Source organism: Acinetobacter calcoaceticus, from assembly GCF_016508255.1.
Classification (GTDB): Bacteria; Pseudomonadota; Gammaproteobacteria; order Pseudomonadales; family Moraxellaceae; genus Acinetobacter; species Acinetobacter calcoaceticus_E.
Genome location: NZ_JADVKT010000005.1, coordinates 57672 through 115342, shown reverse-complemented (window position 1 = coordinate 115342; position 57671 = coordinate 57672). Strand labels below are relative to the sequence as shown.

Annotated in this window: 55 protein-coding genes (2 of these 55 cut by a window edge); 24 read left to right on the top strand and 31 right to left on the bottom strand. The window is 38.6% G+C overall.

Features of this window, described 5'->3' with window-relative positions; translation table 11 throughout:
* The 7 genes in view from I5515_RS11590 to I5515_RS11560 are tightly spaced (at most 42 nt apart) and all read right to left on the bottom strand, a layout consistent with a single transcriptional unit that may run on beyond the window.
* A protein-coding gene (locus tag I5515_RS11590) for an MFS transporter (RefSeq protein WP_199966932.1) crosses the window boundary here: on the bottom strand, positions 1 to 592 show its 5' portion. 632 nt of this gene lie to the left of the window's left edge; the window shows 592 of its 1224 coding nt (coding positions 1-592); it begins with the start codon at positions 590 to 592; the stop codon falls past the left edge of the window.
* A 42-nt stretch (positions 593 to 634) separates the two neighbouring features.
* On the bottom strand, positions 635 to 1846 hold the full coding sequence (locus tag I5515_RS11585) for an NAD(P)/FAD-dependent oxidoreductase (RefSeq protein ID WP_199966930.1): 1212 nt from the start codon (positions 1844 to 1846) through the stop codon (positions 635 to 637).
* A gap of 28 nt (positions 1847 to 1874) precedes the next feature.
* Positions 1875 to 2804 (bottom strand): VOC family protein, encoded by a 930-nt coding sequence (locus I5515_RS11580; RefSeq protein ID WP_199966928.1) that lies wholly within the window; start codon positions 2802 to 2804, stop codon positions 1875 to 1877.
* Between the two features lie 11 nt (positions 2805 to 2815).
* On the bottom strand, positions 2816 to 3580 hold the full coding sequence (locus I5515_RS11575) for an SDR family oxidoreductase (protein ID WP_199966918.1): 765 nt from the start codon (positions 3578 to 3580) through the stop codon (positions 2816 to 2818).
* Positions 3573 to 4640: an aromatic ring-hydroxylating oxygenase subunit alpha gene (locus tag I5515_RS11570; protein WP_199966916.1), complete on the bottom strand. Its 1068-nt coding sequence runs from the start codon at positions 4638 to 4640 to the stop codon at positions 3573 to 3575. The genes I5515_RS11575 and I5515_RS11570 overlap by 8 nt, the downstream gene beginning before the upstream one ends.
* Before the next feature lie 16 nt (positions 4641 to 4656).
* A complete protein-coding gene (locus I5515_RS11565) occupies positions 4657 to 4956 on the bottom strand; it encodes a recombinase-like helix-turn-helix domain-containing protein (RefSeq protein WP_199966914.1) in 300 nt (99 codons plus the stop codon).
* A gap of 27 nt (positions 4957 to 4983) precedes the next feature.
* Positions 4984 to 5289, bottom strand: coding sequence for a non-heme iron oxygenase ferredoxin subunit (locus tag I5515_RS11560; RefSeq protein WP_002117586.1), 306 nt, complete (start codon positions 5287 to 5289; stop codon positions 4984 to 4986).
* Between the two features lie 273 nt (positions 5290 to 5562).
* Between I5515_RS11560 and I5515_RS11555 the strand changes: the two genes are divergently transcribed.
* Complete coding sequence (locus I5515_RS11555; protein ID WP_199966911.1) at positions 5563 to 6375, top strand: IclR family transcriptional regulator; 813 nt, start codon at positions 5563 to 5565, stop codon at positions 6373 to 6375.
* A gap of 45 nt (positions 6376 to 6420) precedes the next feature.
* Here I5515_RS11555 and I5515_RS11550 read toward each other — a convergent pair whose 3' ends face one another.
* Genes I5515_RS11550 through pnuC form a run of 4 tightly spaced genes read right to left on the bottom strand, consistent with a single transcriptional unit; the run spans position 6421 to position 8468 of the window.
* Positions 6421 to 6720 (bottom strand): hypothetical protein, encoded by a 300-nt coding sequence (locus I5515_RS11550; RefSeq protein WP_199966909.1) that lies wholly within the window; start codon positions 6718 to 6720, stop codon positions 6421 to 6423.
* 22 nt (positions 6721 to 6742) lie between these two features.
* Complete coding sequence (locus I5515_RS11545) at positions 6743 to 7210, bottom strand: hypothetical protein (RefSeq protein ID WP_199966907.1); 468 nt, start codon at positions 7208 to 7210, stop codon at positions 6743 to 6745.
* A gap of 21 nt (positions 7211 to 7231) precedes the next feature.
* The gene (locus I5515_RS11540) at positions 7232 to 7831 is read right to left on the bottom strand and encodes a hypothetical protein (protein ID WP_199966905.1); all 600 of its coding nucleotides are present in this window, start codon (positions 7829 to 7831) and stop codon (positions 7232 to 7234) included.
* Between the two features lie 46 nt (positions 7832 to 7877).
* Complete coding sequence (gene pnuC / locus I5515_RS11535) at positions 7878 to 8468, bottom strand: nicotinamide riboside transporter PnuC (RefSeq protein WP_199966903.1); 591 nt, start codon at positions 8466 to 8468, stop codon at positions 7878 to 7880.
* Between the two features lie 403 nt (positions 8469 to 8871).
* Here pnuC and I5515_RS11530 point away from each other — a divergent pair, with 403 nt between their 5' ends.
* From I5515_RS11530 to I5515_RS11515, 4 genes are all read left to right on the top strand, one after another.
* Complete coding sequence (locus tag I5515_RS11530) at positions 8872 to 9816, top strand: DMT family transporter (protein ID WP_199966901.1); 945 nt, start codon at positions 8872 to 8874, stop codon at positions 9814 to 9816.
* Positions 9817 to 10013: 197 nt separating this feature from the next.
* Complete coding sequence (locus I5515_RS11525) at positions 10014 to 10802, top strand: crotonase/enoyl-CoA hydratase family protein (RefSeq protein WP_199966899.1); 789 nt, start codon at positions 10014 to 10016, stop codon at positions 10800 to 10802.
* A 20-nt stretch (positions 10803 to 10822) separates the two neighbouring features.
* Entirely contained in the window at positions 10823 to 11716 is an 894-nt protein-coding gene (locus I5515_RS11520) for an alpha/beta fold hydrolase (RefSeq protein WP_320159796.1), read from the top strand.
* A gap of 28 nt (positions 11717 to 11744) precedes the next feature.
* Positions 11745 to 12305 carry a TetR/AcrR family transcriptional regulator gene (locus I5515_RS11515; protein WP_199966894.1) on the top strand — a complete coding sequence of 187 codons (561 nt, stop codon included), beginning with the start codon at positions 11745 to 11747 and terminating at the stop codon, positions 12303 to 12305.
* Between the two features lie 45 nt (positions 12306 to 12350).
* Here the strand turns inward: I5515_RS11515 and pgaD are convergent, their stop codons facing one another.
* The 5 genes from pgaD to I5515_RS11490 form a co-directional block, all read right to left on the bottom strand.
* Positions 12351 to 12770, bottom strand: coding sequence for a poly-beta-1,6-N-acetyl-D-glucosamine biosynthesis protein PgaD (gene pgaD, locus I5515_RS11510; RefSeq protein WP_199966892.1), 420 nt, complete (start codon positions 12768 to 12770; stop codon positions 12351 to 12353).
* A gap of 86 nt (positions 12771 to 12856) precedes the next feature.
* A complete protein-coding gene (pgaC, locus tag I5515_RS11505) occupies positions 12857 to 14113 on the bottom strand; it encodes a poly-beta-1,6-N-acetyl-D-glucosamine synthase (protein ID WP_199966889.1) in 1257 nt (418 codons plus the stop codon).
* Positions 14114 to 14126: 13 nt separating this feature from the next.
* A complete protein-coding gene (gene pgaB / locus I5515_RS11500) occupies positions 14127 to 16121 on the bottom strand; it encodes a poly-beta-1,6-N-acetyl-D-glucosamine N-deacetylase PgaB (RefSeq protein ID WP_199966887.1) in 1995 nt (664 codons plus the stop codon).
* Positions 16122 to 16355: 234 nt separating this feature from the next.
* A complete protein-coding gene (locus I5515_RS11495) occupies positions 16356 to 16697 on the bottom strand; it encodes an FKBP-type peptidyl-prolyl cis-trans isomerase (protein ID WP_199966885.1) in 342 nt (113 codons plus the stop codon).
* 86 nt (positions 16698 to 16783) lie between these two features.
* A complete protein-coding gene (locus tag I5515_RS11490; RefSeq protein ID WP_199966882.1) occupies positions 16784 to 17314 on the bottom strand; it encodes a YaeQ family protein in 531 nt (176 codons plus the stop codon).
* Positions 17315 to 17501: 187 nt separating this feature from the next.
* On the opposite strand from I5515_RS11490, the gene dctA reads away from it, so the two are divergent.
* Positions 17502 to 18764 (top strand): C4-dicarboxylate transporter DctA, encoded by a 1263-nt coding sequence (gene dctA, locus I5515_RS11485; protein ID WP_199966880.1) that lies wholly within the window; start codon positions 17502 to 17504, stop codon positions 18762 to 18764.
* A 42-nt stretch (positions 18765 to 18806) separates the two neighbouring features.
* Here the strand turns inward: dctA and I5515_RS11480 are convergent, their stop codons facing one another.
* A complete protein-coding gene (locus tag I5515_RS11480; RefSeq protein ID WP_199966871.1) occupies positions 18807 to 19805 on the bottom strand; it encodes a CobW family GTP-binding protein in 999 nt (332 codons plus the stop codon).
* A gap of 492 nt (positions 19806 to 20297) precedes the next feature.
* Here I5515_RS11480 and I5515_RS11475 point away from each other — a divergent pair, with 492 nt between their 5' ends.
* Positions 20298 to 20492 (top strand): hypothetical protein, encoded by a 195-nt coding sequence (locus I5515_RS11475; protein WP_199966869.1) that lies wholly within the window; start codon positions 20298 to 20300, stop codon positions 20490 to 20492.
* A 129-nt stretch (positions 20493 to 20621) separates the two neighbouring features.
* On the opposite strand, the gene I5515_RS11470 is transcribed toward I5515_RS11475, so the two are convergent.
* The 4 genes from I5515_RS11470 to I5515_RS11455 form a co-directional block, all read right to left on the bottom strand.
* Positions 20622 to 21137, bottom strand: coding sequence for an acyl-CoA thioesterase (locus tag I5515_RS11470; RefSeq protein WP_005303245.1), 516 nt, complete (start codon positions 21135 to 21137; stop codon positions 20622 to 20624).
* A 250-nt stretch (positions 21138 to 21387) separates the two neighbouring features.
* Positions 21388 to 22002: a MarC family protein gene (locus I5515_RS11465; RefSeq protein ID WP_199966866.1), complete on the bottom strand. Its 615-nt coding sequence runs from the start codon at positions 22000 to 22002 to the stop codon at positions 21388 to 21390.
* 11 nt (positions 22003 to 22013) lie between these two features.
* On the bottom strand, positions 22014 to 24080 hold the full coding sequence (locus I5515_RS11460; RefSeq protein ID WP_199966864.1) for a choline transporter: 2067 nt from the start codon (positions 24078 to 24080) through the stop codon (positions 22014 to 22016).
* Positions 24081 to 24198: 118 nt separating this feature from the next.
* Positions 24199 to 25821 carry a BCCT family transporter gene (locus I5515_RS11455; protein ID WP_199966861.1) on the bottom strand — a complete coding sequence of 541 codons (1623 nt, stop codon included), beginning with the start codon at positions 25819 to 25821 and terminating at the stop codon, positions 24199 to 24201.
* Positions 25822 to 26087: 266 nt separating this feature from the next.
* Between I5515_RS11455 and betI the strand changes: the two genes are divergently transcribed.
* From betI to I5515_RS11420, 7 genes are all read left to right on the top strand, one after another.
* The gene (betI, locus tag I5515_RS11450) at positions 26088 to 26711 is read left to right on the top strand and encodes a transcriptional regulator BetI (protein WP_199966859.1); all 624 of its coding nucleotides are present in this window, start codon (positions 26088 to 26090) and stop codon (positions 26709 to 26711) included.
* Positions 26704 to 28176 (top strand): betaine-aldehyde dehydrogenase, encoded by a 1473-nt coding sequence (gene betB, locus I5515_RS11445; RefSeq protein ID WP_199966851.1) that lies wholly within the window; start codon positions 26704 to 26706, stop codon positions 28174 to 28176. The genes betI and betB overlap by 8 nt, the downstream gene beginning before the upstream one ends.
* 95 nt (positions 28177 to 28271) lie before the next feature.
* Positions 28272 to 29930, top strand: a complete 1659-nt coding sequence (gene betA / locus I5515_RS11440; RefSeq protein ID WP_199966849.1) for a choline dehydrogenase — start codon at positions 28272 to 28274, stop codon at positions 29928 to 29930.
* A gap of 509 nt (positions 29931 to 30439) precedes the next feature.
* Complete coding sequence (mqo, locus tag I5515_RS11435) at positions 30440 to 32080, top strand: malate dehydrogenase (quinone) (protein ID WP_199966840.1); 1641 nt, start codon at positions 30440 to 30442, stop codon at positions 32078 to 32080.
* 90 nt (positions 32081 to 32170) lie between these two features.
* On the top strand, positions 32171 to 32641 hold the full coding sequence (locus tag I5515_RS11430) for a hypothetical protein (protein WP_199966838.1): 471 nt from the start codon (positions 32171 to 32173) through the stop codon (positions 32639 to 32641).
* A 216-nt stretch (positions 32642 to 32857) separates the two neighbouring features.
* Positions 32858 to 33736, top strand: a complete 879-nt coding sequence (locus I5515_RS11425) for a homocysteine S-methyltransferase family protein (protein ID WP_199966836.1) — start codon at positions 32858 to 32860, stop codon at positions 33734 to 33736.
* Between the two features lie 5 nt (positions 33737 to 33741).
* Positions 33742 to 35076: a basic amino acid/polyamine antiporter gene (locus I5515_RS11420; RefSeq protein WP_199966834.1), complete on the top strand. Its 1335-nt coding sequence runs from the start codon at positions 33742 to 33744 to the stop codon at positions 35074 to 35076.
* A 53-nt stretch (positions 35077 to 35129) separates the two neighbouring features.
* Here the strand turns inward: I5515_RS11420 and I5515_RS11415 are convergent, their stop codons facing one another.
* The 7 genes from I5515_RS11415 to I5515_RS11385 all read right to left on the bottom strand — a co-directional run bounded on the left by I5515_RS11415 (position 35130) and on the right by I5515_RS11385 (position 44372).
* Entirely contained in the window at positions 35130 to 37043 is a 1914-nt protein-coding gene (locus I5515_RS11415) for an esterase/lipase family protein (RefSeq protein ID WP_199966832.1), read from the bottom strand.
* A gap of 154 nt (positions 37044 to 37197) precedes the next feature.
* Entirely contained in the window at positions 37198 to 37905 is a 708-nt protein-coding gene (locus I5515_RS11410) for a YoaK family protein (protein WP_199966830.1), read from the bottom strand.
* Positions 37906 to 38206: 301 nt separating this feature from the next.
* The gene (locus tag I5515_RS11405) at positions 38207 to 39721 is read right to left on the bottom strand and encodes a T6SS phospholipase effector Tle1-like catalytic domain-containing protein (protein ID WP_199966828.1); all 1515 of its coding nucleotides are present in this window, start codon (positions 39719 to 39721) and stop codon (positions 38207 to 38209) included.
* Positions 39722 to 39749: 28 nt separating this feature from the next.
* Positions 39750 to 40265: a hypothetical protein gene (locus I5515_RS11400; RefSeq protein WP_199966826.1), complete on the bottom strand. Its 516-nt coding sequence runs from the start codon at positions 40263 to 40265 to the stop codon at positions 39750 to 39752.
* A 24-nt stretch (positions 40266 to 40289) separates the two neighbouring features.
* Entirely contained in the window at positions 40290 to 40757 is a 468-nt protein-coding gene (locus I5515_RS11395) for a DUF3304 domain-containing protein (protein WP_227562704.1), read from the bottom strand.
* Between the two features lie 73 nt (positions 40758 to 40830).
* On the bottom strand, positions 40831 to 41733 hold the full coding sequence (locus tag I5515_RS11390) for a DUF4123 domain-containing protein (RefSeq protein WP_199966822.1): 903 nt from the start codon (positions 41731 to 41733) through the stop codon (positions 40831 to 40833).
* A 2-nt stretch (positions 41734 to 41735) separates the two neighbouring features.
* Positions 41736 to 44372 (bottom strand): type VI secretion system Vgr family protein, encoded by a 2637-nt coding sequence (locus tag I5515_RS11385; protein WP_199966820.1) that lies wholly within the window; start codon positions 44370 to 44372, stop codon positions 41736 to 41738.
* A gap of 412 nt (positions 44373 to 44784) precedes the next feature.
* Here I5515_RS11385 and I5515_RS11380 point away from each other — a divergent pair, with 412 nt between their 5' ends.
* Positions 44785 to 45060 carry a hypothetical protein gene (locus tag I5515_RS11380; RefSeq protein WP_199966818.1) on the top strand — a complete coding sequence of 92 codons (276 nt, stop codon included), beginning with the start codon at positions 44785 to 44787 and terminating at the stop codon, positions 45058 to 45060.
* Positions 45061 to 45173: 113 nt separating this feature from the next.
* Here I5515_RS11380 and I5515_RS11375 read toward each other — a convergent pair whose 3' ends face one another.
* On the bottom strand, positions 45174 to 46064 hold the full coding sequence (locus I5515_RS11375; protein ID WP_199966816.1) for a LysR family transcriptional regulator: 891 nt from the start codon (positions 46062 to 46064) through the stop codon (positions 45174 to 45176).
* A 185-nt stretch (positions 46065 to 46249) separates the two neighbouring features.
* Here I5515_RS11375 and I5515_RS11370 point away from each other — a divergent pair, with 185 nt between their 5' ends.
* The 7 genes from I5515_RS11370 (at position 46250) to I5515_RS11340 (ending at position 53008) form a co-directional block, all read left to right on the top strand.
* On the top strand, positions 46250 to 47194 hold the full coding sequence (locus I5515_RS11370; protein WP_005042407.1) for a dihydrodipicolinate synthase family protein: 945 nt from the start codon (positions 46250 to 46252) through the stop codon (positions 47192 to 47194).
* Between the two features lie 171 nt (positions 47195 to 47365).
* Positions 47366 to 48751, top strand: a complete 1386-nt coding sequence (locus I5515_RS11365) for an MFS transporter (protein ID WP_199966814.1) — start codon at positions 47366 to 47368, stop codon at positions 48749 to 48751.
* Positions 48752 to 48829: 78 nt separating this feature from the next.
* Positions 48830 to 50176, top strand: coding sequence for an OprD family outer membrane porin (locus tag I5515_RS11360; RefSeq protein WP_199966812.1), 1347 nt, complete (start codon positions 48830 to 48832; stop codon positions 50174 to 50176).
* Positions 50177 to 50825: 649 nt separating this feature from the next.
* Positions 50826 to 51110: a hypothetical protein gene (locus I5515_RS11355; RefSeq protein ID WP_134262908.1), complete on the top strand. Its 285-nt coding sequence runs from the start codon at positions 50826 to 50828 to the stop codon at positions 51108 to 51110.
* A 194-nt stretch (positions 51111 to 51304) separates the two neighbouring features.
* Positions 51305 to 51850, top strand: coding sequence for a PAAR domain-containing protein (locus I5515_RS11350; protein ID WP_199966810.1), 546 nt, complete (start codon positions 51305 to 51307; stop codon positions 51848 to 51850).
* Between the two features lie 2 nt (positions 51851 to 51852).
* A complete protein-coding gene (locus I5515_RS11345) occupies positions 51853 to 52551 on the top strand; it encodes a hypothetical protein (protein ID WP_199966808.1) in 699 nt (232 codons plus the stop codon).
* Positions 52526 to 53008: a hypothetical protein gene (locus tag I5515_RS11340; RefSeq protein ID WP_199966806.1), complete on the top strand. Its 483-nt coding sequence runs from the start codon at positions 52526 to 52528 to the stop codon at positions 53006 to 53008. The genes I5515_RS11345 and I5515_RS11340 overlap by 26 nt, the downstream gene beginning before the upstream one ends.
* 184 nt (positions 53009 to 53192) lie before the next feature.
* Here the strand turns inward: I5515_RS11340 and I5515_RS11335 are convergent, their stop codons facing one another.
* Positions 53193 to 54203 carry an AraC family transcriptional regulator gene (locus I5515_RS11335; RefSeq protein ID WP_199966804.1) on the bottom strand — a complete coding sequence of 337 codons (1011 nt, stop codon included), beginning with the start codon at positions 54201 to 54203 and terminating at the stop codon, positions 53193 to 53195.
* A gap of 271 nt (positions 54204 to 54474) precedes the next feature.
* Here I5515_RS11335 and I5515_RS11330 point away from each other — a divergent pair, with 271 nt between their 5' ends.
* Both I5515_RS11330 and I5515_RS11325 read left to right on the top strand, forming a co-directional pair.
* Positions 54475 to 55554 carry a DUF6670 family protein gene (locus I5515_RS11330; protein ID WP_199966795.1) on the top strand — a complete coding sequence of 360 codons (1080 nt, stop codon included), beginning with the start codon at positions 54475 to 54477 and terminating at the stop codon, positions 55552 to 55554.
* 115 nt (positions 55555 to 55669) lie between these two features.
* Positions 55670 to 57148 carry a flavin-containing monooxygenase gene (locus tag I5515_RS11325; RefSeq protein ID WP_199966793.1) on the top strand — a complete coding sequence of 493 codons (1479 nt, stop codon included), beginning with the start codon at positions 55670 to 55672 and terminating at the stop codon, positions 57146 to 57148.
* Between the two features lie 175 nt (positions 57149 to 57323).
* On the opposite strand, the gene I5515_RS11320 is transcribed toward I5515_RS11325, so the two are convergent.
* A protein-coding gene (locus I5515_RS11320; RefSeq protein ID WP_199966791.1) for a metal-dependent hydrolase crosses the window boundary here: on the bottom strand, positions 57324 to 57671 show its end. 591 nt of this gene lie beyond the right edge of the window; 348 of the gene's 939 nt are visible here — the last part of the coding sequence; the start codon falls outside the window, past its right edge — the gene reads right to left on this strand; it ends in the stop codon at positions 57324 to 57326.

Genomic DNA, 57671 nt, shown 5'->3' with positions numbered 1-57671 from the left:
TGAGTTGCAAGTTACGTAAGCCAAAAACAATGCTGAAAATAGCGATTAGTGTTAATCCGGCCATCACAAAAAAAGTGGTATGCCAGTCATGGTGTGCCAAAACATTTGCTGTGATTGGGAACCCAAGGAATGCACCAATCGGCGTTCCAAGTAAGAACATGGTTGAAGCACGGGCCTGCTGATGATCTGTGTAAGTCTGCTTAACAATGGTATAGGCCAAAGCAAATAGCGGTCCCTCTGCTAAACCAAGCAGCACACGTAAAATCAGCATGCCTGAATAACTGGTGGTAAATCCCATGCAAAACATGAGTAAACCCCATGAAGTTACACTCCAGAACAGCATTTTCTTTGGGTTAAAGATGTCACCCAAAAAGCTTAGAAAGACTGATGAAAAACCATAGGAAAGCAAGAAGCTTGTCATGAGCCATCCTAGTTTGGCTTTATCTCCAGCGATTCCCATCGAGTTTTGAAAATGCGGATCTGAAAATAAAACCGCAATACTGATCTTGTCAAAAAATGCCAGTACCACACACACCATAAGGACAAAAGCAGGTACCCAATGCTTTAATCCACTTTTTTCTTCATTACTCATGTGTCATTCCTTCGATTTGGTAATGAGAACCAGATTTAATGTTTACGGTTTTAACTTCATGACATTAAATTCAGAATCTGCTAACAGTATTGGATCTAAAATGGTGTTGGCTTGCATCCAACGTTTTGCCAGTTTGACCAATTTTGAATCATTAATTGCAATCATGTTCAGCAAACGATTTTCATGGTCCAAATATAAATAGCTCACCTGATCTTCACCACCTTGGCGAATCACCAACTCTTTCGTTTGTTCAGGTTGGTAAGTTCCTAAAATCTGGATATTAAAGTGATATTGATCAGACCAGAGCCATGGAATATCAGTGTATTCGGTTTCAATCCCGAGCATCGATTTCGCTGCGGCAATGGCCTGATTTTGTGCATTTGCCCAAGACTGAATGCAATAGCCCAAGCCCGGATGAATTGCGACATCGCCTGCGGCATAAATGTTTTGATCTGAGGTTTGTCCAAAACAGTTCACCACAATGCCATCTTTCACATCGAGGCCAGCATGAACACCTAACTCTTTGGCAATCTCGGCGCCTGCACCCACCACAACACAGTCAAATAACTGACTATTTTGTGGATGATTCACCACTTCAACTTTTTGGCTAGGAGCTTCAACCAAGTGAAGGCTTTTGCTGTCTAAGTGAATTTTTGTACCTTGGGTTTCATGCATATTTTTTAAAAATGCAGAAACTTCCGGACTCACACTTCTTGCACACAAGCGGTCGCCATATTCAAAAATATGAACGTCTTTACCTTGTTTACGTGCAGTTGCGGCAATCTCAAGACCGATCCAACCACCACCAATCACAGCAACATTTTTTGCATTCTTTAAAATTTCTGCCAAGCGTTCGCAGTCATGCACATTACGTAAGGTCACAACATTTGGAATGAACTGCCATGTATTGACTGGTACACGAGCACGGCTTCCTGTTGCAATCAGCAATTTGTCATAGGGCAAAACCTGACCACTTTCTAAATGAACCTGTTTTTGTTCACGGTCGACTTTTGTCGCAATTTCAGGTTTGTGCCATTGAACGTTGAACTCTTGAACCTGCTCATTAGAAAACAGATTCAAACTTTCATAAGTTGCTTCTTTTGAAAGCACTTGCTTAGACAGTGGCGGACGCTCATAAAACACTTGATCTTCATTTGAAACTACATGAATTTCGCCCACATAACCATTTTGGCGCAGTGTGCTTACCGCCCAACCTGCTGCCTGCCCTGCACCTACAATTACAATCTTTTCCATAGCCATCTTCCTTGTTCAGCAATGCCTGTTAAACAGGCTTCACCTGACGGCGGGTTGTGTCATCAAGACCACCTTCAATCGCCCACTCGGTGAAAAGCTCTAGACGGTGTTCTTCTACACGCGGCTGCCATTCTTCTGTCAAATAGTCATCGTTGGTGTAATATTCAAATGCACCACCCAATGGTGAGTTGACGTACCAAAAATAAGCAGAAGAAATTGGGTGGCGTCCCGGCCCAATGAAAGTTGACCATTCCGAACGATTCATATTTAAACCGCCCCCAATCACCTCATGAATATCACGAACAACGAATGCAACGTGATTTAGGCCAGCCGGTTTATTTGGCACACTGAGCAAGAACAAATCATGGTGATAACCTTCACCGCGACAACGTAAGAATGCACCGCGATTTTTGTAGGCATCAGATAAATGGAAACCTACTTTTTCAATATAGAAATTTTCAGTTGCTGCTAAATCCGGTGTGAAGAACACCACATGTCCAATCGCAACAGGTTGACCTTTTTCATAGACAGGACTTGCTGCATTTACGCGTTGAATGTTGCCGTATTGGTTAATGCCTTCTGTTTTGAGTTCTTGAACATCTTTAACAAAGCTTTGTTCAAAACGAATAGTCATTCCATTTGGGTCAAGACACTGAACTGTATTTTCAGAACGCTCAAAACCATTTACATCAGCCAAACGCCCTGCTAAGTCTTCGAGGTCTTGAGCGTTATCAACACCCCAAGTGACTTCACGTAAAGTTGAACCTTGTTCAATAGCAGGTGGCAAACGGTCATCATCACAATTAAATAGATAAATCTTGCTGCCATTTTGAGTTTGATATAAATCTGTGCCTTCAATGTCAGAAGTACTTTGACTTAAACCAAAATCTGCTAAAAATTTGTTCGAAGCGGCTCTATCTTCAACTCCAAACTTTAAAATCTCGATCCCTGTAATCATTTGACTACTCCTTAGTTAAAGACAAAACCGCCATTGACCGGAATATTTTGACCTGTCACAAAAGAGGACAAATCCGACAGTAGATACAATGCTGTTCCATTTAAATCTTGTGGAAGTTGCTGACGTTGAATCGCTCTTCCATTTACATATAAATCGTGGCGTTCCTGTGGCACATACTCAGTTGCTTCAACCAGAGTAAGCCCCGGAGACAATGTGTTAACACAGATATTGAACTGCCCCAACTCTCTTGCCATTGAACGGGTCATGGCAACAATTGCACCCTTACTTGCCACATAAGCCATCAAGTTCGGTGCGCCCCAAAGTGCTGTATCGGAAGCAACATTAATGATCTTGCCGGCAGCCGATTGCTTTAAATGTGGAACACACGCCTTACTAATGAGCCATGTACCTTTTGCATTAATAGTCATGACCCGATCCCAAAGTTCAGGATCGTAATCAATCATATTTTTCCCACCTACATTGGTTGCAAGCGCTGCACAGTTCACAAGGCCATCTAGTCCTTGTAATACTTCCACGCTTTTTGCAACTGCATTTTCAATAGAGTCTGCCTTGGCAAGGTCAACGGTGACAGCATGAACATTGAGTCCTTGCTTCTGTAAAACTTGTGCTTCTTGTTGCACCAAGTCAGATAAAATATCTGCCATCACAACTTCAGCACCTGCCTCGGCAATGGCTTGAGCGAAATCTCGGCCTAAACCACGTGCAGCACCAGTTACGAGAACTTTTTTACCTTGCAGCAACGCGACATTAGCCATGAGCTTCTTCCTGCATCTCGATACGATTTGATGCATTTAGCGCAGCAATTTTCTTTAATTGCTTCTCAGCTTCTTTTTTCATTAAACGGCGTAAACGTGCAAGACCAACGTCGTGTTGATAGAGGAATTCTCTTTCACGTGCATTTGGTGCAAGGTTTTCTAAAATAATGCGGTCTTGTTCCAACACATCCCAATGCAACTGTTCTAAATGATTGCGATATAAGAAACGCCATACATTACGTTGCCAGCCACTTACCTTACGGCAGCGCCAGAAAAATACGCGGGTATTGTTCGCATCAATTGGAGTTGCATAACCCACAATCCAAAATTCGCCACCCGGACCAAATTGTTTACGGTAAGGGATTGAAAGACGTAACCAGCTTGCACCTGTTGAACCATATTCGACCCAGTCGAAGTTCACCCCTGTTTGGCCTTCTTTTTCAAAGACAAAACCATTATCAGTTGTACGGTGCTTCATCTCTGCGGTACGTTCACCATCTGCCATCGAGTGCGATGTAGCGTGCAAATATGTCCCGTGCATTGGGTCCATCACGTTATCAATGGCATATTGATGGTTTACTTTCCAGTCTGCTTGGCAAAGGAATGCACTCCACTCTTCGCTTGCAAGTTGCTCTGGGAACTCAAGTGGTTTTGGCTGTTCATTTGCATCAATACCGAACCAGATGAAGATTGCACCATGTTGCTCAATGACCGGATAGTTCTTTAAACATTTGGTTCCAGTCATTGGACATTCGTGAACAGCCGGCACATCTGCAACGACACCATCAGCACGAACTTCAACACCGTGATACCAGCAAGCAACACGGTCACCCAAGTTCCAGCCTAATGAAAGACGAGCTCCACGGTGTGGGCAGCGGTCTTCAAGTGCGTGTACCTGACCTTCGGCATCACGCCAAACCACAATATTTTCACCCAAGCGGGTAATTCCGACTGGGTTAGCAGCCACTTCCCAACTTGCTAAAACCGGATGCCATTGGTCACGTAAACCAAGTTCTAAATATTCTTCAGCACTTTGTGAAGCTGATACGATTGCGTTCATTTTATTCTTCCCTGAATCAATAACCTAAACGTTGCATTTCTTCTGTAAAGCTTGCAGAAGTCCATTCATCAGCAGATTCACAGCGGAAACCCTGTTGATTAAGTGCAGAAACAACGTCATCTAACTCTGTTGCGCCCGCAGAAAATGCCTGAATCAAGTTCTTTACAAAATCTTGTTCGTAGAGGGTTGGTTCTTTATAACGTGTTTGCCAAACCAACAATTCAGATTGACCTGGAACTTGAATATTGTTGATACCTGCTTCGGTTGCTGGCGTTGCATGAATCCAGCTTGCCAACTTTTCATTAAATGTCTTCATTGTTCTGCTTCCTTGTACATGAGAGGACTAGAGTTGAATTTGAATATCCTGTCCTTCAACACGAACTGGGTACGTACATAGGTTTCTACACCCGGGTCCACTTTTTAGCTCACCTGTCTGAATGTCAAAAATTGCTTCGTGCAATGGACATTCCACAGTTTGATCTTCGATAAATCCTTCGGTTAATAAGGCATACGCATGAGGGCAAACATTTTCGATAGCAAAGTAATTTTCATCGACGAAAAATACACCAATTTTTTTCCCTTCAATTTCGATGGCTTTCGGCTCATCTTCGCTAACGTCACCCTGCTGACAAACTGAGATCCAACTCATACCTTGCGTCCTCATTTTGTTTTATATACAAAACATAATTTGATTTTCAAAACATAAGCTAAGCATAATATCCTTGATCATTTTTTGTCAAAGTAAAAATAAACATATAATTCATTAATTTAATAAAATTTAAATATTTTGTTACGTTTCAATCAAGAAACAAAGTTTTAAATATAAAAATTGTTTTATGTATTTTTAACAATTACAATAGTTCTAAAATAAAGCAGCATGCTCCAAATTGAACCTTGTTTTATTTATAGGAAAAAGACACGAATGAGCCTAACAATTGAAGAAGATTCGCAAGAATCAGAAACTACAAAAAATGATGAACGATATTTAGTACCCGGCCTTGTACGGGGTTTAGCCATCTTGCAAGCATTTAATCAACAAGCACAAGAAATGACGATTACAGAAATTGCTGAAATTTTAGAAGTGAATCGTTCTAGTGCATTTCGTCTAATCCATACACTCGAATCTTGTGGCTATTTAAGAAAGGCATCTCAAAAAACTTATTCACTTGATTCAAAAGTTATGGAACTCGGTTTTAACAGTTTATCCAAACTTTCATTACTCGATTTATCGACCCCTTTAATGAAAGAACTACGCGACCAAACTAAACTCGCTGTTCATCTTTCTATTTTAGAAGGCACACATATTGTTTTTGTAAATAATATTCAGTCTATGGGAACCTTTACGAGCAACATTAGTTTAGGTACTCGCTGGCCTGCCCATGCCACTGTTATTGGGCAAATGTTATTGTCGGATTTACCTGAAACAGAAGTACGTCAGCGTTACCGTAGTTTCAATGACTGGGACAGTTTCTCTGAACTGACACCCACCAATTTAAAAGCGCTATTACAAAGATTAGCTTATGTAAAAACCCAAAAAACAATGGTGAGCTGGGGCCATTACAATCATGATATGGCAGCCTGCGCTGCACCTATTTTTAAACAATCAAATGGCAAAATGGTCGCGGTTATTTCAGTAAGTTGCCCGATTACCACTTACGACGAAAGAACTTTTAAAGAAGATATTGCAAACCTCGTAATTGAAACAGCAAATAAAATTTCGAAATTTATTTACTAAAAAAAGCGACGTTAAGTCGCTTTTTTTACGGTTTTATTTCACAAATTAAAAATCACGCTTAATAACTTCCCCATTCATATCCTGAAAAATAAGTGTCGAATGGTTTTCTGTAATATCAAATTTTAAGCACTGCTCTTTAAATTGAACAATCGCATAAAATTCTTCAGCGCCATCATCTAGGCCTGTGGTAGAAACCGTAGTACCTTTTGGAAATTCCTTGAGCCACACAGCACTATAAAAATCTGACACCGAATTAAAATCTATATATTTTTCAGGTTCAGCCATAATTTTTTTGGCCATCGCATCAAACTGTTGCTGTTTATATAGGACTAAATTCAGGATCATGGTTATTCTTAAAAGTTAATCATTAGCAGTCATCAATAGAGTGCGTATAGTAATGTAGTTTTCCATTACGGAAATGAAAGTGTAAGCCATCATTACTACCTTCCCAAGGTTGTAAAGAATAAACATGTTTTTTAGTCATATAGATCTGTTCACCAAAAAACTTTTTAAACTCATTCTCGGTAGTTAAATGATTAAATAATCGGGAACCATACTTTAGACCATTTTGCTGGCTTACATATACCTTATCTAAAGAGCCCGTAGCGAGTATCACTCCATCGTCATATACCCATTGATCTGGAAAATAACCACCATTGCATTCATCAACCTCACCTTTAATAACCTGCTTTGGCTTTTTCAAATTATTTAAAGGAATATCAAAACTGTTTAATAGCTTACCATGCCACAAAGGTTTAATATTTACTTGTGCATAAGACGTAGTCGTTACTAAAAAACCAATACAAAATAAAAATATATAAGTTAAATTTTTCATAAAAATCCAGAAATTAATTATTTAAAAGTTTTGTGCCTTACTCTTATTTATGATCAAACCTTTTTGTTTGTCTTTCATAATGATTAAGGGAGATCCAACTTTTGTTGTTTTGGTATTATCCAAATATTTTTTCTTCTGTAAATAAATCTGCTTGTCTTTAGTAAAACTATCTATGGAAGTTTCATCATCCGTATAATAAGAAATATCTTGTGTATAAATATTTGACCAGTCCGCTATCCAAAAAATAATGAAATTTCCGCCACGCTCTTGATAGTTGTCTATTGCAAATGTTTCAGAATCAATTTTATGTATGTTCTGACCAGCTATTGAGGATATATCCCGAGTTTGCGATTTAAAATAATAGGTTTTATTTTTATCTAAATGAATAGCAAATACATTATACCCTAGCGCATCATCTGCATTAGGCTTAAAGCAAGAGTAACTTTGTATTTTTACCTGAGAGGCTTGTATAACTAATTTATTATTTTCAGCAGCTTCATCTTTCTGACATGAGTCAGGTAATTTACTGAGCTGGTTTAAAGGAATAGCATTAACCTGAGCATTTACAGCTCCTGAGTAAAGAAATAAACAAAGTAAAATTTTTTTGAAAGTATGAGTCATCAAATAATTTCCAAACAGGATTATTGTTTTAATATTTTCTCATACATTAAATGTTTTTTTTCAGATCTATATGTTCAACCTGCTTTCTTTTCACCTTTTCCCATTGATACCAGCCATAAGCTGCCATTAATACAAAAGCGGCATATAAGGCTGAAGTTAAAAATAGATCTTTATAAATAAACATTCCTACATAAATAATATCGACAAATACCCAAAGTATCCAAGTTGCAATATGCTTTCGACTGGTCCAATAGGTTGCAAGCAAACTAAATGCTGCAAGCTGTGAGTCCAGCATCGGTACAGCCGCATCGGTAAAGTTTTTAAGAATTAAACCAAAGAGCAAGCCACCCACCGCAGCAATAATCATTTGAAATATTGCAACTTGAAAAGCGATTGGCTCTATACGAATGTCGTGATCTTGCTGCTTTCCTTTAAACCAGTAATAAAAGCCGTAAAAATTTATGACCATAAAGAAGAATTGCAAAATCGTTTCACCATAAAGTTTAAATTCGTAAAACAAATAGGCATATAAAACAAAGGCAAAGAAATTAAACAGCCAACACCACATGTTTCTAATAACAGTTAATCCAACTCCAATGAGGCTAATCAAGACTGCAAAAATTTCTAAAGGTGACATAAGAACAGCTTCTTACTGAGATCAATTTGACGAGTGTATTATGAGAAAAATATAGAGCTAAGCAAACTGCTAATTTGAAATCAAAAAATCCATAGCCCTTTCTTGAATATAATTTGTACTTTTCTATTTCTGTGTTATAAAAATATCATTCCTATTTTAATATACTTATCATGTTTTTATCTAAAGCCCATTGTTGTCTAGCCCGTCAATTATACACCTTAGAGGTCAACCTCTCTATGGTCAATTGGCGACGTCCTTATTTTGGACAATTTGGCGCTTCGGATGAGAAAATCAAGATATTTCATTTGTAATATACCTTCTGATTTTCACAACAAGCCGCCATAAAACGCGGCTTTTTTTATGCCCTTTTAAAACACAAAACCAAACTTTCTGGAGCTTTTATATGAAGCAGTTATTTGAACAACAGAGTATTTCTACCCCGCAGACTCAGCCGGTTGTAGCATTATCGTCATCTCCAACTCAACTTGCTACAGCCGGCCAATTTATTGCTGTCGTTATTATTTGGTCACTTACCCCACTCGCAGCCGTTTGGACAGTACAAGAACTTCACTGGGCATGGGGTTTGTTTATTCGATTCAGTTTAGCGATTCCAATCGCCTTACTCTGTCTAAGGTTTTTTCGCTTAAAGCTTATCTTTAATAAAAAAGCGATTTTAAGTTATTGTGCAGGAGCCATTGGTTTATTGGGTTCTATGGCCTTTTGCTACATGGGTGCAGATAAAGTTCCCTCTGCCATTATTTCTATTATTTACGGCACCTCTCCGTTAGTATCCGGACTCATCAGTTCTTTTTTATTAGGGCGTGAACGTTTTTCAGCATGGCAGTGGCTTGGGCTCGGTATTGCTCTTATTGGAATGAGCTTTACTTTAGGCCTGTCTTCATCAGGTTTTCAGCTCAACAGCATCGGTATTATGTTAGAACTGATTGCTATGCTGTTTTATGTATTGTCGACTTTTGCCGTGAAATCTGTCGGAGCGCATATTCATCCTATTACACAAATGACAGGGGCTACGCTTGTTTCATGGGTAGGTTATGTATGCTTGTTGCCTTTCTTTTGGTCACATCTTCCCACTGAATTTCCAAGCCTGAAAATTTCATTAGCAGTCCTCTACAGTGCGGTCTTTTCATCTGTACTTGCCATGATTTTTTATTATCAACTCATCAAGATACTACAACCGACGACGGTACTACTGATTACAATTATCACTCCCGTTTTAGCTACATTTTGGGGAACATGGTTCAACCATGAACAACTGAGCTCACATCTCATTTTAGGTTTAACCATGTTATGCCTAGGACTAGTGATGTATTCACGGCGCTCTGCATAAATTTTTAAAACCTGACAAATAAATTTGTCAGGTTTTACTTTTAACTATTATTGGCAACATTCGCCATAAAATAAGAACTTAGTTTTATTTCCATCATCCCTTTATTTTTTGCTTACTAAGTATTCAATAAATTGTATTTGACAGTTTTTAAACGATCGTTTAAAAACTTATTAAGAATAAACAAAGGACATCGAAATATGTCAAATCAAGCAGGAAAAGTCAGCCGTGAAACTCACGGACATATTTTTTTAATTGGCTTAGATCGCGCAGATAAGCGCAATGCTTTTGACAGTCACATGATCAAAGACCTATCTCAAGCCCTGACAGAATATGAAAATAATGATGCCCTACGCTGTGCCATTATTTTTGCCCACGGCGAGCATTTTACTGCTGGTTTAGATTTAGTTGAGTTACAGCCTAAACTTGCTACGGGTGTTTTTGATTTTAAAGATAATGAGATTAACCCTTGGGGTACAGTTGGGCGGAAATTAAGTAAACCTTTGATTGTAGTGGTACAAGGCTATTGTTATACCGCGGGTATAGAACTATTTCTTAACGCTGACATTGCTTTAGCAAGTGAAAATACTCAATTTGCACAAATGGAAGTTCAACGCGGCATTTTACCTTTTGGTGGAGCAACTGCACGTTTTACTCAGGCTGCTGGCTGGGCTAAAGCTATGCGCTATTTACTCACAGGCGACCCCTTTGATGCAAAAGCAGCTTTTGATATGAATTTGATTACAGAAATATGTTCTGAAGGTACTGAACTCAACCGTGCAATAGAACTCGCTGAACATATCGCTCAAGCGGCCCCTCTTGCGGTAAAAGCTACCCTTGCTTCTGCACGTGAAGCCATCAATGAAGGCTATCAAACTGCATTTGACCAGTTACAAAACCATCTTCATCCTTTATTAAAAACTGAAGATGTACAAGAAGGTGTTTTTGCCATGTTGCAAAAAAGACCTCCTGTTTTTAAAGGTAAATAACGCTTCATCACGCTAGAAAAATAAAGAGAAAAGCAATGCATTCAGCAACTCAAATGAACGAACAGCTTAGCCAAAATGTACAATTTCCGGCTTTAGATGGCTATCAAATCAGCGGCACCCGTTACTTTACCACCACCCCAGCTAAAGCCAATATTGTGGTTGCTGGAGCAACAGGCGTACCACACGAATTTTACCGTCGCTTTGCTGAATATATGACGCAATATGGCTATCAAATATTCACTTTTGACTATCGAGGTGTTGGAAAATCCAGCCCAAAATCTTTAAAAGGGTTTGATATGTCGTATCTAGACTGGGGCAAACTCGATTTAGCAGGGGCTATTGAATATTTATCAAAAGAACCTTTACCGCTTTTAATGGTTGGTCATTCTTACGGCGGCCATGCGCTAGGACTCTTACCGAATCATGATAAATTATTGGCCTGTTACACTTTCGGCACTGGTGCAGGCTGGCATGGATATATGCCACTAAAAGAACGTTTCAAAGTTCAAATTGTCTGGAATATTGTATTCCCACCTATCGTTGCCGTGACAGGTTATTTGCCTTGGAGCAAATTTAATATGGGTTCTGACCTACCCTTAAATGTTTACAAACAATGGCGCAAGTGGTGCAAACATCCCAAATACTTTTTTGCTGACCCTGAACAGCAACATTTAATTGAACAATATGCTTCGGTCAAAACACCCATTTATGCAGTTTCTGCTTTTGATGATGACTGGGCTTTGCCTGCCTCTTGCCGTGCATTTATGCAGCATTATCGCCAAGCTCCTGTCACCTACATGAGTATTCAACCTCAAGATGTTTCTATGAAAGCCATTGGACACATGGGCTACTTTAAAAAAGGTGGTGAACAGATCTGGGGTAAAATCCGTACCACTTTTGATGATTTGGTATAAGCCTGATTTATGTTTTGGATAATTTAAGATGAGACCGCAAAAACTTGCGAAAGAAGAACTACTCAAGCACTGTGCTTTACAGTTTAAAACCTATGGATATGCTGGCACCAGTATGGACATGCTGGCAAAAGCCTGTGGCTTAACGAAAGCTTCTTTTTATTATTACTATCCCAACAAGGAAGCTCTTTTACTTGAGGTGCTTCACGGTACTCATCAATATTTAATTCATTCTTTATTTAAAAGCACAGCAAATTCTGACTTATCAGCAATTGAACGTTTTGAGCAAATGCATGAACGTGCTATTCAGTTTTTTACCCAAGGGGTAAATGGCTGTCTGATTGGGATCATTTCTATGGAAGCTGCCTACGGTTCACCTGAAATTTTAGCGAAAATACGTAGTATTTTTCAGGATTGGCAACTTGCAATCCAGTCTATTTTTGCTTGTTGTATTGCTGAAGATCAAGCAAAGATTTTAGCAAAACAAAGTATTGCTGATTATGAAGGTGCGATCTTGATGTACCGTGTAACACATGATGAATTTTATATTACTCAAGTCAAGCAACGTATTCTTGGATGTCTCAAATCATAAAAAAATAAAGCCCACTTAAAGTGGGCTTTATTTTATTAATCAGGTTTATTCAACTCTAACGATTTTACCTAATTCATCGTGGTGAACTATCGTAATTTTTTGGCTACGTCCCTGCTCAATTTCTTGCTCAGGTAAATCAAAGTAGCGTGAATAATCATCTGTCTGCTTCATGTCAAGTTCATCACCACCCACACGGCGCTCCGGTAGCACATGGCTCCACAACAATAAGAAAATTGCACAAGCAATTAATGCTGTAATGCCATGTTCAATTCCTACACCAACGGCATTAAATAAATGGTGTACCAAATGTGTTTTTTGTAGTTCAACCAATAGCCATACAAACACGAACGGACGCCATAACAACAACCAGCCACCCCACATCATGGCTGTACTTGTTGTAGAAACATAACGTTTATGCCACGGTAACTGACGACGTAAATCAATAATCAACGAATTTGTCTTCATTTCTCTTTTACCTAACGAAGTGCTGCGGTTTTCCCCAGACATCAATACAACACGATCTTTAAAATCTCATGACTTTTGCATTTCATCTAACGAATGCCCCGATCCGGGCTTACCCAACGTGCTCGTTTCTCATCTCCACGTCGTAAGACTTTTGGAAATGCCACAATGGTTGCCGAAATGGTGATTAGCCAAAAGACCAATGGATACCAAATCATCCAGAAATAGTTTTTTCCTAGATTCGGTTCATAACGACTATCCATCCATTTGCTTAAAGCAAACTGAATTAGACAGGTTGCCCCCAATAAAATACCTGTACCATACGGTAAAAATGGGGAACTCACAACGGCTAATGCAGGGACTGGGAAAATAAAATGTACCAACCACAATAAAGCCATTGCCAGCATTAAATATGACCAGACTAAAGTTAAGCAAAGCTCAAACATTAAAGGCCATAAGAAATTCAATTTTGGTTTGGTGAACACATCAATATTTTTAATTAATACCTGTGCCCCACCCATTGCCCAACGTAAACGCTGTTTCCACAATCCGTTTAATGTTTCAGGCATTAAAATCCAGACCAAGGCATTCGGTTCAAAACGAATGTCCCAGCCTGCACGTTGCAATTTCCAAGTAATGTCGATGTCTTCGGTCAACATATTTGGTGACCAATAATCGACTTGGTGAACAGCACTTTTACGGAAAGCCGTAATGACACCAGACACCGTAAACAAACGACCAAATGTACGCTGCGCACGTTTAATCATTCCCACAATCGAAGAAAACTCACCGACTTGAATACGTCCTAACAAAGTTGAACGCGTACGAATACGTGGATTTCCAGTTACGGCTGCAACTGTTGGATTCTGAAGAAAATGACGAATCATCCATTTTGCTGCATGTGGGTCAAGTAAAGCATCGCCATCAATACCAATTAAAAACTCGGCATCGGTCATGAGGCTACCAGCCTGTAGGCCCATTGCTTTACCTTGGTTTTGTGCAAGGTGAACAACACGAAGTTTTTCGTATTGTTCAGCTAAACGATCTAGCACTTCACCTGTATTGTCCGAACTGCCATCGTTAATCGCAATGACTTCAAAATGAGGATAATCCAGTTTTAAAGCGTGACTAATGGTTTCTTCTGCATTATCGCCTTCGTTAAAGCAAGGAACAAGTACAGCAACTTTCGGATAGCTTTCTAATGGAGCCGGTTGATCGTAAGGTGGAGCCTTACGTTCTTTCCAATAGAAAATGATCGCACCAATCATCCATAGATATGACATAAACAATGGATAATAAAAAACGAACTTTAGAGCCTGCGACCATATTGCAGCAAAGATTGTCATGTTTCAGCCTCGTCTACGGCACAAGACGAGATGATTTTTCAGCAAATGCTTTATGCATCACGTTAACGTCCGGATGATCTTTAATTGGATCATCTGGATAGTATGCAACATGCATTGCACCTTGCTCATAGAGAGAATGAATTGTCGCAGCCATTTCAGTTGAAGGTACCTTTTGGTTGTTACGCCAGTTTGTTGCTTGAAGCTCAAAAACTGTTTTCTTAATGCCATTTGGATATTGTTTCACACGATCAATCATATCTTTATAAAATTGATCGGCGTTATCTACTTTTTCCATATAAGGCATTGCCATAATGGCAGTAAAATCATAACGGTTTAATGACTCTTCAAGGGACTGAGAGTACCAATTTTCCGCATACGGTTTTAGAGCCACTTGTGCATATAAATTACGTGCTGTAAGCAGGAACGGCTCATATTGACGTACCTGATCAACAAGCTGCATTGCAAAATCATCTAAATATTTTGTTTTATATGCTGTCCACTTTTGCAAGTCTTGGTCATTCGCACGGATTTTTGCCAAATCTGTTGGTAAGCCTTGTTTTGCATAAGCTTTTAAAGCATCTGGACTTGCATCTTCATAATCGGATAACGTTACGTCATCATGGAATAAAATTCCATTAAACGATGATGACTTCGCTAAATCTTCATATATTTCACGGATGGTTTGACGTGCTTCAGGTGAAAAAGGACTCAAGCGAATGTATCCCATATTGAGATGTCCATTCGTTTTCGCCTGCTCCGTCACTACCAAATCTTTTGATACAGGATCAGTTTTTGGTAGTTCCCATGCCAATAATGGCATCCACGCATAAATACGGCTTACAGGGGTGCGCGTTTGGATTTGCCATGCAACACGGTTGAATAAATCAGCACGCATAGGCATGTGTCGATTTGGGAAGTATACCATATCGGCAGAACCATTAGCATCTGCGTCTGCGAAAGCTTGTAAATAAACTGTATTTACACCCATCGCATTAATTCGGTCGAGTAAATTGCCTAAATTACGTTCTTGTTGCTGTGGATCTGGATCATAAATATAGTCGAGATCAACATGCATGATTTTTTGCGGACGATTATTATCCGTTAAGTTTAACTCGCGGTTCTTAATCTCTTGAGCCAAATCATTGGTACTCATTCCACCCTCTACCAAAATACGACTCATATTTTGCAGAGACTGTTTTGCATGATCTGCCCCATCATCAAGTGTAATGGTCACAGGCATGCCTAATTTTTTTGCAATTTGTACAGTTTGCATATTATAGCGACCATATGGCCACACCATAATACGTGGCGAACGTAAACCATGTGCTTTTAATAAGTCATTATTCTTTTTCAGGTCATTATAAATTCGGGCCTGATATTGGCTATCATTTTCATACGTTTTGGTTTTTACATCATATAAACGTGTTGTTGCCGCAGGCTCAGAGTTCCCTTGCGGGTTACCTGTAATACCACGGTGTAAATGATAGCTATGGCTTGCAATTTCAACAAAACCGCTATCTTGCATTTCTTTAAGTTCAGGCCAGCTTAAGATTTTATCGCGTGGAATTTCTTCACCAGAAAAATCAACTTTCTGATTTGATTTTGGTTCTAACCATGAACCAACAACTGCAAGTACTACCGGGATTTTTTTAGCCTTAATGACCGGATAAGCATTTTGATAAAAAGTTTGGTAACCATCATCTACAGTTAATAAAACTGGCTTGGTCGGTAGTGGAACCTTACCCTGATGAGCACGAATCAATTGGTCTACAGTAATAAAATGGAAGCCATTTTTTTGCAGCCAATCAATATGCTCACTAAATTGTTTCGTGGTCACTGCATATTGAGGAATTAAGGCATTTTTAGTATCGGTAATTTCATGATAGCCAATAACAGTAAGTTCTGAAGCATCTATTTTAAGAGGCTTAGCCAAGGCCATGCCTGACAAGCCTGCTAAAGCTAAGCCAAGCGTTAGGTTCAACAAAGGAGATGCAAAGCGGGTAATCATGAAATAGCGTCTCAATAGCAATATAGATTATTTATGTGAAATTTAAACTTAAGAACTAAACTTTATATCAATTTAGCTCTTAGGTTCAGCCTGCCCAAAAGAACAGTTTTCAGTTCACCTTTATAATCAAATAAACTGAAAATAATCTTAAATATTCAAAAAGCTAAAATATAAATACCGAATATATTTATATTTAAAGCTTATATATAAAATCAAAATCTAAAGAATTTGATTTCATGCATCACGGGTTTTTACGTCAAATAATTCGATTTCAAAAATCAAATTTGAGTTTGCCGGAATAATTTTACCCATTTTGCGTTCGCCATAAGCCAAATGCGCAGGAACAATAAGTTTACGTTTTCCGCCAACTTTCATTCCCATGATGCCTTGGTCCCAACCTTTAATAACACGGCCTGTACCAATCACACATTCAAAATAGTTTCCGCGGTCAATTGAAGAGTCGAATTGAGTACCATCTTCTAACCAGCCCGTATAATGAGTGGTAATTAAGGCACCTTTAACTGCTTCTTTACCTTCGCCTACTTTTAAGTCAATAATTTCTAATTCAGTGATCATAACATTTCCGTTCATTTAATTTCACAGCTCAGACTCAATCTTTAGTCTAGCAAGTGAATTTGTAAAATTTGTTGCGCTTTCCAGTTTTACTGTAACTGCGTCCACACCACATTTGCTTGGCCTTTATCACCAAGCAACGTCCACTCTGTGTCCATAACATTTAACTGTAACTGCATGGTTCTTTCACAGAGTTGTTCTAGCTCGGCTGTGCTTTGAGGGGCAATTTGCCAAACTTGAACGTTACTTAACGTTTTAATTTTACTATTTCTCTTCCACCAGTCTTCAACTTGCGTGCCATACACAACAATCGCAACTGTTTTACAACGTGCACTGGCTTTTTTGACTTTATCTTCTGAGGGTAAGCCCACTTCAATCCATGTTTCCAACTGACCCGTTAAATCTTTTTGCCACAACGCAGGTTCGTCAGTTTCAAAAAGGTCTTTCGTAAATTCAAGCTCATCACTTGCAAAACGAGCAAAGGCCATCAGACGAACCATTAAACGTTCTAAAGTTTCAGAAGGATGCAAGGCAAGCGTCAGCTGGTAATCACCATAAATATGGTCATCCATATTGGCAATATTCAAGTCTGCCTTATAAATTGTTGCTTTAAGCGCCATGAGTAATATGTTCCAAAATTTGGCGCTAAGGATACTCGATTTTGGCTAAAAAATTATAAAAAAACTGAGCAATGCAAAACATAGCGATGGGAAATTTGCATATTGTTTCAAAATGCTCCACTTATTTTAGAGTTGGCCGGCTTTTTGCTTAAAAGAGATATTATTCTTCTCCTAAAATTGATGACTTATGTGGCAAAAGCTCAAGCGTAGTTTATTTTTACAAGTTCTTTGTGCACTCTTTCTGGGAATTGCAGTTGGAATTGGTTTTCATGATTTCTCCCTATCTTTAAAGCCATTAGGTGATGGTTTTATTTCTTTAATTAAAATGTTGATTGCACCTATTGTGTTCTGTGTGGTCGTGCTTGGTATTTATGGTGCAAATGACATCAAAAAAATGGGCAAAGTCGGTGCAAAAACAATTCTCTACTTTGAGGCAGTCACAAGTATTGCCCTAATCTTGGGTATTGTAGTGGCTTATGTATTCAAACCTGGCGTCGGCATGAATATCGATATTAGCCATTTAGATGCAAAAGATTTAAGCACCTACACTGAACGTGCTCATGAAATGCATACGGGTTCTGATTTCATCCTGAACCTCATTCCAAAAACATTTACTAGCGCTTTTGCAAACGGCGATATTTTACAAGTTTTACTCATTGCCATTTTATTTGGTGTATCCCTACTTTTAATTCCCAAACATTTGGCGGAACTGGTACGTCAGGCCCTTGAAGCTTTTTCCGAAGTCTTCTTTAAAATTATGGGTCTGATCATTCGTTTAGCCCCGATTGGTGTGTTCGGCTCAGTGGCCTACACCACTGCTAAATTTGGTTTAGATTCACTCTTACAATTGGGTTATTTAGTTTTACTGTTTTACGCAACCTGCATTTTATTTGTTGTGATTGTTCTAGGATCAATTTTAAAACTGACTGGCCTCAACATTTTCAAATTTGTGGGCTATTTCAAAGATGAGCTGGCAATTGTTTTGGGCACAGCCTCTTCTGACTCCGTTCTTCCTCAAATTATGAAAAAACTCAAAAATCTAGGAATTAAAGACTCAACTGTGGGGCTGGTTATTCCAACTGGTTATTCATTTAATTTGGACGGGTTTTCAATTTACTTAACTTTAGGTGTGATCTTTATTGCTCAGGCCTGCAATATTGATTTGTCTATGCATGACTTGCTAGCGATCTTGCTGGTTTCACTTATCACATCTAAGGGTGCACACGGTATTCCTGGTTCAGCATTAGTTATTCTTGCAGCAACACTTTCAGTCATTCCAAGCCTCCCTGCGATTGGTCTTGTACTTCTTCTTTCAGTGGACTGGTTTATTGGAATTATTCGCGCCTGCACTAACCTCATTGGTAACTGTGTAGCCACTGTAGTCATTGCTCATTGGGAAAAAGACATTGATCATGCTCAAGCGAAAGCTGTACTCGACATCAAAAACTAGATGAATATTTTGGAGAACATTGATTCACTTTTTCAATGTTCTCTATTCTTCAACTCGGCAATTTAACAACTCAGTTTCAAATGCCAACCAATCATGTTGTTGCTGGCTAATCATTTCAATACGGTTGTCGATTCCCTCTTCACCCGACTTGTAATTAAACTGGTCAGGATTAAAGTTAAACGTTTTCCACCCCTGATCTGTATTAAAAATTCCTTTAATCCGTAGCCAGTTCTGCTGCGCGCACAATAAATCTAGCAAAGCATAAAAATCGAATTTCCAGCGTTTAGGTAATTTCCAACCTGCAACGATATAGCCTTGAGCTGATTCTACATAGTGATATGGCAACTGATGAATTTCTTTAGCAACCTCTGCTTCAGTCATTTGTTTTTGAAGTTTAAGTAAAGGTTGTATAGATCGCTCTGTTAAACGAGCGGGCAAATCAATTTTATTTAACGCTAATTGACCATGTTCAGTGTTAATCCACTCTTGTTGATAAGGTTGATATTCCTCTTTGAGTTGATCAAGCGCTTGCTCATCTTCAAAAGTCATGACGTCAGTATGTGAAACCACCACAATTTGGGCAGCTTTTAACTGGTCTTCATAAAGGTTTTGTTTGACCCAGTTGGTATCATGCAAGCGACTACCATCTATGACTGTAACCAAAGCACGCATTGCCAAACTACTTTGCCAATGAGGCTCAGTTAACTGGTCAAATAGTTGAGACGGATGTCCCAGACCCGTCGGCTCGATAAACAGACGATCTGGCTTTTGCTCACTCAACAGGCGAGCTAAAGCAACATGCATAGGCAACTGACTACTACAACATAGACAACCGCCTAATAACTCTTTTACCGCGTAACCTTGATCTTGAGGTAATAGTTGTTGATCTACCCCAATTTGCCCAAATTCATTCATTAATACAGCCCAGACCTCATTTTGAGGTTTCTGACTTAGTAAATGCTGCAATAATGTGGTTTTCCCTGCCCCTAAAAAACCAGAAATGATATGAGTAGGAACAGTTTTTTGGGCAATAAATTTCACAAGACACTCAAATTGGAATGGTCTAAAACATTTTAGGTATATCACTCTTTTTTGTCATGTAAATGATTTTTAAATCTGACCTTGTGTTTTTTAATTTTTACTTAATACATGAAAAATGAGATTTACATCTCATTTATAATCTAAATTAACTTTAAATATATATAAATCAAACGGAATATTCTATTTATACACATTCACAATTCATGCCAGAGTGTGCGGTTTACGTAACACAACTGGTTTTTTTTTATTCAAAAAGAAATATTTTTTCACATTTTAAGGTGTGCTTAAGCCGGTTAATTTTACAGATTCCGCACATAAATGGCCCGTATATTTCATATTGTTAAGATAGGCGTAATAGATTGTTAAGTTAATTGATGTAATGCTCGGTGCGGCTTAGCATGTCTCCTAACTTAATCGTTCTCAAATACATATTCGATGTATGGACTGTTAAGTTTAATTTATTTATCAATAGATATATAAGGATGCCATAAAATGAAATTAGCTAAAACTTTACTCGCTACTACACTCGCTTTAACTGCTGCTTCAACTTTTGCTGCTTCTAAACATGACAAAGTTCATGCTCCTGAAGATAAAGTTGTAGTTTCAACTCAAGAACAAGCAAACACTGCAAATGCTGCATCTGAAGCGGTAGGTTCTGCTTCTGAAGCTGCTCCTGCAACTCGTTAATTATCTCAGCACTCTCCTCCAAACTCAGAGATAATTTTACTGAAAAGAAAAAAGGACTTTGAATTTCAGTAAAGAAAAAGGATCGAACCATGCTGCGGTTCGATCCTTTTTTTTAATTCAATCTTTTTTTTAAGAAGATTTTTTATACATGCTACAAGATGGGTTATGGTTTTCTTGTAGACGTAAAACCTTGCGATGCTCTGCGGCTTCAAAGCGACAACGTTTCCACTCGGTATCGAGTTTTAAATGAGGTACTTCACAAGGCTTACCTTGTTCATCAACAGCCACCATAGTGAAATAACAGCTATTGGTGTGGCGTACTGTACGCTTTTGAATATTTTGGGCTTCAACACGTATACCAACTTCCATTGAAGTACGGCCCACATGGTTCACACTTGCCAAGAAGGTTACCAGCTCACCTACATAAATAGGTTCTTTAAAATTGACCTTATCTACAGATAAAGTCACCACGTAGCCACCTGAGTAACGACTTGCGCAAGCGTAAGCGACTTGGTCTAGTAGTTTTAGAATCGTACCACCATGAACATTACCTGAAAAATTTGCCATATCAGGCGTCATCAAAACTGACATCGTCAATTCAGACTGATCATCAGTTGCTGTGGTTATTTCATCTAATGTAGGCATGGTTCAACTCTGTTTCTAACAAGCTCAGTCAACATTATGGTTGATAATTCACAAAAAAAACATGATTAAATCTATAACATGGCATTGTATTTTCTAATATCCATCATTGTTTTTTCGAAATTTTATTTTTTAAGACATTATTTTTTAAATATATTTTTATAAATTGCATTCTTCATTTTAAATTTTTTAGAAGATGCTATGCCATTTTATTCTACGTTCAATGGCATAGCAGGCTCTTGCAAGCGAGTGGTTATACTTTATTAATCACGCCAGTCACGCCATTAATAATCATATCAATGGCAATGGTACCAATTAATAAAGCAGATAAACGCCCGACAATATCAAAGTAACGGTCAATATGCTTAGCATGTTTATAGCGTAAATGATCATGTGAAAATTTCATCAAAATCAAAATACTACAGGTTAAAAATAAAGTGAAGGCAATCACGAGGGCAGCTTCACCAATTGACATTTCAATTCCTGTGACAACGGCAGCACTAATGGTTCCTGGGCCAATCATGAAAGGCATTGCAATGGTGCCAGCCAGATGTTCCGGCGCACCACGCATTTCACCAATCGTATCGGCACCTTGAAACACATAACGATAGCCAATCACAAGAAAAATCAAGCCACCAAAAATCTGGAAAGCTTCAAAACGCACGTTCAGATATTTACTAAAAATTGCTTCGCCGCCCCATGCAAATAGCATGAACACAACAAATGCAATCAAGCTTCCCTGAATCAGTGCTTTATTAAACACCTTTGTTTCTGAATGGCGGATGAGGCCAATCATATAAATGCTCATTAAAAATGGATTGAGCAAAGAGAAAAATAAAGCAAACGAATGTAGGTATGGAGAAACCATGCATATTCCCCTTAAGCTTGTGGATCTGGGAACAACGGTCGGTTGCCCGGGCTAATACGATTAATATGTAAAAACGTCATATGTCTTTCATATTTATCTAAAATATCATTAATGACCTGTTCTTTACTGTAACCCACCAGATCATTATCTTGTGAGCCATCATAAAGATACGTTTCTAATCGATAATAGAACTGTTTGCCGCGTTTCACACGTTGGCTAAAGTTCGGCGCACTATAACGCACAGGCCAGATCTGATAAACAAAGTTCTGCTCTTCTTCTAAGTGAATAGTAAGATCCAGATGATAAAGTGCATCTTCATCTTCGAGCGATGTTTGCAGCACATCTACATTCATTCCTTGCTTGATGAGTTCATCAGCAACTGCCTGAACAGCTGGTTGGCAAACCGTATCTAACATGCGTTGGGTTTCAGTGGTTCCCGGATGATGCATGACTCGAGTCAAACGCTTTTTCCAGTTCAGAATATCGACATTACCGACCACTGGAGCTGCATTCATACTGCGGCTGGCATGCCTGTAGTCTTCTAGCCTTAATGACTTATAAAGCCCAGCCATCACAAGGAACATCACGAAACTAAACGGCAATCCCATAATAATGGTCGCGTTTTGCAAGGCTGTAATTCCATTGGTCATGAGCATGGCAAGTGTTAACAAACCAATAGCAATTGCCCAGAACACACTTAGCCAGCGCGGCGCATCATTATCAATATGCGTTAACTTTGTAGTGAAGTTACCTAACACCAGCGCGCCCGAATCGGCAGAGGTCACATAGAACAAAAGTCCCGTTACAGTGGCAATTGAAGCAATGAAAGTAAAGCCGGGATATTGTGCTAATAAATCATAGAAACCATGAGCAGGATTAGCCAATACCGTAGCAGCTAAAGTTTGGTTTCCTTCAAAAATCACACTGTACAACGCACTATTACCAAAAATAGATAACCACGTAATCGTAAATAAAAGTGGGATAATTAAAGTACCGCACACAAACTCACGAATGGTACGCCCTCTTGAAATGCGCGCCAAAAATAGCCCCACAAATGGAGACCAAGCAATCCACCATGCCCAGAAGAACAAGGTCCAGCTACTCATCCATTCTTTAGGCTGTTCAAAGGCAAAACTTTGTAAAGCTAAAGTCGGGAAACGGGTTAAATAGTCGCCAACGTTTTGCACAAGAGCATTGAGTAAAAACTCAGTATTCCCCAAGAACAAAATGAAGAGTAATAACCCGATCGAAACATAAATATTGATTTCAGATAAAATCCGCAGGCCCTTATTGACCCCAGATGTCACCGAAATAATACTAATTCCAACCGCGACAACAATCAGGATAAATTGCATCCAGATGTTTTCTGGTAATCCCAATAACACATGTAGGCCATAATTCAGCTGTACTACGCCAATCCCGCAGGTGGTCGCAATACCAAAAATTGTTCCGATCACGGCAGCCGTATCAACACTATGCCCAATTGCACCATTAATTCTGTTCCCGAAAATTGGGTAAAGTGCAGAACGAATGGTAAGTGGCAGATTATAACGATAGCTAAAGTATCCCAATGACATACCAATCAAGGCATACATACACCAACCAGTTAAACCATAGTGGAACAGTGTCCAGACCATACTTTGGCGTGCTGCCTCATAGGTCTGACCAGCTCCGACTGGAGGCTGCATATAGTGAGATAATGGTTCTGCGACCGAAAAGAACATTAGATCGATACCAATACCGGCCGAAAACAGCATTGCAGACCAACTGAGTAAACTAAACTCAGGTTTTGAATGCTTAGGTCCTAATTTAATATTGCCATATCTTGAACAGGCAATGAAAATCACGAAAACCATATATAGCGTTGCGGCAAGCAGGTAATACCAACCAAAGGTTGAAGTTACCCAATGAAGTACGGTATTCATTACCCGATTTGCAAAATCGTTGAACAAAAACGTGACAAGCGAAAAAATTAAAATAAGTACAGCTGAAAAATAAAAAACCACACGGTTGAGTGGGTCTTTTTTAGATTTAGATAATGTTAAATCATCAACTGCTCTTGGATTATCTGTTGCCATACAATCCTCAAGGAATAAAAATAAAAACAAAATATTTAATTTCGTCTTTTCACTATTCAAAACAATGAAAAGACGACTTTAAACGCAAAAAATAATATATAGATGTGATCGGTTGAGGTTATAAAACCTCGGTCACTTTATTCTGGTCACAATTCGATGGAACCGAAATGTCTTTTGAAACAGCTAACTGTTTTTTCACTAATTGAGGGTCAAAATCATCTTGCTTTAGGGCTTTGGCCAAACCAAACATATAAAGCAAAATAATGACTGAAAATGGTAAACCACATAACACCACAGCACTTTGCATGGAGTTAAAACTACCGGCTAATAACAAGCCAATACTTACAATGGTAATTACCACAGACCAAAAGACGCGTAACCAGATCGGTGAATCACTATCATTGGTGCCCCCTTTTGAGGACAAATTAGCGATCATTAGTGTACCAGACCCAACTGGTGTCAAAAATAAAACGAAACAAATTACAACAACAATGCCAGCAACATACGGATTAAATGGCAGATATTCGAGTAATTTAAATAATGATAATGCTGGGTCAGTTAAGACCATATCACCTAAAACTTTCTGTTTTTGATTCAAGATAAAGTAAATTGCAGTATTTCCAAAAACTGAAATCCAAGCCAACGTAAAGCCGAGTGGAATCAGGCAAACACCCAAAACGACTTCTCGAATTGTGCGTCCTTTTGAAATACGGGCAATAAACATACCTACAAAAGGTGCCCAAGCAATCCACCATGCCCAATAAAATACAGTCCATGAACCCAACCAGCCAGTTGCCTTCTGATTGTATAAATACATATCGAAGCTCTTAGCAATAAAGTTGCTCATGTAATCTCCAACATTTTGTACCAGACCATTTAATAAATGATTTGTCGGACCCGTTAAAAATACAAATAGAAGTAATGCATACAGCAAACGTAAATTAATGCGTGATAACCATGCCAAGCCTTTTTCAATACCCACCACAGTAGTGATCATGGCAACAAACATCATGGCAAGGACAGCAGTAATTAAGGTTGCAGAATTATCAGGAATTTGAGGAAGTAAGTAGCAAATGCCAGATACAAGAACCAACGCGCCAATACCCAAATTGGTCACTAAGGAAATAACTGTAGCTAATATTCCAAACCCATCCACAAAATCACCCACCAAACCATGCACACGCTCTCCAAAAATTGGGTAAAGCGCCGAACGTAATGCCAATGGTAAATTTTGTCTGAAAGCAAAATAACCTAAAGTGACTCCGAGCAATGCATAGAGCACCCAGCCATGAATGCCCCAATGCAAAAAACTATAAGTCATGGCATTGCGGGCGGCCTGAATGGTTCCAGCCTCGCCTTCTGGCGGTCTTAAAAAATGGTCAACAGGTTCGGCCACGCCATAATAAAGTAGTGCAATACCAATACCTGCCGAGAACAGCATTGAAGTCCATGCCAGATAAGTGAACTCAGGTTTATCGTCGTCTTTTCCTAAGGGAATCTGCCCTACTTTTGAAAAAGCGAGCCAAGCAACAAAACCCAGACTCAGCACAATAACCAGCATGTAATACCACCCAAAAAAGTGATTTACTTGCTCTTGTATAGAGGTCAACCAAAACTGACTTTTCTCTGGAAACAGCACAAAAAGTAGGCCAAAAATGCCAATACTGATGGCCGAACTCCAAAATACAAAACGATTTAACCGAATATGGTCTGAAGAATATCTATCACTTTTCAACACCATCTTGTTGCTCCTTGCAATCGGTGTATTTTTCTCAAAATAACGTGATAAGTGATGTACTTATGCGCATTATCCTATCCTTAAGAGTCTTTGATTTTACCTCTTTACTCTTAGAGGTTATCTTCAAAAATTTATTGAATTTTACATATCATACTTGTTATTGATTGAACGTTCAATCAATAACAAGTATGATAAAAAAAGTGCTATGATGCTCTGCAAGTTAACATGCTGGATTTAAAGCACCGCTAAACGTGCTGATGTGGAAAATCATGACAAAACGCAGAGTAAAACCAGAGCACGTGCGACGTGAAGAAATCATGAACGCTGCACTCGACGTAATTTATGAAGTGGGGTTATCCAATACGACCATTGCACAAATTGCAAAAAAAGCCGAGCTGTCGACCGGCATTGTCAGCCATTATTTTGGCGACAAACAAGGGTTGATAAATACCTGTATGCAAGAAATGTTAAATGTTCTTCGGCATAAAACCGAACAATACAGAGCAGAAGCAGATTCGCATCCAGAGAGCCAGATTAAGGCCATTATCGACTCTAACTTTGACATTAGTCAGGTCAATGAAAAAGCAATGCGGGTCTGGTTAGACTTTTGGTCTGCAAGCATGCATGTACCAGACCTAAGCCGTTTGCAAAAGATTAATGATCAACGCCTGTATTCCAACTTGAAGTTTTATTTTCTCAAGTTAATGGAAGAACAACAGGCCAGTGTTGCCGCTCGAGGTTTGGCAGCATTGATTGATGGATTATGGTTACGAGGCAGTTTAAGCCGTCATAACGAATTTGACAGCAATCTTGCCCGTTCCATTGCTTACGATTATGTACAAACGCAAGTGCAATTTGCGAACAAGCCTTTGCAGGAGAGACAAAATGAGTGATGTACAAGTTCATCAACTGTATATCCATGGACGCTACGTTAAAGCAACCAGTGGTAAAACATTTAATAGTATTAACCCTGCCAACGGCGAGACCATCGCGACTCTTCAACAGGCTTCAGAACAAGATATTGAAGCTGCTGTACAAAGTGCTCAACAAGGACAAAAAATCTGGGCTGCCATGACTGCCATGGAGCGTTCACGTATTTTACGTCGTGCTGTCGACATTCTTCGTGAACGTAATGATGAGCTTGCCCGTCTTGAAACACTAGACACAGGTAAAGCTTATAGCGAAACATCTACCGTCGATATTGTAACTGGTGCAGATGTACTCGAATATTACGCAGGACTTGCAACCGCCATTCAAGGTGACCAAGTTCCACTTCGCGAATCAAGTTTCTTTTATACACGCCGTGAACCTTTAGGCGTGGTTGCAGGTATTGGTGCCTGGAACTATCCAATTCAAATCGCTTTATGGAAATCGGCCCCTGCTCTTGCTGCCGGCAATGCCATGATTTTCAAACCAAGTGAAACAACGCCTCTTACTGCATTTAAACTTGCAGAAATCTATACAGAAGCAGGCGTTCCAGACGGCGTATTTAACGTTGTGCAAGGTGCTGGTCGTGAAATCGGTCAATGGCTCACTGAACATCCTGTGATTGAAAAAATTTCATTCACTGGTGGTGTTGAAACTGGCAAAAAAGTCATGGCAAGTGCCGCAGGCTCTACACTTAAAGAAGTAACGATGGAGCTAGGTGGTAAGTCTCCACTGATTATTTGTGAAGATGCCGACCTTAATCGCGCAGCAGATATTGCTGTCATGGCAAACTTCTTTAGTTCAGGCCAAGTTTGTACCAATGGTACTCGTGTATTTGTTCCAAAATCTCTTTTAGCCGATTTTGAAAAAGCCGTTGTAGAACGTGTAAAACGTATTCGCATTGGTGACCCAATGGCTGAAGAAACCAACTTCGGACCACTCACCAGCTTCCCTCACATGGAAAAAGTTCTGTCTTTCATTGAGTCTGGCAAACAACAAGGCGCTAAAGTTTTAATTGGTGGCGGGCGTGCAACAGAAGGCGAACTCGCTAAAGGCGCTTATGTACTACCGACTGTATTTAGCGACTGCAATGACCAGATGGCGATTGTTCAAGAAGAAATTTTTGGACCTGTCATGAGCGTTTTAAGCTATGAAACCGAAGAAGAAGTCATCCGTCGTGCCAACGACACAACCTTTGGCTTAGCTGCCGGCGTTGTCACTCAAGACATTAGCCGCGCTCACCGCATGATTCACCAAATTGAAGCGGGTATTTGCTGGATTAACACTTGGGGCGAATCGCCTGCCGAAATGCCAGTAGGTGGCTACAAACAATCTGGTGTAGGCCGCGAAAATGGTCTCACCACGCTTGGGCACTATACCCGTATCAAATCTATTCAAGTTGAACTCGGCGATTACCAAAGCATTTTTTAATGCCTCAATCGCTTTAGACACTTCAATCTAAATCACATATGCCGAGCAATCTTTATAGATTGCTCAGGCAAACTGTTAGTAAAAAAAGGATAGTTATGAATATTAAAGAATATGATTACATTATCATTGGCGCAGGATCTGCCGGAAATGTACTTGCTGCACGTCTTACTGAAGACAAAAATACCACCGTTTTACTCTTAGAAGCAGGTGGTCCAGATTATCGTTTGGATTTTCGTACTCAAATGCCGGCAGCTTTGGCCTACCCTCTTCAAGGCCGCCGTTATAACTGGGCTTATTTAACCGACCCTGAACCACACATGAATAACCGTCGTATGGAATGTGGTCGTGGTAAAGGTTTAGGTGGCTCATCTTTAATTAATGGTATGTGCTATATCCGCGGTAATGCAATGGATTTAGAACAATGGGCAACCCATAAAGGTCTAGAAAACTGGTCTTATGCCGACTGTTTGCCTTACTACAAAAAAGCCGAAACTCGTGATATTGGTGAAAATGACTACCATGGTGGCAATGGCCCTGTGTCAGTTGCTACACCTAAAAATGGTAATAATGTCTTGTTTCATGCCATGGTTGAAGCTGGCGTACAAGCAGGTTACCCGCGTACCGATGACTTAAATGGTTACCAGCAAGAAGGTTTTGGTCCAATGGACCGCACAGTAACACCTAAAGGTCGTCGTTCAAGTACCGCACGTGGTTATTTAGACATGGCAAAAGGTCGTCCGAATCTGACCATTTTGACCCATGCCACTACCAATAAAATCTTGTTTAACCAAAAACAAGCGATTGGTGTTGAATACATTATAGGCGCTGACAAAAACAACTTGCAGCGTGCCTTGGTTAAACGCGAAGTGTTACTTTGTGCAGGTGCAATTGCTTCACCACAAATTTTACAACGCTCAGGTGTGGGGCAAAGTACCTTCTTAAAATCAATGGACATTGATGTGGTTCATGATTTACCGGGTGTAGGTGAAAACCTGCAAGATCATTTAGAAATGTACTTGCAATATAAATGTAAGCAACCCGTGTCTTTATATCCTGCCTTGAAATGGTACAACCAACCTGCCATTGGTGCCGAGTGGTTATTTAATGGTACAGGTGTTGGCGCAAGTAACCAGTTTGAAGCTGGCGGATTTATCCGTAGTTCAGATGAGTTCAAATGGCCAAACATTCAGTACCATTTCTTGCCAGTTGCCATTAATTACAATGGTAGTAATGCAGTAAAAGAACATGGTTTTCAGGCACACGTCGGTTCAATGCGTTCCCCTTCACGTGGTCGTATTCGACTTAAATCAAAAGATCCGTTTGAGCATCCAAGCATCTTGTTTAACTACATGTCGACTGAACAAGACTGGCGTGAGTTCCGCGATGCAATTCGTATCACTCGTGAAATCATGCAGCAACCGGCTCTCGACCCATATCGTGGTGAAGAAATTAGTCCGGGCAAACATGTGCAAACTGATGCAGAGCTTGATGACTTTGTTCGTAACCATGCAGAAACGGCTTATCACCCTTCTTGTAGCTGTAAAATGGGTGAAGACGAAATGGCTGTCGTAGATGGTCAAGGCCGCGTACATGGTATGCAAAGCTTACGTGTAGTCGATGCCTCTATCATGCCGCTGATTATTACCGGTAATTTAAACGCAACCACCATTATGATTGCCGAGAAAATTGCAGATCAAATTCGTGGACGTGAAGCGTTACCACGGTCAACAGCACCGTTCTATGTAGCGTCATAAAATGTTAAAGGGTATATTTCTTATTCAGAGATATACCCTTAATTTAATATCTATAGTTCGACCATTAATAAGAACAATGTATGACAAAAAATAAGCGGCTGCGAGATACTTATTTACATAAAAATGCCATGAAATAAAAAATAATCTATTTTTATCGTTAAATATCCTTCAAATGACCCAACTTTAACCGCATTAAAAATAAATATTAAATTTCAAATATTTAAAGTTAATTATTAAGTATAATTTATCTTATTAAAGCTCATTTTGATCAAATATAAATCATATTTATGATTTTAATGAACCCCATTTATTATAAAAATTGTCTTGTCAATGCAAAATTAGTCTAAAATATAGAGTGTTTGCGATAATCCCAAGTAATTTTATTTTTTTTGAAGTTCTCTAATTTTGAGAATTTACTTTCGCATTTATATCCATTTTGTCTGGATACGCTGTCTAGGTTTCCTCACACCTTAAGTGACTCAAATAACTTATTTTAAGGTCCCCCTTACATGAAAAAGTTTTTGAAATACCTTCTGGTATTAATCATTCTTATTTTAATTGCAGGTATCGTTTTCTTGTTTAGACCAACTGCGTCAAAACAAGTAGAAACTGCAAAAGATGAACCAGTTGTTGATGCTGTTCTTGTTGGCGGCGGCATCATGAGTGCCACTCTCGGTACTTATTTCACTGAGCTTGAACCAAACTGGCAAATTCGTATGTACGAACGTCTTGACCAAGTTGCTCAAGAAAGTTCAAACGGCTTTAACAATGCCGGAACAGGCCACTCTGGCTTTATGGAAATGAACTATACCGAAGAAAAAAACGGTAAGATGGAAATTGTCAAAGCTGAAAAAGTTGCTTCTCAATTTGAAGTCGCTAAACAGTTCTGGTCATATCAGGTAAAACAAGGCGTTTTAGCTGAACCGAAATCATTCATTAATCCAGTTCCACACATTGCTTTCGTTTGGGGCGATAACGTTCAATTCTTAGAAAAACGTTATGCTGCCATGATTCAAAGCCCGTTGTTCAAAGGCATGAAATTTACTGAAGACCCAGCTGTGATTAAACAATGGGCGCCTTTAGTAATGAACGATCGTGACCCTAGCCAAAAAGTTGCAGCGACCCGTATGGATGTTGGCTCTGACGTAAACTATGGTTCTATCACTAAGCAATTGGTGAATCGTTTAGATCAAAACCCGAATTTCAAATTACAGACTTCAACCGAAGTGACTGGCATCAGCCAAAATGATGACAAAACTTGGACTGTGTCTTTCAAAAACTTGAAAACTGGTAAAGTAGATCACGTTAAAACACGTTTTGTATTTATTGGTGCGGGTGGTGCAGCGGTTAAATTATTGCAACTTACTGGTTTACCAGAAGCTAAACAATATGCAGGCTTCCCTGTAGGTGGTGAGTTCTTAATTACTGACAACCCTAAAATTACTGCTGAACATACTGCAAAAGTATATGGCCGTGCTGAACTTGGTGCGCCGCCAATGTCTGTACCACATATTGATACGCGTTATATCGACGGTAAAAAATATGTATTGTTCGGACCATTTGCGACTTATTCAAACAAGTTCCTGAAAAATGGTTCTCAGCTTGACTTACTTGCATCAACAAACAAAAACAACGTTTTACCAATGACGACTGTTGGTCTAGAAAACCTTGATCTTGTTAAATACTTGGTAAGCCAAGTAATGATGTCAGACAAAGACCGTTTAAATGAACTTCGTAAATACTACCCAGATGCGAAAGCTGAAGACTGGCGTTTAAGCCAAGGTGGTCAACGTGTTCAGATCATCAAGAAAGAACCGGGTAAACCTGCAACTCTTCAATTCGGTACAGAAATCTTTGCGTCTAAAGATGGTGCTGTAACTGCGTTGTTAGGTGCGTCTCCGGGTGCTTCGACTTCTCCGTATATCATGCTCAACTTGCTTGAAAAAGCTTTCCCTGAGCAAACTGAAGGTAAATGGAACCAGAAGCTTCATGAAATTGTGGTGTCTTACAAACAAGACTTAAGCAAAGACCCTGTATTACTCGACAAAGTTCGTCAGTACACAAGTTCTACGCTTGGCTTGAACTATACATCTCCGTTTAAAGCTGCAAACGATGAAACTGCTGCTGCCCCAGTTGCAAAAGCAAACTAAGTTTGATGATGTATAAGTAAACTATCAAAAGGATGAATTTCGATTCGTCCTTTTGTTTTTTTAAGACCTCAGTTGAGATATAGATTCGCTATGACGCCTTTAAACTCATCACCTCGCCTCTTATCATTTTGTTTTAAGCTCTTGCTTGTTTTGCTACTGGCTTATCTTTTGTTGAGCGGGTTTTATATGTGGATGATAGGCGGCACCGCCATTTACGTCAGCTCGGCTGTGTTACTTGCTATAACGGCTTATGCGTTTAAGCTCGGTAAGTATCAAAAACAATTTTCAGTTTTAAATCTGCTCATGAGTGCTATCTCGGTCTACTTTAGTACTGCCCATTTATTTTTCTCAGCAGTTCAGTTTTTCATATTTTTACCTGCTCTGTTTTTTGTTCTACTGGCTTTTGCCCATCTAAATAAACTTCGTAATGTATTTAAGATTTTAATATTGATCAGTTTATTGGTTTGGGTAGGCATCCATTTTACTCAACTTGAACAACTTAAAGCCTATTATAAAACACAACACACAGGTGAAAGCTGGCAACAATACGGCGCCTTGTAAGATCATTTTTTATTCTATATTTTTAAATTAATACGTTTTCTTTTTCACATGAAGTTCATCAGTAAAACTGAACATCGTTTACAGAATTCCTTTTAAGAAAAAATATTCATAACAATCTAATTTATTTAGAAATATAACGAGCATATTCGCGATTGAACACGGCTCATCTACACGCTAGATTAGCTGAATTATTTCTCTCCCTTTATGTTGTAATTTATGAAAATTTTAGATGGCGGTTTAGGCCGTGAATTGGCCCGTCGTGGTGCTCCATTTCGTCAACCTGAGTGGTCTGCACTCGCACTCATTGAAGCCCCTGAAACAGTCAAAGAAGTACATCTCGATTTTATCAATGCTGGATCGGAAGTCATTACCACTAATAACTACGCTGTCGTACCTTTTCATATTGGACAAGAACGTTTTGAAACTGACGGTGTTCGTTTAATTCAAGTTGCAATCGAACAAGCAAAAAATGCAGTTAAAGAAAGTGGCAAAAATGTCAAAATCGCAGGTTGTTTACCGCCGCTATTTGGTTCTTACCGCGCAGACCTATTCCAGCCTGAACAGGCTAAAAACCTTGCTGAGCCAATCATTAACACTTTGGCACCAGAGGTTGATTTCTGGTTAGCCGAAACTCAATCATGCTTAAAAGAAGTCGAAACGGTGCATGCGTTATTGCCAAAAGATGGTAAGGACTATTGGGTATCATTTACCTTGCAAGACGAAATTAAACAAGAACAAGCCCTACTTCGTTCGGGCGAAAACATGCAACAAGTGGCTGATTTTATAAAACAATCCAATGCTAAAGCTGTGTTGTTTAACTGCTGTCAACCTGAAGTGATCTTACAGGCCATTAATGAAATTAAAGAACTCATTCCAGAGTCTGTACAAATTGGTGCCTACGCAAATGCTTTCCCGCCTCAAGATAGCAGCGCAACAGCGAACGATGGTCTTGATGAAGTTCGTAAAGACTTAGATGCCCCAGCTTATCTTGGTTTTGCCAAGCAATGGCAGCAAGCAGGCGCAAGTTTGGTAGGTGGTTGCTGTGGTATTGGACCAGAACACATTGCCGAACTTTCTCAATTTTTTAAAGAATAAATACCATGTCTGCTGCCAAAATTGGATTATTGTCTCTTACAGCGCTGGTATTTAGCTCTATGGTGGGGTCAGGTGTATTTAGCCTTCCCCAAAATATGGCACAAGTCGCCAACGGCTCTGCCCTTCTTGTTGCATGGCTCATTACCGGAGTCGGCATTATTTTCTTGGCCCTCACGCTCTTACATTTAACCCGTCAACGACCAGATTTAGATGGCGGTATTTATAACTATGCGCGTGAAGGTTTTGGTGACCTCATCGGGTTTTGCTCGGCTTGGGGCTATTGGTTATGTACCACCATTGGTATTGTCGGCTATGTGGTAATTGCCTTTTCTGGCGTCGGCATGTTTACCGACAGCAAAGACCATATTATTTTTGGTGAAGGTAATACCTTTTACGCACTGATCGGTTCCAGCATTTTTGTATGGCTTGTGCATTGGTTAGTCAGCCGAGGCATTAAAGAAGCTGCAATTGTGAATTTACTGGCAACCATCGCCAAAATCATCCCAATGGTGGTTTTCATATTCTTTACCTTCATTGCCTTTAAATTTGATTTGTTCAAACTGAACTTACACGACTTTTCTTTAAAAGTTCCGCTTTGGCAGCAAGTAAAAGACCTGATGCTGATTACCCTTTGGGTATTTACCGGTATTGAAGGTGCAGTAGTTTTATCATCGCGTGCAAAAAAACGTCATGACATTGGTAAAGCCACCATTTTGGGCGTGCTACTGGCTTTAAGTTTTTACGTGATGGTAACCGTATTGGCCTATGGCGTAGTCAGTCGTGAAGCGCTTGCAGGCATGCACAATCCTTCAATGGCAACCATTTTGCAGCAACTGATCGGCTTACCGGGTACGATTGTTATTACCATCGGGCTGATTATTTCGGTTGCGTCGTCTTATTTAAGCTGGACGTTATTTGCCACTGAAATTCCATATTTAGCTGCAAAAAATGGTGCATTCCCGAAATTATTTTTAAAGAATAATCAAAATAATGTACCCATTTCATCACTTTGGCTAACCACCATTGTCGTGCAAGGTGCATTGATTGCGGTGTATTTTTTCAATAAAAACTACACCCAGCTTTTACTGATTTCATCGGTCATGATTTTGCTGCCTTATTTTCTGGTGTCTGCTTTTTATCTTAAAGAATCGATCCGCCACAAACGCACGCCACATATTGCGATTGCCAGCGTTGCTTCAACCTATGCACTTTGGTTGCTCTATGCCGCAGGGTTAGATTTATTACTCTTGTCTGGCGTGTTGTATTTGGTCGGCTTGGTTATTTTTTCAGTCAGCTATCTTGAGCACAAAAAATCACTCAAACAAAACCAGCTTAATTAATCACTTCAACCACTGCCGAACCATTTCAGCAGTGGTTTTCTAAAAATAACTTACTATTTTGAAGGTTGCGACTGCTTTAAATGCAATCTTAAAATACGACGTAATTCTAAAATCGCCTCTGGTGTGGTCTGAATCGAATGGCCGCCTTTAATAATCAATTCCGACTGCTCACCACCCAAATGTGAACTTTGATAAGGCACAATGCCATCGCTGCTTTTTAATTTATCTGGAGTGCCATTAATATTGCCCATAATCGAGTGATAAACCACGTTGGACGATGGCTGAATGTTTTGTGTGAGCTGCATAAAATTAGAAGAACGACTTAAATTACTCGCCCCATTTTCAATCAAACCTTTTCCGAGTTTCGTATTTTTATCATCTCGCATTTCTACCGCAATGAAAAAATCAGCAGGTAAGCGAATAATACGGCGGGCAATTTGAGTAAACCATCGGTCAGCGTAATCTGTGCCATGATGCGGTGCCGAAACAAAAACAACTCGTTTAAAATATGGCAAAGCTTTGAACTGAAAACGCTCACGAATGACCGGATTTTCTTTTAAACGGTTTAGCTGCGCTTCATTCATTTTTTGTATGGCTTGCGCTGAAACATCTGCATTGCTTACCAACAAACGGCTAATGACGCCTCCCATACTGTGCCCGACCAACACAGCATCGTGTGCGGCATAGCTGTCTTTGGCAATATTTTGAAAAGCCTGATTGAGCAATGAATAAATTTGAAAACGACTTTCAACAATCGGCATGTTGGTTGAATAAAACACCTGCCAGACCTGATAATTTTGCCTTAACTCGGCATCGCCCATAATGTCGTTGGTTAGACTCACCCATGCCTCTGGACTACTTGCCAGACCATGAACAAACACAATAATTTTCTTGTTTGGATTAAAGGGTTCAAGCATATATAAATGCGGCATAATCAAATTAGATTCTTTATTGACTAAAGACCAATAACCCGCTGCACCTAAATTATATTTTGACAGCCAAAGCCCGTAAGGGGCCGAATAGTTTGCGGTCAGCGGATAGTCCACGCCCGCAACTTTTACACGGTCTTGCCGATATGGATCGAACATCGCAATTTCTAACTCTGCCCCCGCAATAATCTGATCGGCTGTGGCTTTTTGTTTTGGGTAAGCAATGGCAGTGACTGGAAAGAAACGTGGTAAATGAATATTCGGGTTAGTTTGATGAGCATAAAAAGCATCGGGGTCTAAAATGAAGCCGTGATTTACATCATTTTCTTTACGCCCAACAATAAACTCTGCCCCTAAACCATCCTTACGGTTAACGGTGTTAAAACCAGAAAAGTTCATGTTATAACTTGAGCGAAAAGTATCGACTTCAATTTTTTGTACATCTAACGCGTGGTCAAAATTGACGTGGTACTCATGCCCATCTGCTTTAAGCAAAGGTGGAAAGCGATGTGTATTTAAATGATTAAAATAGGTGGTCATGAGCTTCGACAAGGCAACGTTATAAAAAATACGTACCTGATTTTGGCGATGGTCAAATACACGATCGAACGGCGACTCTTCAGAGTCAAATAAATAGACATAGCTATAGCGCAAGCTTTTATCGAACAACGCCAGCTCTTGCTCAACACAACTGTTACTTTTACTCGTGACATTACATTGGCTGCTACGCCCCACATCTAAAGCCTTGGCTAAATAAATTTCACTCAGCGCAGCATAGCGTTCTTCTCGACTACTATTTTCAGACAGACTTTGAATTTTATTTAAACAGTCATTAAAATTTTGCAGGCAAGACTTTTCATCTTTTTTGACCAAATACAGTAAGTTTTGAGTTTGATGACTTAAAGTGTTGTCGGTCAAAATACTTTCATTTTTACTTTTTAAAGCATTGCTTAAATCACTTTCTTTTAAATGAATGACCTGACAACCGCTGAGCAGCCCCATTATTGTTATCATTAAATAATGGTAAGACTTTGTCATTGTGCATTCCTTTAACGAATGTGTTCCCCATCAGGTCATTATGCCTGCAAAGTCATAGCTGAACAATTTGAATACGCACTTTTAGTTGGCAAACTTAAGCCCATAAAAAAGCCCGAATTCAATTTAATTCAGGCCAATTCATCTACTACGTTAATTAAGCTTGGTTAAACTTCTGCTGCGAAGCCAAATAAGAAAAATATAAAATGGGTAAAATAAACGGCGCAACACTCCAAAAATCGAAATAGACATATAAAATCGCACCCAAGAAAGCACCAATGATAAAGCCGACAACAATACTGGCACTTTTGAATAAACTTGCCCAATTGGCTGCATTATTGTTTTTCAGCAAGTTGGCAATATCAATACCAAGCTGTGTGGTGTTGCCTGTCATCATGGTGCTTGGGCTAATATTTTTAATGAGCGTTTTACTTGAAGTATTACGAATAGCTAAGGCAATTAGACCCAGCCCACCTGTAAGTGCGACTGTAAGGGCATCGGCATTTTTAAATGGCTCAAAATAAAGCCCTGAAACCATAAAGGCGAACAGAAAAATAGCTTCAAATAAAAATAAATAAGCCAGCGTTTTGTGTTTAACCTGACTACGGTCAATTAACAGTTTGGTAATCACCACCGTCAAAATAAACAATGGAATAGCAGCAAGCTTAATCCAGACCCCTGTACCGCCCTTCACCAAGGCTGCTCCTGCAAGCACCAAGTTGCCCGTCACATGCGCTGTAAAAAAACCAAATAACGCAATAAAGCCAATGGTATCAATTGCTCCACCAACCATAGTCAGTAAAACAGGATCTCGACATATAGCCCATGTACTTTGTGTCTCTTGTTGATTTGAGGTCTCTGGCATTATACTTCCTATCAAATATTGGTTTTTTAATTAGAAATTTTTTGTCAAAAATTTAATATAAATTCCCGTTTTTAATAACAACAGATCTTTATGTAAAAACCTAGCTATTCATTTTAAGTCAGAGTGTATTTAAACCAGATACAATGTAATTGGACTTTTTATTTTTAAAGCTAAGGTAGCTTAAATGCATCACTAAGATGCATTTAAAAAGTTATCTGTCTGTTGAGCTTGTTCATAAGCATCAATAAACTGATTTTGCGGTATCTCTGGTTTAGAAGTACTACAAAATTGCTTTATTGAATTAAGTAGGTCTAGCAATCCCTCTAGGGATAAAATAATTAGGTGCTTTACCATCATTGAGAATTGCTTGGAAATCACTAGCCTCAGCAATAAAGCCACCGACTGAATCACAAACATAGTTTTCAAAATAGTAAACCACTTCTTTTGGTAGAGTACTTTTGCGATCTCTGCCTTTTATCACATCATATGGTCTTGCACCTTCTGGTACATAGACATTGAGGGCCTGACGAATATTTTCAAACAAGCCATCATTGAGCTTTGTTATTGCTGTAATTTTTTCTTTTCGGCCGATTCGCTCTCTCGTTTTACGATGAATAAAACGAGCATATCCACCTTCGCGTATCCATTGATGATATAACGCTATTTGGCCCTGCATTTGCTGTTCAAAAGAGGTTCCCCCTTTGACATATACCATAAAGTTATTTAAATCTTGCTGCCATTTAGAATTTAAAATATAGAAGCTGTTATGGGTAGATCTCTTATCAATTAAAGCACTCATTTCCTTAAGTGTAAAAAACTTTAATCCATAAGCACAGGCACGGTTATACATTGCATGTAAAGTAATACGAGACAAACCTAAAATACGTGCCTGTTCCAGAGGCATATAACCTCCCCCTACATTAGAATGTACACCAGGGTAAACCTTTTGGTCATGAATAAGCCCTTTTACAGTATTTGCAGTAGGTTTACCCGTGGGAGTTAAAGGAAAAGACTGCCGCATTTCAAGAGACGCGACCAAGTGCATACTATGTTCTATATAGTCTTCAATACGTGTTCTATATAACTCAGGATTTTTATTTTGCCCGGCATTACCAATTGACTCTACTGTATCAAAAATACCTAAAAACTTTGCTTTTAAAGGTTTACCCCGATAAAATAATTTTTTATTACTGCCTGCGCCTTGGGTAGTCACATTAGGTGCATACTGTAACCAGTTCATAAAAATACGAGCTTCTGTTGCACCACGTGAGAACCCAAAAGCAGAAATATTAATTTCAGTAATTCCTTTTTGTGTATAAATTTTATCCAAATAATCGACTAACTCAAAAATGGCTTTCTGTAAGCGTTGTTGTATACCTAATGCAACCCCTAAACCCAAAGCTCCTTGTATACCCTTTCCACTTTCACTGTAACCTTGTTTGCGCCACTCAGCATCAGTAATATCAATTTTTCTTCCATTTAAGCTCCGTGCAGCAGCAGTAATTTTGCCTGAATCCACTACTGAGTATTTATCAAACCTAAACTGTGTACCTAAACCTTCATAATAAAATTTTTCTATACCGTTTTTAGAATCTTGTTTATGTGCTTCAAAAAGGGCCACAACATTGGTCTGGTTTAAAGTTGCTGCATCAGTATCTTTATTATTTCCTGTACCATCAAAAAAGAAACTAACCCAAACCGGCACACGACAGGTTTTACAAGGGCTTTCTGTAGCCTTGCCATCTTTTGCTAAAACTTTGGCTGCTATGAGCATATCTCTTACAGAACGGGTTTCATTTTGTATTGCTTGAGTCATAATCGTTATCTTGATATTTTAAAATTTTTTAATCAGGAAATTGGATACGTGCTGCTTGATTTTCAGAAATGGTTCTCCACATTGTTGGAGAATCTAACTGAATATTTTTTGCTTTATTTCCAAGAGCTTTATCAAATAAATCTTTTCTAAAACTTGGTCTACGCATTGAAACCTCTATTACCCCCGTATTATTTGGGAAATAATGTAAAACCGCATATGAACGTGGAGTATCTTTGAGGTTTTCTACAGGAACCTTAATATGGTACTGCTTATAGCCATCGCCTCGATCAGTATAAAAGCTTACATCGGCAGTATCACTGTTTGCTATTAAATGAACACAACAAGCTGTTCCAGCCTCTCCTATACTACCTAAACGATCTGCAGCTCCAGAATTTGTATGCCCCTTACCATTCACAGAGATATCTGCCATACCATATGTACTATAGTTATAGACTAAGAAAGTTAAGTCGACTGTTTCGGCTTGACACGCAACCATTAGTGGTAATAGTGCTGCTGACAGCATTACTTTAAAAATATTCTTCATTATTTCATTCCAATTTCATCGTATTTAATCTGGATATTCTATTCGAGCTGCTTCATTTTCAGGAATCGTTCTCCACATTGTTGGAGAGCTGAGAGTAATTTTCTTAGCCTTTTCACCTAGTGCTTTATCAAATAAATCCTTACGGAAACTTGGCCAACGCATCGTTACCTCTATGACCCCTGTATTATTTGGGAAATAATGTAAAACTGCATATGAACGTGGAGTATCTTTGAGGTTTTCTACAGGAACTTTAATATGGTACTGCTTGTAGCCATCTCCCATATCTGTATAAAAGCTTACATCGGCAGTATCACTGTTTGCCAATAAATGAACACAACAGGCTGTTCCCGAACCGCCTACACTGCCCAATCGCTCTGCTCCATCAGCAATCGTACTACCCTGACCGTTGACCTGAATTTCGCCAAGCCCCTCCGTACTATAGTTATAAACCATAAATGTTAAATCGACCGTTTCGGCTTTACAGGCAACCATGAGCGGGAGTATGGCTGCACAACATAATATTTTTAGAGGGTTTATCAATGTATTATCTCTGTAATAAATATATTTAGACTTGAACTTCTTGATATTTCTTATACCAATCGTCCAGCTCATTTAAATCAATTTCATCAGTCGTTTTTTGAAAACTCATTGCCGTCATTTGAGTTTTATTTAAAGCTTTTTTAAAAGGCCCTTCGACAAGAAGGGATGTTCCAAATTTGTGATATAAAGTACTAAATAAAATTTCATCTTCAAAACTGATTAACTGTTGTTTTTTAGCCTCTTGAAGCAAGTTTATTGCTATTTCATAGAGCTGATAAAAAGGTAACTCTTTTAAATTTTCATCATATTCTTTTAATAGAGGCATTAATCGCATTGGTTTAAGATTAATATTGATCTCTTTAAACTCATCTTCTGAAAAACTTAATGTCGTAAGAATGGAACGATTAGTTGAAACATTATCTAAACGATGAAAAGTATTATCAATATTTTGCCAAATCCAATAATTAATTTTAAATGATAATATTTTTCTCCATTTCAATTCATTTAATACACTTACCGTTGCATGAAAAGCAAAATTGTCTTGAAATCGAAATAAAGCACTTTTTCCATTAGGTTGCTTAATTTCCATCAGTTCTTCAAGATGTTCTTTAATTTGTTCAATTTCAAAATAAGAATTGAAGAAATTTAGCCCACCTTGGTCTCTAATGTTTTTAATTAGCTCAATATTTTTAATACATTCTTCGTGAGTAAAAGAATAAAGTAGTGCTCCATTTTCTTGTAGGTTTTCAGAAAAATCTGAATAGAGGTTTATTTTCTGCCCACCATCAAATGGAAAATCCTTACAAAAAGTATCCACACCTGAAAAAGAACTACTATCGATTAAAAAATAATAAAAGCTTTCATCAACCTCTTCTGTAGGTGCAAATATATTTTCCAAAAAATCTGGCGATTGAGTAAAAATTTCCATGACTATCCCTCAAAACCAACGAAGGCTTCATGTGATTCACTCGCGTTCTTCATACAACTCGCTGTTTTCTCTTTAAATGACCACGTTAGTTTTGGTAAGTCAGCCTTTGTACCACTCAAAAAGACATGCTGCCCTGCTTTAACCTCAAATTTTCCAGTAGTGGTAATAAATACACCGCTTCCATTGATTTTGATTTGGGATTCTTTAGCAGTTAAAGTAATTTCTTCTGGCGAAGTAAGTTCAATATTGGATTTAACAGACAAAATTTTAACAACCTCATTTGCAATCATTTCGATTGATTTTTCATGAGTTTGTATTTCTAACTTTCCTTTGGCACTAATAATTTGCATAAGGTCTTCATAAGAAAAAAGACTTAATTTCTTTTGACTTGCTAAAACCGTATTTTGATCACTCATCAAATTAATATTTTCTTTAGCTGAAATATGGGTATTTGACTGACTTTGAATAAGAATATTTTTAGATGAGTTTAAGGTAATATCTGCTGGACTCGTTAGAATAATAATCGCTTCTTTTAACGTTTGAACTTCTGCCTCTTTACCTGCTGCCTCTAAAGCCTCAATACTCTTTGTCAATGTCGCTAAAGCATCTAGTGCCATAACTTTATGTTCTTTTACATTCTCTTCTAGAACTGTATTCCATTCTTTATGTGTTTTTAAATCAGCAATCGTCTGCTCTAAATTAAGCGCATCTTGAGCTGCATTTTTTTGTTTATATGTTGAAATCAGTAAACCATCACCTGCTCGTACAGCTCCCCATTGATCAGTTCTGAGTTCAAACCCCTGACCTCTACCATCACTCTCCGCCTTCTCTTTAGGATGACTTAAATTACCTAAATTTAACTGACTTGCCCCATGACTACTTTGGAGTTGAGTACTAATCTGCCCGGTCGTATCATCAAAACGAAGTTGGTTAAATCCAGACCCACCTACCTCTTTAGAGCGAATACCACTTAACTTTTTGGTATCGGGTAGCTGACCCTTAAGATCAAATTTGGTAGGTGATCGTTGCCCTTCATGGACTCGACCCGTAACAAATGGACGGTCAATATTTCCATCAAAGAAATCAATCGCAACAATTTCACTCACTCGTGGCAAAAAGCGGGCACCATATCCTTCTCCTGCCCATGGCGTTAATACATCTACCCAAGCAGAATCCGTATCATTGTCATTGCTTCCTGCACCACCATCATGTTGGTGATCATTAGTACGGGTGAATAAAAAACGAACCTTTATACGGCCCCATTCATCTACATGAATTTCCTCTCCATCTAAACCCACTACTTTGGCTCGTTGCACATGGGCTGATGGACGATGTATTAATGGCTCAAACTCTGGAACAATATCTATATAACGACGTACAACCACAAGCTCATTGGCTTGTCGTTCTTGCGCTCGATCATGGCTGACTTGCCAATGGCTCAAACTTAATAGTTGCTCAACTTGATCACGTATATCTTTAGGTAGGTTATTCTGGTTATAAAACCGCTTACTTAAAATCAGAAACTCTTTATCAGAGATTTCATGATTTCTTTCAAGTTCAGGATGTTCATTTAACTGAAACCAATAACCAACTTGAGCATCCCGTACACTGCTTTGAGCAATAAAATATTTTGCCTGTAAAGCTTGATATTGATTTAATTGTTTATTTAATTTTTCAATCTGACTGTTACTTGAAGTAGTTGCCTGATCTTCTCCGTTTAGGTCCGTAATCCAAGCAGGTGCAATTGTCCATGCCTGTTCAAGACTCAAACTTTCATTATCACGCTGTGAACTATGCTGATGTGCACTTAAAACACTGCCACTTGCATCTTCTTGACTCAAGCTATCTGCTTGCCAACGTTGAAGATGGATTGCGGTGGGCTGCAACTGTCTTTGTGCAATAAAACTGGTAATACTGTCATTTTGTTCAGTTGCATGACTTCTATGGTAACGAATAGCCCGACGCTCTAAAACTTTATACTCATGATTATGATCAATAACACGTAGCTTCTGAGGCGCAATCGTCTGGCTATTGCTCAAGACCATCATTTCTGATTCATCAATTAACCAATTGATACCTTCTTCCCGCATCAGACGGGTTAAATATGCATAATCACTTTCATTGGACTGCATAGAAAAAGGTCGAACATCATAACTCTTGGTTAATCCACTGCTATCTATTTGTAAGCTTGCGGCAAATAAAGGACTTTTGTTTTGCCATTCTTTAAAGATAATCTCAATAATTTCTATCGCGCTTTTGTTCATAAACACCCGACTATTACGTCGTTTGTGCCATAAACTGGTAGCATCCTGCATAGTCAGTTTATATAAGCAAAGAGCACCATCGCTTTGCCCTTGACTTGCCCCTGTAATAATTCCTGTCGTTCTAAATAATTTACCCGAATCTGTTACTTGTTCTACTGCAACCTGACAACCAATAAATTGTTTTAACGAAATATAAGGATTTGTTGATAAACAAATAAGTTCAGCGCAGAGACCTTCATTAATCGCATGAAAACCATCAATACGTTGTAAAAAAACCTGATTATTTATTTCGGGATGAGCAAAATAAATATGTACTGCCCGTTTTTGTGAAGCAAAACCAATTTTATCTAAGAAATCAAAAATATTATTTAACATTGTTATTTTAACCACAAATCAACCTATTTATATTAACAAATAGACACAATAACCTCAAACAATGAAATATACTTATCTTTAACAAACAATAATAAAATCAATTAAATAAATATAATAATATTTTTATTAAAAAGTTATCTTAAATAAATTATTTTGCCAAACTGAATAATTATTCCGCAATATTTCTTATTATTAATTAAAAATAAAATATTATTAAATTTTTACTTAATAATTTTTTTCATTCATAAAACATACTTGGTGTATTTCTTTTAATGATTTCATCTTCAAATCAGTTTGACCTCTAAAACTGTTCTAACTATGATGAAACTGCAAGTTGATATTAACTGATTTTGAATGCGAAAGAGTTATACCCAAATATGGGTAATGAAAAACAACAATCACGAGTAGATATATGTCGCTTTATCATTATTTATTTTTTTTAGGGGGATTATTATTTGTATCGATTGCCTCTGCTGGCTATAAAAGTAATGCTCACCGCGACTTTTACTCAAAATGCATCGCAGCCGGACATAGCCGCGCAACGTGTCTGTGTATTTACCGCCGTTTAGAACGTCAATATTCGCCTAAACTCATGCATAATCTTGGAAATTTAAGTCTACAAAGTCCAGAAGTACCGCATGATTTTGTAAAAACTATGATGCGTACCATGCAACAGTGTCGGTCATAAATTTTGCTTAAAATATCTGGCTTTCACTTCTTATATAAATCAATAAAAGTTATTTTTACCTTTTAACTCATTTAGTTTATTCAAGTTATAACTGCATATTACATAGTGTTGTATTAAAGCAAATCGGCAAGATTCCTAATTTCTTCCATGACCGCCTTACAAGCAGGCGTTAAATAACCATGCTTAGAAATAGACAAAGAAATATAACGCTTCAGTTCGGGGTTAATAATTTTTGCAGCTTGAATAGACGTATATTGGCTGGCCTTTTTTAAAGCTTGCGGCCCAAGCATAGTGTAAATGCCAGATTCAGCAACCAAATGCGTTTGCAGACTAATCGAGTCAGCTTCAAACACAATATTGAGCTCTACCCCATTTTCATAAGCCATGTGGTCTAAAAAGTTTCGCCAGTTACTTGGCCTACAAAACGTGACCAACGGTAACTGATTTATTGCTTTAAAGTCGACTTCATTTGCCTGAGTGAGAACATCGCCTTCGCAGCCAACCAAATAGGTATCGGCTTTGGTAAGGTAAACATCGCCTTGTTTAGGTGTTGGATTAAACCGATAGAGAATGGCTAAATCGACGCTACCATCTTCAAGCCATTTTTCTAAATGCACCCCTTGCCCTTCACGCACCGACAGCTTAATTAAGGGATATTTTTGTTGAAGCACTTTATAGAGGGTCGATAACAATGGATGTGCAGTAGACGGCAAACTGGCAATACGAACCGTCCCGATCGGTGTATCGGTCGAATGCAAAATTTCATTATTGAGTTGGTCGGTCACGTTCAGCCATGAACGAATTTTAGGAAGTAAATGCTGGCCTAAATCGGTGAGCTCGACGCCGCGTCCTGTTCGGTTAAATAAACGACCGCCACATTGCGCCTCAAGCTCGTTCATTTGCCGACTTATTTGCGGTTGATTGGTGTTATGCAGCATCGCAACTTTGCTTAAGCTACCAAGTTCCACCGCGTCTAAAAATATTTTCCATAAATCATAATTCATCGATTCCTCCTAAATCGCAAACTAGCACTTTTGAGCTATACATTTTCAGTATAACTGAAATTCAAGAATTGGTAATTCCTACATAGCTTACCTATTTCTATACTCCAATCATGTTCTCTACAACACGATTTAAATCAGATTAAGAACCAGAGAATATTTAATTACACTGTATAGGAAGTACGATTATGAGTTTAGATTTACGTGGATTAACCCCAGCACCTGTGACTCCTTTTACCCGTGACGGACAAGTAGACCATGATGCAATTCAACGTTTAGGTTCATGGTTAGGCAGTATTGATGGTGTGAAAGGCTTGGTTGTTCTTGGGCATGCAGGTGAAGGAACATTCTTGTCGCAAAAAGAACAAATGCAGGTCATCGAAAGCTTTGTTAAATCGGTAGATGACAAAATTCCGGTAATCGCAGGTATTACGCTCGAAGGTACTTCGGTTGCAGCAGAAGAAGCAAAACGTGCAGTCAGCGCTGGTGCTTCGGCAGGCTTAATTTACCCTTCACACGGCTGGTTGCGTTTTGGCTATCAAAAAGGCGCACCACAAGACCGCTATAAAGCAATTTATGAAGAAAGTGGTTTGCCATCTATTTTATTCCAATATCCAGATGCAACGAAGGCCACTTACGACCTAGACACCCTACTCGATATTTCTGCACAGCCAGGCGTGTTTGCCATGAAAAATGGTGTGCGTAACATGCGCCGCTGGGATGTCGAAATTCCGATTATTCGCCGTGAACGTCCAGACTTACAGATTTTGACGTGCCACGATGAATATTTGCTTCACACCATGTTTGATGTAGACGGCGCTTTGGTTGGCTATGGCAACATTGCCCCTGAACTGTTAATTGAAATGATTAAGGCAGGTAAAGCTAAAGATTACGCCAAAGCGCGTGCACTTCACGACCAACTTTTACCAGTGACTCGCAATGTCTATCACCGTGGTTCACACATGGAAGGCACGGTCGCGCTTAAACATGCATTGGTTGCTCGCGGAATTTTGGACCATGCCACTGTGCGTTCGCCACTGCTGCCACTGGCAGATGGTGCTGAGCAAGAAATTCATGATGCGATGCGTCAAGCTGGAATTGGCAAGGTCGATTTAACCCAAGCCGTTGCTTAAATTCTATTCGGGCTAGCATGTACGCTAGCCTTTTTTTACTGTACGCTGCCTGAGGCCAAACATCGGGCATGTCACTTAAAAATAATAATAAAAAGCATGCAAACTGTGGTGAACAGGTAGTGCGAAATAGAACAACAAAACTACGAGGAATGTAGTGATAAGGAGATAGAGATGACAAATCTAGCGGATGTAGAACCAATTAGTCATCATCAAAAAAATGCGGAAATTATTGCAAGACTCGAACGGCTTCCTGTGACCAGACGTTTGCAATTTATGCGAATTACCATTGGTATAGCGACCTTTTTTGACGCTTATACTGTTCTTGCGATTGCCTTTGCTTTACCCCAACTCATTACCGAATGGCATCTGACTCCTGCCTATGTCGGTGCGATCATTGCCGCGGGCTATGTCGGGCAACTGGTCGGTGCCATCTTTTTTGGTTCTCTTGCCGAAAAAGTCGGTCGTTTAAAAGTACTGTCTTTTACCATTTTACTGTTTGTGGCAATGGACATTTCTTGTCTGTTTGCGTGGAGCGGAATGTCGCTGTTAATTTTCCGTTTCTTACAAGGCATAGGAACAGGTGGTGAAGTGCCTGTTGCCAGTGCCTATATTAATGAGTTTATTGGTGCAGAAAAGCGCGGTAAGTTTTTCTTGCTCTATGAAGTTTTATTCCCACTCGGTCTTATGTTTGCAGGCATGGCAGCATTTTTCCTGATGCCAATTTATGGTTGGAAAGTCATGTTTATTGTGGGGCTAGTTCCCTCTTTACTGGTGATTCCTTTACGGTTTTTCTTACCTGAATCACCACGCTGGCTTGCTTCAAAAGGCCGTTTTAAAGAAGCCGATAAAGTTGTCAAAAGCTTTGAAGAAGGTGCCATCAAAAGCGGTAAAACTTTGGCTGAACCTGTGGTTAAAGACATTAACCCGCAAGGCATGGCAAAAACCGACTGGCGTGAGCTGTTCCAAGGCATTTACCGCAAACGTACCTTTACCCTGTGGGGCATGTGGTTCTGCGTCTATATGGTGAACAATGCCATGGTCACTTGGCTGCCATCTCTCTACAAACAACACTTTGGTCTGTCACTTCAAACCAGTTTAGGTTATGGCTGGATTACGTCCGGCGTGGGTGTGATTGCCTCTATTATCTGTGCGTTAATGATTGATAAAGTCGGCCGCCGTCCTTGGTACAGTGCAGCGTTTTTCTTGGCAATCATTCCACTCATGAGCCTCTCGATTTTAGGTGCAAAATCGGCGATGGAAGTTGTGATTTTGGCAACGCTCAGCTATGCCATTTTGCAGACCATTTCATTCTCTTTATACCTTTACGCTGCTGAACTTTACCCTACTCGCCTACGTGCGATGGGCATTGGTTTTAGTACCGCTTGGCTACGTGCTGGCTCTGCAATTGGACCTGTTATGGTCGGTCTGGTGGTCGGTGGCTATGGCATTCAATATGTGTTTAGTGTACTGGCGGTTGTGGCGCTGATTGGTGGCCTTGTGACCTTCTTCTTTGCCATTGAAACCAAAGGCCAAGTGCTCGAAAAACTCTCTCCTTAATTCATCCATTTCATAAAAAGCTTGCCTAACCTCAGCGTTAGGCAAAGGGCTTATTCATGCTTAAAAAAGGAATTTAAAATGAATAAATATTTGCTATGGGGCTGTATTGGTTTAGGCAGTGTGAGCAATGCGTATGCAGAGCTTCCTCAAGAATTTGGCAAGTTAGAATTAAAACTTAACACCCGTTACTGGAACGATGAAGGCACCGCCCACCCTACACTTGCCAACCCTTCGCCTTCGTCGAGTGAATACGAACAAAGTGCATTAGGGCTTGAGTTAAATTATCAGTCACCTTACATGTGGGACTGGCTTGGAGTGGATGGCTCACTCTATGCAGTCACCAAGTTATTTGACTCTGGTAAGCCTAGCGCTCAGCTTTTAGAAGTCGAAAATAATGGCAAGCTCGATCAAAACTTTGCGACTTTAGGGCAGCTCTACATCAAAGCAAAACTGGGCGACAAAGGCGAAATTAAATTAGGCCGTCAGTTGCAAGATTCGCTGTTGCTTAAAAGCACCAATAACCGCGCGGTGCCCGACACTTTTTCGGGTGCAAGTGGTCAGTTTCAACTGAATGATCAGCTACAGACTTACATTGCTTACTATGACCGCTGGAAACCGCGCAGCATGGACTCTTTTGAAAAACTGGTCACTGAAAATGACGAGCGCATTGATTATGTCGGTTTGCTTGGAGCCAAATATCAGTACAAAAACTGGAGCGTGAATGCCGAGTATTTAAATAGCAAAGATTATTTAAAAAAGTACGGGGCAATTGCTCAATATAAATTGCCCTTTCATGGCTTGGTGTGGACATTCAATACAGGTGCTTTTTTCACGCGTGACGATGGCAAGCTGTTTAAATGTGGTGCCGAAACCGAGCTAGACTGTGTCAAAGGCCAAGACATTAACAACCGTGGGAATGGTTATTTTGTCGATGTAAATGTAGCCAAAAATAATATTGAAGGCGGCATTGCCGTTTCAAAGTTTGATGGTTTTTGGATAGAAGATAACTTTGCCGTGCACTCTGACCGCAATTCGGTTTTAACGCAAGACCACGGCACCAACCCGTTTCCGACCTCGTCGACCATTGGCCCTGACTTTACCAATAACGATGAAACCGTGGTTGCCCTTCGGCTGAAATATAACTGGAAAGATTATGTGAAAGGTTTAAAAACTGAGGCGAAGTATATTTATGGCTTTGGCGCTCACCAAAGTAACATTAGCAGTGATGTTGAAGGTAAAGAGCGTTACTTTGACTTTACGGTGAGTTATGCCTTGCCGTGGGTAAAAAACTTAGATGTGCGTTATTCATTTTTACATTATGAATCGAAGTTTGAAAATGCAAACCTAGGTGAAAAAATAAATGGCATGACCCGTAAAGATTGGGACCAGCACCGTGTATTAATTAATTATCGTTATACATTTTAAGAGCAGGCTAAACGTTTAGTTTAGCTTTATTATTTTTATTAATTTATGGCTTTAAATAGATTAACTCTTGAGTTTAATTAAAATATAAATTTATATTTAAAATTTTTATAATATTTTATTTAAATTGAATTGACCTGTTAAAAACTTATGATTATTATGGTCTCGCTGGCACACATTGCTAGTCGGTTTTGACAGACCGAGTATACAGCGTATCAGGTATAAATACTCCCTGAGTATGAGACTTGTGCGCAACTTGCACCTCCCCCTTACCGTTGCGGTAGGACGGGAGGGGGACGCGCTTGCGCGTGCTGGTTTGTATACCCAGTCTGTCAACCCTCTTCCGTTCTACCACCATAATCAATTGACGGTGATCTTTGGTGGTAGAGCTCCATAAATTCTAGGAGTTGACCATGACATTTTTTATATTAATCCCCTATCCTCTCTCGTGATTTTATTTATTTAAAATTTAGGCTTTCTCTCACCTAAAATATTTTAAATTTATAAATAATTTTAATTTAAAAAACTTAATCATTTTATTTTCCTGTTTTTATGGGTGGGTTAACTATTCCCTTTTAAATGATTTTAAGACTTTAAATATAAGCGGCTTATTTTTTATTAATAACTTAGTGAAAATTATCACGAGAATAATATGAAACTTTATAAACCTATTTTGGCTTTAAGCCTTTTAATAGGCGATTACGGTGTTTCTGGTTGTGACATTCAGACTCAGCAGGATTTTGAAGAAATTTGCCTGTCTGGTGGACACACCCAAGCCAGTTGTGACTGTATTTACCAACGGCTTGAACAAGTGTATTCGCATAAGCTCATGCAACGTCTAGAACATGTCAGCTTGCAAAGTCCTGCTCTCCCACAGGACTTTGCCCCTACTTTTTTTAGTGTGATGCGGCGGTGCGATAAAGAAGACATGGGCTAAGCATTTGGCTTAGCTCCCTTATCTCTGTGTCGCAATGGTAGATTACTTTAAATCAGCGCAAAAAATTAAAGTTCTGTTGTGGCACGGGGGCCTTGGAAAATAAGTCAGCTCTACTGAACAATAAAAATATACAGTATTGTCTACCCCCTCTTTGGTATGATTTTGGCACTTCATGAATATAAGAAGGAATAGATTTGGCAACACCATATATAACAATAGGCTGCCCCACTACTGGCGGTGGTCAAGTAATTTCTGGGAACAGTATGTTCCTAATTGACGGTATTCCCGTTGCCTGTGTCGGTGACAAAGCTACCTGTCCAACTCATAAAGTTGTTGCAATCATTGTGTCTGGCGACCCATATATGCAGATCTTTGGTAAAGCCGCTGCCCGTGTTAACGACTCTCTTTCATGTGGCTGTAAGTTATTACCTCAACAAAACTTAGTAGTTCAAGACAATGGCGGTGGTTCTGCACAAAGTTCACCAGCGAGTAAAGCTCAAACTCAAGATAGCTTTGTACCTCAGACTGATGAACACGGACTCAAGTTTCAGCTTAAAGATCAAGAAACTGGCAAGCCGCTTGCACAGCAATACTTTAAATTAAAAGGTCCTGACGGTACAGAGATTGAAGGTTTTACAGATAAAAGCGGTTATACCGAATTAATAAAAACAGGTACGGAAGCCAAAGAGGTTGATTTAACTACTTTTGACCTATCAAAACCTATGGATGCATGGAATTAAGAATGTCAGATAAGAATTTAGGAAATCCATACAGTCGTAATATACCGGGCTCATCACCTGCTTGGGATGCTTACCCTCATGAAGAGAAAGTTTGTGAAATAACAGAGCCTCTTTGCAATGACCATATTAAAGTTCGCAATTACGCGATGGTTAGACCATATAATTTTATGATGAATATTCAGCATTGGGCGGAGGTCGCAGATAATACAATCGAAATGCTGATGGCAGCTCGTTTCGGTATGGAATGGGATATTAATAAACTTAATGATGGTTACATGAGCGACCCCGCTTTTCATACCCGAATGTACATAAAATTTCAAAACTATGTGCTAAAACATTCAGTAAAAGAAATTCCACGTATTGTTGGAGAGTTTCAAAGTACAGCTTTTAAAGTACGCTTTCTGAGTACATTTGCAGTTGATGAACTTCTTGAATTACGTAATTTAAGTAAATTTGATCAAGGTAAAGAAATTTACTCTAAAATCGAAGATTTGAAAGATACGCTTAAAAAGTTAGATGTTGTTACTGCAACTAGGGACTTAGCAGATTTACAAATGAATCACGGCCCCCTACACATCAACCGAAATATGTTTAAAAAAGTCTTTGGCCAAGACTATAACCCTAAAATGATTCAGATCATGAAACAAAATAGAGAATATCCAGGAGACCCACATAATGTTGGCAAACAGAACTTATATTAAATTTATTTGTGTCCCTCTGTTTATGCTTTTCATTAATGGTTGTGCAAATACACAAGTAAATAACGATAGAGAAGCTTTAGTTAATGCAGGGCGTGGCGCAGTCAGTGTAATAACTACAGATTACCGAGTGTATAGATATGCTCTTCAAGAAAAAAATAGTGATGTCACTAAATCATTAGTTTATGCAACATTAACAAAAGCAAATGCGTTAAAAGCCTTTGAGGAAGGTGCTGGGAATGGTTATGTTATTGAAGAAAGTTTGAACACTAGTAAGCTAAATAAAATCTGCTGGATGGCGAAATTCGCTCGTGAAACAAAAGATGTAATCTCGCCTGAAGAACAAAATAACTATAAAGATATTTATGCTTGGCTTAACTCAAAAGAGCAAGTCTGGTTAAAAAAAATAAATTCTACTTATACCAAAGATGAGTTAGGACCTGACGATTGCCGTAAATAATGATTCATAAAAAGCCACTTATCTTAAGTGGCTTTTTTATTGAGTTTTTTTGGGATGGTTACCCATCTAAAGATAAGGTAAGAGTAGCTGTAATAGCGTTTTACTCTAAATCATCGCAAAAAATTAAAGTTCTGTTGTGGCATGGGGGCCTGATCACATTAAAAATATAACTAGAATTAAACTTTTAAAGTTTAATATTCATTTTTTGAAAAGATTTACGATATTCTGTTGGCGTGAGAGTCTCCCACTGTTTAAAAGCGCGACTAAATGCGCTTTGTTCTGCATAACCCAATAAAAAAGCAATTTTAGATAAAGATAAATCTGTTTCTACCAAATAATTTTTAGCAAGCTCTTTTCTTATATTTTTTACAATATCAGAGTATTGCAATCCACGTTGATTAAGCTTTCTATAAAATGTACGTACAGATAAATCCATTTGTATTGCGATATTTTGTACGGTGGGCTCTTTATTATTAAGCGTTTGAACAATGACTTCTTGTAGCTTTTTTAGAAAGCTATCAGCATTTGGTAAGGCTTTTAATAGTACTTCAGCTTGTTTATTAAGTAATTCTTTTAAATATGGATCCCCAGTTGGAATAGGCAAATAAAGCATATCAATAGGAAACCATAAACGTAAAGCATCTGAGTCAAAACTAACAGGACAACCATATACTTCTTCATGATGTCTTATTGTTTTAGGTTTGGTTGCTGAAAATTCAATTTTTAAAGGTTTAATATTATTATAGTGCAGTATATTTTGAAGTAACTTTAATACTCCAGAAATAAGTACCTCATTAGATAACTGGGAGTTTTTAACAATGACGGGTGTCCATGTCATTGCGAACTTATTTTGTTCAATATTTATAGAAAACTGCGCACTATTTTGTAATAAAGGCTGAAAGTTTTTAAAACTTTCAATAAAACTGATTACATTAGGGCTAGATAACGCTAAATATCCCAAAATATTGATATGACAAGGTTCAATCAGACTGCCAATATAATGCCCTAACACTGGAACAGGATATTTTTCATAAATAAGTTCCAATATTTCCCACCAAACTTCTAAATGAATCCGTTCTCGCCCTTTATATTGTCGAAGCAAAGTATTGACCTGATCAATATCTAACTGATTATTATGTATATAACTTTCAACTAATTCCAATAATATTCCAGGAATAGTAACTATTTCTGTCATAACATTCTCAGTGGCATAAAAAGATAAATTATAAAATTTAGTGTCAAGACAAACTGAAATACTAATCGTAATATCTTGGTTCTGAATCAATTCTACAGAAATCACATTTTCAATAATGTGTCATGTTAGGACAATTTTGTTTTATCCAGGGATTTATCTGCTAAGGATTTGGAAAAATGCAATAAGTTAGGATAGAAATAGAATAAAGTGAAGTTACGTCCTCAAGCATGATTACATAATTCAAGAAATACAATAGGTAAGAGGACATTTCATGAGAGAGCAAAAATCTTCCATTCTTTCAAAATGTATGGGAGGAGCCTTGATTGGCTTAAAGCCAATAGCGGATTCTGCTAGTTCTGGCTCTGTAGCGCCATTTAAGAATCCACAAATCATGATTCCTCGCTTTAATGATAATTGGTATTGCTGGTCACATTTTGGTTTGTTTTTTTCTGATTTACCTGAACCACATCGTTTTCTGAATATTATGATCTTGTTTGGTACCCCAGGGGCAATGGCGTTTGATCATGATTATTTAGTGAAAAATAATTCTCCGAGAACAACAGCGACATTATTTTCTGGTACCGCTGCATGCTCAGATTTTTTACTCAAAGGTTATATCATTAATGAAGAATGTCATGCGAATGCAGATGGCAGTGATATCACATTTGGACAAGAGTTAAAAATAGAAGGTAAATATCCGCATGTAAAATTAATTGGAAATTACGCTGGGTTAGATATTGATATTCAAGTTGATATTACCGATCAAGTTTCATACTTTGCAAAAAGTTTTATTTATGATCATTTAAGTTTATTAGCAACGTATGAAGGCCGAATCATATTTAATGGTCAGGAAACACCTGTTAAAGGATTATGTACTTACGAATATGCTCGCGCTTTTGGGTTATATAGTTTAAAAAATCAACCTATTGATTACCGTCATAAAATTCCTTTAAATTTCTTTACTTATCAAATTTTAAAAATTGATCAAGATATTCAAGTATTACTGACTAAAGCTGAAATATTAGGTGTACCCGTTTGTTATTGCATCCATGTACGTCGCTTAAACCAATCTTCTGAATATTATGATGACGTAAAATTTGAGGTTTTAGAATATTACGAACAAGAAAAAGTGGGTCTCAATGGCGGCTCAACGAAAGTACCTAAAAAATTATCTTGGATCGCCAAAGATAAGCAAGGAAATGTTCTGTTGTCTATCTTAGGTGATGCGGACACCGAATACCATTATGGCCATGGTGTGGGTTATTCGACCTGCTATAAATTTCATGGTGAGTTTGAAAATAGACCAATCGAAGGTCGATGTTATATGGAATATGTAGATATCCCATATTAAGCGTTCTTTCTTTATTTAATTTTTAATTACAGTTTGGACCTAATGATCAAAGGTCCTTGTATTCCCTCTGCCTTTTAGAAAGAACTTAACAAATTTAATGTTTAAGGAAAGTGAAATGAGTCAACTATCAACATCAACAGACTCAAGGATTAAAAATCTTGAAGTGATTGTAATTGGCGCTGGACTGTCAGGAATTGCGACAGGAGTAAAATTACTCAAATCAGGCACTAAAGATTTTTTAATTCTTGAAAAATCCAATGAAATTGGTGGAGTGTGGAGAGATAATACCTATCCTGGCTGTGAATGTGATATTCCTTCAGCACTCTACTCCTACTCTTTTGCACCGAATCCCAAATGGAACCATGTTTTTGCCAAACAAACTCAAATTAAGGAATATATAGAAGATGTTGCACATCAACATCATCTATATCCAAAAATTAAATTTAATCAAGAATTACAACAAGCAAAATGGCTACAACAAAAGCAATGTTGGGAAATTAAAACAGCCGAAACAACGTATTATGCAAAATTTGTTTTTTTCGCAGGTGGACCATTAAGCCAACCAGCAGTACCAAAAATCAATGGTATGTCAAAATTTAAAGGCAAAATGTTTCATTCAGCACAATGGGACCATTCCGTTGATTTAACAGGTAAGCGAGTTGCGGTTGTAGGTACAGGAGCTTCTGCAATTCAAATTATTCCAGCCATTCAAAAGCAAGTTGATCAGCTTTATGTATTTCAAAGAACGGCTCCATGGGTTATTCCTAAACCTAATATGGAACTAGGTAAACTCTCACAAAGTGCAATGAAAAATACGCCACTCCTTTTAAAATTTGTTCGATTATCGACAGACATTTCAATGGAATTATTGAGTCAAGCTGTAAGTCATCCAAAGTCTTTAGAAGCGACGGGTAAAGTATTGATCCAATGGATGCACTCTCAAATCAAAGATCCTAACTTACGTAAAAAAGTGACTCCACAATTTACGATGGGATGTAAAAGGATTCTCTTTTCAAATACTTATTATTCGGCTTTAGCAACAAGCAATACCACCGTCATTGCCCAAGGTGTCGAAGAAATGACCGAAAATGGAATTGTTGTCGATGGTAAAGAAATTCCTTTGGATATTATTATCTGGGGAACAGGCTTCGAAGTTACTCAAGCTCCAATTGCTAAGAAAATTGTCACAAAAACAGGAGAAACTCTCGCTGAAATGTGGTCAAAAAATAAAATGCAAGCGTATAAAGGCTGTGTAATTCAGAATGTACCAAATGCAATTTATGTGTTAGGACCTAATAGCTTAAATTATAATTCTTTTATTACTACGGCTGAAATTCATATTGGATATGGAATTCAAGCTATGAAATCAGTCATTAAAAAGCGTAAAAACTCTTTTGAAGTAAATTCTTTAGCAAATGATTCATATAATCAAAAATTACAACATGCTTTAGATAAAACAGTTTTTAATCGTGGTGGTTGTGTGAGTTATTACCTTGATGATCAAAGAGTCAATGTATCGAATTATCCTTGGACAATACAACATATGAGAAATGATCTCAGATATTTTGATGAACAGAATTATTCTTTCATATAACCAATAAGGTGAAAAAAGCAGATATTTGATATATCTGCTTTTTTACGTTTTATACCACGCCAAACTATAAAAAAATTGAGTGGCATTTCTTTTAAATACCACTCAATTTTCAGGATTTGACTAAAGGTTAGAAAACACTTTGCATCACTTGAAAGCTCTTTTAACCATATAGCCTTTAAGCAGTAGCAAGGGCGGCTGCTTTAAGTGCTTTGACTGCCGAAGAATTTTCCATCACTTGTAATGCTTTTGCTGTGTCACCCTCATAATATGGATGGTAACTCGGTCTGATCCAACGTTTTAAACTGCCCACCATTTCAACAAAACTAGGCACTTGTTTAGATCTTGCATTTTCAATGACTGATTGCTTCGCCACATTGAACAAATCAAGTTTTAGAGGAACATTAAGTTCTCTATCACCCTTGGCCAAACTTTTAAAGCAATGATGCAAAATCATAATAAAGGATGGTGCAACAGCAGCCATAATTGCTTGACGTTGGAGATACGCAAAGTTTTTATTTTCCTC

Bases quoted from the DNA above. Each gene is read 5' to 3' on its own strand.
- I5515_RS11355 (WP_134262908.1), top strand. From the start codon at position 50,826: ATGAAACTTTATAAACCTATTTTGGCTTTAAGCCTTTTAATAGGCGAT.
- pgaB (WP_199966887.1), bottom strand. From the start codon at position 16,121: ATGATTACCCGCTTTGCATCTCCTTTGTTGAACCTAACGCTTGGCTTA.
- pnuC (WP_199966903.1), bottom strand. From the start codon at position 8,468: ATGTCACCTTTAGAAATTTTTGCAGTCTTGATTAGCCTCATTGGAGTT.
- betA (WP_199966849.1), top strand. From the start codon at position 28,272: ATGAATATTAAAGAATATGATTACATTATCATTGGCGCAGGATCTGCC.
- I5515_RS11410 (WP_199966830.1), bottom strand. From the start codon at position 37,905: ATGCCAGAGACCTCAAATCAACAAGAGACACAAAGTACATGGGCTATA.
- I5515_RS11470 (WP_005303245.1), bottom strand. From the start codon at position 21,137: ATGCCTACATTAGATGAAATAACCACAGCAACTGATGATCAGTCTGAA.
- I5515_RS11560 (WP_002117586.1), bottom strand. From the start codon at position 5,289: ATGAGTTGGATCTCAGTTTGTCAGCAGGGTGACGTTAGCGAAGATGAG.
- I5515_RS11550 (WP_199966909.1), bottom strand. From the start codon at position 6,720: ATGATCCTGAATTTAGTCCTATATAAACAGCAACAGTTTGATGCGATG.
- I5515_RS11565 (WP_199966914.1), bottom strand. From the start codon at position 4,956: ATGAAGACATTTAATGAAAAGTTGGCAAGCTGGATTCATGCAACGCCA.
- I5515_RS11405 (WP_199966828.1), bottom strand. From the start codon at position 39,721: ATGACTCAAGCAATACAAAATGAAACCCGTTCTGTAAGAGATATGCTC.
- I5515_RS11325 (WP_199966793.1), top strand. From the start codon at position 55,670: ATGAGTCAACTATCAACATCAACAGACTCAAGGATTAAAAATCTTGAA.
- I5515_RS11490 (WP_199966882.1), bottom strand. From the start codon at position 17,314: ATGGCGCTTAAAGCAACAATTTATAAGGCAGACTTGAATATTGCCAAT.
- I5515_RS11420 (WP_199966834.1), top strand. From the start codon at position 33,742: ATGTCTGCTGCCAAAATTGGATTATTGTCTCTTACAGCGCTGGTATTT.
- I5515_RS11395 (WP_227562704.1), bottom strand. From the start codon at position 40,757: ATGGTTGCCTGTAAAGCCGAAACGGTCGATTTAACATTTATGGTTTAT.
- I5515_RS11345 (WP_199966808.1), top strand. From the start codon at position 51,853: ATGTCAGATAAGAATTTAGGAAATCCATACAGTCGTAATATACCGGGC.
- I5515_RS11365 (WP_199966814.1), top strand. From the start codon at position 47,366: ATGACAAATCTAGCGGATGTAGAACCAATTAGTCATCATCAAAAAAAT.
- I5515_RS11400 (WP_199966826.1), bottom strand. From the start codon at position 40,265: ATGAAGAATATTTTTAAAGTAATGCTGTCAGCAGCACTATTACCACTA.
- pgaD (WP_199966892.1), bottom strand. From the start codon at position 12,770: ATGAAGACAAATTCGTTGATTATTGATTTACGTCGTCAGTTACCGTGG.
- I5515_RS11455 (WP_199966861.1), bottom strand. From the start codon at position 25,821: ATGGTGTTGAAAAGTGATAGATATTCTTCAGACCATATTCGGTTAAAT.
- I5515_RS11515 (WP_199966894.1), top strand. From the start codon at position 11,745: ATGAGACCGCAAAAACTTGCGAAAGAAGAACTACTCAAGCACTGTGCT.
- I5515_RS11585 (WP_199966930.1), bottom strand. From the start codon at position 1,846: ATGGAAAAGATTGTAATTGTAGGTGCAGGGCAGGCAGCAGGTTGGGCG.
- I5515_RS11495 (WP_199966885.1), bottom strand. From the start codon at position 16,697: ATGATCACTGAATTAGAAATTATTGACTTAAAAGTAGGCGAAGGTAAA.
- I5515_RS11335 (WP_199966804.1), bottom strand. From the start codon at position 54,203: ATGACAGAAATAGTTACTATTCCTGGAATATTATTGGAATTAGTTGAA.
- I5515_RS11340 (WP_199966806.1), top strand. From the start codon at position 52,526: ATGTTGGCAAACAGAACTTATATTAAATTTATTTGTGTCCCTCTGTTT.
- betB (WP_199966851.1), top strand. From the start codon at position 26,704: ATGAGTGATGTACAAGTTCATCAACTGTATATCCATGGACGCTACGTT.
- I5515_RS11525 (WP_199966899.1), top strand. From the start codon at position 10,014: ATGTCAAATCAAGCAGGAAAAGTCAGCCGTGAAACTCACGGACATATT.
- I5515_RS11430 (WP_199966838.1), top strand. From the start codon at position 32,171: ATGACGCCTTTAAACTCATCACCTCGCCTCTTATCATTTTGTTTTAAG.
- I5515_RS11380 (WP_199966818.1), top strand. From the start codon at position 44,785: ATGTCGCTTTATCATTATTTATTTTTTTTAGGGGGATTATTATTTGTA.
- I5515_RS11375 (WP_199966816.1), bottom strand. From the start codon at position 46,064: ATGAATTATGATTTATGGAAAATATTTTTAGACGCGGTGGAACTTGGT.
- I5515_RS11390 (WP_199966822.1), bottom strand. From the start codon at position 41,733: ATGGAAATTTTTACTCAATCGCCAGATTTTTTGGAAAATATATTTGCA.
- I5515_RS11415 (WP_199966832.1), bottom strand. From the start codon at position 37,043: ATGACAAAGTCTTACCATTATTTAATGATAACAATAATGGGGCTGCTC.
- I5515_RS11385 (WP_199966820.1), bottom strand. From the start codon at position 44,372: ATGTTAAATAATATTTTTGATTTCTTAGATAAAATTGGTTTTGCTTCA.
- I5515_RS11575 (WP_199966918.1), bottom strand. From the start codon at position 3,580: ATGGCTAATGTCGCGTTGCTGCAAGGTAAAAAAGTTCTCGTAACTGGT.
- I5515_RS11330 (WP_199966795.1), top strand. From the start codon at position 54,475: ATGAGAGAGCAAAAATCTTCCATTCTTTCAAAATGTATGGGAGGAGCC.
- I5515_RS11540 (WP_199966905.1), bottom strand. From the start codon at position 7,831: ATGACTCATACTTTCAAAAAAATTTTACTTTGTTTATTTCTTTACTCA.
- I5515_RS11545 (WP_199966907.1), bottom strand. From the start codon at position 7,210: ATGAAAAATTTAACTTATATATTTTTATTTTGTATTGGTTTTTTAGTA.
- I5515_RS11425 (WP_199966836.1), top strand. From the start codon at position 32,858: ATGAAAATTTTAGATGGCGGTTTAGGCCGTGAATTGGCCCGTCGTGGT.
- I5515_RS11475 (WP_199966869.1), top strand. From the start codon at position 20,298: ATGAAATTAGCTAAAACTTTACTCGCTACTACACTCGCTTTAACTGCT.
- I5515_RS11580 (WP_199966928.1), bottom strand. From the start codon at position 2,804: ATGATTACAGGGATCGAGATTTTAAAGTTTGGAGTTGAAGATAGAGCC.
- I5515_RS11360 (WP_199966812.1), top strand. From the start codon at position 48,830: ATGAATAAATATTTGCTATGGGGCTGTATTGGTTTAGGCAGTGTGAGC.
- I5515_RS11370 (WP_005042407.1), top strand. From the start codon at position 46,250: ATGAGTTTAGATTTACGTGGATTAACCCCAGCACCTGTGACTCCTTTT.
- mqo (WP_199966840.1), top strand. From the start codon at position 30,440: ATGAAAAAGTTTTTGAAATACCTTCTGGTATTAATCATTCTTATTTTA.
- I5515_RS11530 (WP_199966901.1), top strand. From the start codon at position 8,872: ATGAAGCAGTTATTTGAACAACAGAGTATTTCTACCCCGCAGACTCAG.
- I5515_RS11555 (WP_199966911.1), top strand. From the start codon at position 5,563: ATGAGCCTAACAATTGAAGAAGATTCGCAAGAATCAGAAACTACAAAA.
- betI (WP_199966859.1), top strand. From the start codon at position 26,088: ATGACAAAACGCAGAGTAAAACCAGAGCACGTGCGACGTGAAGAAATC.
- I5515_RS11465 (WP_199966866.1), bottom strand. From the start codon at position 22,002: ATGGTTTCTCCATACCTACATTCGTTTGCTTTATTTTTCTCTTTGCTC.
- pgaC (WP_199966889.1), bottom strand. From the start codon at position 14,113: ATGACAATCTTTGCTGCAATATGGTCGCAGGCTCTAAAGTTCGTTTTT.
- I5515_RS11570 (WP_199966916.1), bottom strand. From the start codon at position 4,640: ATGAACGCAATCGTATCAGCTTCACAAAGTGCTGAAGAATATTTAGAA.
- I5515_RS11460 (WP_199966864.1), bottom strand. From the start codon at position 24,080: ATGGCAACAGATAATCCAAGAGCAGTTGATGATTTAACATTATCTAAA.
- dctA (WP_199966880.1), top strand. From the start codon at position 17,502: ATGTGGCAAAAGCTCAAGCGTAGTTTATTTTTACAAGTTCTTTGTGCA.